Raw genomic sequence first — 57,671 nt, forward strand, 5'->3', positions numbered from 1 at the left:
CCGGACGTAAAGCGTCGCAGCACGCGCGAAGCGCGGTGACCACGCGACGGAGTCGCAAATCGATCGCAGCGCAGTCCGGACACGCACCTCCGCAGACCCCGGCCCCCGGCACCACAACGGCGCACCCGCACTACGACGCACGCACCCGCACCCCCGCCGGACGGCGCACCCCCCGCCGCACGACGCACCGCACCCCCGCCGGACGGCGCACCCCGCCGGACGGCGCACCGCACCGCACCGCCGGGAGGCGCGACCTCAGCCGATGTCCGGCGGATCGATCCTGACCCGTACCGGATCCCCCCCGCCCCGAGCCAGCCGCGCCGCCTGCGCCCTTTTCAGCGCCCCGGCAAGCGCGGCCCCGCTCCCCGGCGGCACCCGTACCAACGCCCGCTCCCACCGCTCCCCCGCCGGCACGTCGCCCGCCCGGCGCGCCCTGCCCGGATCCGTGACCGGCAGCGGCACAGGTCCCAGCACCTGCGCGTCGGCGGGCAGTTCGGCCGCCGCCAGAAACTCGGCCACCGTCTCCCCCCGCCCCAGCACCGCCGCCATCCGCGACACCGGCGGAAACCCCAGCTCGGCCCGCTCCGCCAGCTCGCGCTGCGCGTGCCCCACCGGATCCCAGCGGACCAGTGCCTGGACCGGCCGCAGCGTCGGCTCGGCGACCACGACCACCGTGCCGCCCTCGCTCTGTCCGCGTACCAGCGATCCCGCCTGTATCCAGCGGCGCAGGGCCTCCTCCCCCGCCCGCAGATCCGGCCGCCCGAGCATCGCCCAGCCGTCGAGGAGCAGCGCCGCCGCGTAACCGCCCTCCGCCACCGGCTCGGCGCCGGGGGTGCTGACCACGAGGGCGGGGCGGCCGGGGACGGAATCGAGCACGTGGTCGCGGCCCGACGTACGGACGGGGACTGCGGGGAACGCCCGTCCCAGCTCCTCCGCCGTCCGCCGCACTCCCACGATCTGTGCGCGCAGCCGGGTGCTCCCGCACTCCACGCAGTGCCAGACCGGTTCGTCCCGGCCGCACCAGCCGCAGTGCAACTCCCGCTCCCGAGGCGCCTCCAGCGGTCCCGCGCAGTGCCGGCAGCGCGCGGGCGTACGGCACCGTTCGCAGGCGAGCCGGGGCACATAGCCGCGCCGGGGCACCTGCACCAGCACCGGCCCCGTCTTGAGCCCTTCCCTGACGGCCTGCCAGGCGAGACTGGGCAGCCGTGCGGCGCGCGCCGCCTCGTCCCGCGCCAGCTCGCCGTCGCCGATGGTGCGTACCAGCGGCGCGGCCGTACGCACCTGCTCGCGGCCGGCCACGAGGGGCAGCGCCCAGCCGGTGCCGACCAGTTGGGCCGCCTCGACAGTGCAGGACGTACCGCCCAGCAGGAAGCCGCACTTGTCGTGCGCGGCCCTCAGCAGCAGTACCTCGCGTGCGTGCGGCTGGGGTGCGTGCTGCTCGCTGTGGCTGCCGTCGCCGTCGTCCCAGATGACCACCAGCCCCAGGTCCCGCACCGGCGCGAACATGGCGGCGCGGGTCCCGACGACCGCCCGTACCGCTCCGCGCCGTACCGCGAGCCATTCCCGGTAGCGCTTCTCGGGCCCCGCCTCCGCCGTGAGCAGCGCGTGCCGCCCTTCGCCCAGCAGCGCCGTCAGCGCCGTGTCGACCCGCGCGGCCACCCTCCCGTCCGGTACGACGACGAGCGCGCCCCGCCCCGAGGCCAGCGTCGCCCCCACGGCGCGCGCCAGCTCGTCGGCCCAGTGCGGTCCGGGCAGTGCGGTCCATACGGCCCGGGGCGCCCCGCCGCCGGCGAGCGCGGCGAGGAACGCGGGCCCGTTGACGTACCGCTCCCAGGTGCCCGCCTCCGGCGCGGCGGGCGGTGGCAGCGGCTCCGGCGAGGGCTTCGACTCGGCCCGCGCGTTCCGCGGCGGAATCGCGAGCTGGAGCACATCCGCGAGGCTTCCCGCGTACCGGTCGGCGACGGCACGGGCCAGCCCCAGCAGCTCCGCACTGAGCACGGGCTCGGGCGACACCACATCGGCGAGCGCGGCGAGCGGCCCGGAGTAGTCCGACTCGGCCCGCCGCTCCACGACGAACCCGCCGATCAGCCGCCCGCCCTCACGCCGCCCGCCCCGAACCTGATGCGCCCCGGCCCCGAACCGCACCCGCACCCGCACCCCCGGCTGGGCCACCTCGTCCAGCTCCTCCGGCACGGCGTAGTCGAAGAACTGATCAAGATGCAGCACGCCTTTGTTGACCACCACCCGCGCGACCGGCAGCTCCCCGGCCAGCGCGGCCCCCCGCCACGTCCGCGGCTTCGCCCGCGGCACCTTGGCCTTCCGCACACTCTCCCGAATCAGCGCAAGCTGCTCAGGCCCACCCCCGGCGGGATCCTCGGCCTGCCTGTCGTCGCTGCTCACAGCTTCATACCTACCAGACAGCACCGACATCCCCCGCCCCGCCGAAGGACCAGCCCGCGGCGCCCGCCCACGGGGCAGGGAGTGGAACAAACAGGCACCCATGGCTGAGGCCCCGGACACCTGGTGGCGTCCGGGGCCTCAGCGGCACATCCGAATCAGCGGCACATCTGAAAAGGGCGACCCGAAGGGTCAGACCCCCGCGGCCTTGCGCAGGGCGTCCACGCGGTCCGTGCGCTCCCAGGTGAACTCGGGCAGCTCGCGGCCGAAGTGGCCGTACGCCGCCGTCTGGGCGTAGATCGGGCGCAGCAGGTCGAGGTCGCGGATGATCGCCGCCGGGCGGAGGTCGAAGACCTGCGCGATGGCCTGCTCGATCTTGTCCGTGTCGACCGTGGCCGTGCCGAAGGTCTCCACGAAGAGACCGACCGGCTCGGCCTTGCCGATCGCGTAGGCGACCTGGACCTCGCAGCGCGCGGCCAGGCCCGCCGCGACGACGTTCTTCGCGACCCAGCGCATCGCGTACGCGGCCGAGCGGTCGACCTTGGACGGGTCCTTCCCGGAGAAGGCACCGCCGCCGTGGCGGGCCATGCCGCCGTACGTGTCGATGATGATCTTGCGGCCGGTCAGGCCCGCGTCACCCATCGGACCGCCGATCTCGAACCGGCCCGTCGGGTTGACCAGCAGACGGTAGCCCTCGGTGTCCAGCTTGATGCCGTCGTCGACGAGCTCCTTGAGGACGTGCTCGACGACGAACTCGCGCACGTCGGGAGCGAGCAGCGAGTCCAGGTCGATGTCCGAGGCGTGCTGCGAGGAGACGACGACGGTGTCGAGACGGACGGCCTTGTCGCCGTCGTACTCGATGGTGACCTGCGTCTTGCCGTCCGGGCGCAGGTACGGGATGGTCCCGTTCTTGCGGACCTCGGAGAGCCGGCGCGAGAGCCGGTGCGCGAGGTGGATCGGGAGCGGCATCAGCTCGGGCGTCTCGTCGCAGGCGTAGCCGAACATCAGGCCCTGGTCGCCGGCGCCCTGCTTGTCCAGCTCGTCCTCGTCGCCCTCGACGCGCTTCTCGTACGCCGTGTCGACGCCCTGCGCGATATCGGGCGACTGTGCGCCGATGGACACCGAGACGCCGCAGGAGGCGCCGTCGAAGCCCTTCTTCGAGGAGTCGTAACCGATCTCCAGGATCTTGTTCCGCACCAGCTGGGCGATCGGCGCGTAGGCCTTGGTGGTCACCTCTCCGGCCACGTGCACCAGACCGGTGGTGATCAAGGTCTCCACGGCGACCCGGGAGGACGGGTCCTCCCGCAGGAGCGCGTCAAGAATCGTGTCGCTGATCTGGTCAGCGATCTTGTCGGGGTGACCTTCGGTCACAGACTCCGAGGTGAACAGACGGCGGGACACATCGCTCCCTGTGGTTGCAGCGGCTGCTGGCTGATCATTGGCGGACCGGCGGAGGGCCCCAGCCCCGCGACGGTCCACGACCACTTTATCGGTCGAATCGGGTCACGGGGGCAAGTGTCTCGATCTGTGGGAGTCCGTCGCCCGCGGCTCTGCATTATGCGATACGCCGATCGCTCCTGGCCAGAGGGTGTTACGCCGGGATTCCTCGGTTTTCGGCCCTCCACCGTGGCGATTCCCCGGAAAGCGGGACGGAGGCGGTGCAACAAAGAATTCACGCGCGCCACGGTTCCCGTTCAGCCGGAACGTTCAAGTCCGAGGCCACACGCCCCACGCCCCACGCCCCCGCCTCCGGGCCCCGCCTCACAGCTCCCCGCCCTCAGGTCCCCAGCCTCGGCGCCACCAGGTCCCAGACGACATCCGCCAGCGCCTCCTTGGGCCCGTACGGCACCGCCGTCTCGCCACCGTCCGCCGCGAGCACGACCGCCTCGTTCTCCTCGGCGCCGAAGGTCTTCCGCTCCCCGACCTCATTGACCACCAGCAGGTCGCATCCCTTGCGCCGCAGCTTCTTCCTGCCGTTGGCCAGGACATCGTCCGTCTCCGCCGCGAAGCCCACGATCACCTGTCCGGGGCGGGCACGCTCGGCGGAGATCTCGGCGAGGATGTCCGGGTTACGGACGAGCGCGACCGGCGCGGGCTCCTCGCCGTCCTTCTTCTTGATCTTGCCCTCGGCGTAGGACGCGGGCCGGAAGTCGGCGACGGCCGCCGCCATGACAACGGCGTCGGCCGCCGCGGCTGCCTTCAGTACGGCCTCACGCAGCTGTACGGCGGTCCCGACATGGACCACGTCCACGCCCGCGGGGTCCGTGAACCCGGTGTTGGCCTCGATCAGGGTGACCCGCGCGCCCCGCGCCGCCGCCGTACGGGCCAGGGCGTACCCCTGCTTCCCGGAGGAGCGGTTCCCCAGGTAGCGCACCGGGTCGAGCGGCTCGCGCGTACCGCCCGCGCTGATCACGACATGGTGTCCCGCCAGGTCGGGTACGGACACGCCGCGCGCCAGTACGCGCCGGCAGACCTCGAAGATCTCTCCCGGGTCCGGCAGCCGGCCCTTGCCCGTGTCGACGCCGGTGAGGCGGCCGACGACGGGCTCGATGACGACGGCGCCGCGGCGGCGGAGCGTCGCGACATTCTCCTGGGTGGCGGGGTGCTCCCACATCTCCGTGTGCATGGCCGGCGCGAAGACGACAGGACAGCGGGCGGTCAGGAGCGTATTGGTCAGCAGGTCGTCGGCGAGTCCGTGCGCCGCCTTGGCCAGCAGATCGGCGGTGGCCGGGGCGACGACGACGAGATCGGCGGTCTGCCCGATCCGCACATGCGGCACCTCGTGGACATCGGTCCAGACCTCGGTGGAGACGGGGTGGCCTGAGAGGGCCGACCAGGTGGCCGCGCCGACGAAGTGCAGCGCGGAGCCGGTCGGTACGACCCGTACGTCATGGCCCGACTCGGTCAGCCGGCGCAGCAGCTCGCACGCCTTGTACGCGGCGATCCCGCCCGCGACCCCCAGAACGACCTTCGGCTTGTCCACCGTGTCTCCCCTCTCTCGTCCGCCCTCGGGCTCGTCCGTCCTCGGCCCTACGGACATGACACACCACAGGCCCGGCGGTCGTACCGCCGGGCCTGTTGGTGAAGAGCCTGTGCTGAAGAGCGTGTGCTGAAAAGCCTGTACTGAAAAGCCTGTGCTGAAGAGCGCGTACGCCTACTGGGCGGGGCCGTCGATGGCCTCGGAGGTCAGCAGACCCGCGTTGATCTCACGCAGGGCGATCGAGAGCGGCTTCTCGTGGACGTGGGTGTCCACCAGCGGACCGACGTACTCAAGCAGGCCCTCACCGAGCTGCGAGTAGTACGCGTTGATCTGGCGCGCGCGCTTGGCCGCGTAGATCACGAGGCTGTACTTCGAGTCCGTGGCCTCAAGCAGCTCATCGATCGGCGGGTTGATGATGCCCTCGGGCGTGGTGATGGAAGAGGACACTCTCTAGCCTTCCGAAGAAAATTCAAGGAGAAATCGGTAATTGCGGGATTCACGATGGAAGGAAAGCCCACAAAAGATCATGCAACTGCCATCAAGGCTAGCAGCTCGCGCGCGACGTCCTCGACCGAGGTGTTGACCAGCGTCGTATCGAACTCCGACTCGGCTGCGAGCTCCACCGTGGCGGACTCCAGCCGGCGCTCGATCACCTCGGGCGATTCCGTCCCCCGGCCGGTGAGCCGGCGTACCAGCTCGTCCCAGCTCGGGGGCGCCAGGAAGACCAGCCGGGAATCGGGCATGGACTCCTTGACCTGTCGCGCGCCCTGGAGATCGATCTCCAGCAGTACGGGCTCGCCCGCTCCCAGCCGGTCGAGGACCGCCTGGCGCGGCGTGCCGTAGCGATTGCCCGCGAACTCCGCCCATTCCAGCAACTCACCGTTGGCGACCAGCTTGTCGAATTCATCGTCGGTGACGAAGAAATACTGGACGCCATGGCGTTCGCCGGGGCGCGGCTTTCTGGTGGTGGCCGACACCGAGAGCCATACCTCGGGGTGGACCTTGCGCATATGAGCGACGACCGTGCTCTTACCGACCCCGGAGGGGCCGGAGAGCACGGTCAGCCGCGGTCGTACCTCTGCTGCCATGCGGCGATTATCCAGGTTCCCGGGGGTGCCCGGGAACGTCAGGCGGGCTTGCCGCCGAACTCGCGCTCCAGGGAGGCGATCTGGTTGGAGCCAAGACCACGCACTCGGCGGCTCTCGGAGATCCCGAGCCGCTCCATGATCTGCTTGGCGCGGACCTTGCCCACGCCGGGCAGGGACTCAAGCAGTGCGGAGACCTTCATCTTCCCGATGACGTCGTTCTCCTGACCCTGCTTGATGACGTCATGGAGGGAGGCGCCGGAGTGCTTGAGTCGATTCTTGACCTCGGCCCGCTCCCGGCGAGCCGCGGCGGCCTTTTCGAGCGCGGCTGCGCGCTGTTCAGGGGTAAGGGGCGGAAGAGCCACGCCTACGTCACCTCGGATGTCGAACTGTCGGATACGGACCGGTGAGGAACCTGTTCGCCCCACACCAGGCGAGCAACGGGCAACGGACTGCACGTTGGCTCTCGACGGAGACTAGCGGCCATGGCCGCCGGAGTCAGCGAGAACAGACGAAAAGTCCTGGTCAACGTCGATCGGGCCGGACATTTCAGGCATATTGCCCAGCTTTTCCGCCAAGAACCTCTTCATCGGCGTCCCAGCGGTGTTCCCCTGGTGTTCAGCGTCACCTCTCAAAGCGCCCCGGCACGCCGCGGAAAGCCGGCTGCCGCACCACCGAAAGCCTTCCGACACTCCCCCGGCGCACGCCCCGAGCGGGTCCGCCCGCATGCCCTACGCGCCCCCGACGGCCACCCTCACCTCATCGGCGAAACGCTTCGCCGCCTCCCTCAGCGCGCCGAGGTCCGGACCGTGCCGCAGCACGCCCCGGCTGACGCTCGGGACCACATTGCCGACCGCCGTACCGAACACGCCGGGCAGATCGGCCGGGGTCGCGCCCTGCGCGCCGATGCCGGGCGCGAGCAGCGGCCCGTTGATCGCGAGATCGACGCCCACGTCCCCCAGGGTCGCGCCGACGACCGCGCCGACCGAGCCGAGCGGGGTCACGCCCGCGTTCTCCGCCGCCATGTGGTCCAGCATCAGCCGCGCGACCGGCCGGCCGTCGGCGGCGGTGGCGCGCTGCACCTCCGCGCCCTCGGGGTTGGAGGTCAGCGCGAGTACGAAGACACCCGAGCCGGAGAGCGCGGCCGCGTCCAGCGCCGGACGCAGCGACTCGAAGCCGAGATACGGGGAGACCGTGACGGCGTCCGAGAAGAGCGGCGAGCCCTGGTTCAGATAGGTCGCCGCGTACGCGCCCATGGTGGAGCCGATGTCGCCGCGCTTGGCGTCCATCAGGACCAGCGCCCCGGCCGCCCGCGCCTCCGCGACGGTCTTCTCCAGGACGGCGATCCCACGCGATCCGAAGCGCTCGAAGAACGCCGACTGCGGCTTGAGCACGGCCACCCGGTCCGCCAGCGCCTCCACCGTCGTACGGGCGAAGCGCTCCAGGCCCGCGATGTCGTCGCCCAGGCCCCAGTCCGTGAGCAGCGAGCCGTGCGGGTCGATGCCGACGCAGAGCGGTCCGCGGGTGTCCATGGCGCGCCGCAGCCGGGCCCCGAAGGGCTCCAGCGAGGTCGGGGCGGAAGCGGTGGGGGTCATGCGGTCACCTTCCGGGTGTCGGCGCCGACGGCCTCGGCGAGCGTGGCGTACGGACTGACCGCCAGCCGGGCGGCGAGCCCCTTGTGGATCGCGCGGCTCCAGAACGGGCCCTCGTAGATGAAGGCGCTGTAGCCCTGGACGAGCGTGGCGCCCGCGAGGACCCGCTGCCAGGCGTCCTCTGCGGTCTCGATCCCGCCGACCCCGACGAGCGTGATCCGGTCGCCCACGCGCGCGTACAGCCGGCGCAGCACCTCCAGTGAGCGTGCCTTCAGCGGCCCGCCGGACAGTCCGCCCGTCTCCGCGACCAGGGCCGGATCCGAGACCAGGCCGAGCCCGTCGCGCGCGATGGTGGTGTTGGTGGCGATGATGCCGTCCAGACTCAGTTCCACGGCCAGGTCGGCGACGGCGTCGATGTCCTCGTCGGCGAGATCGGGCGCGATCTTGACCAGAAGCGGCACCCGGCGGTGGGTGACGGTGCGGTCGGCGGCCTCGCGTACGGCGGTGAGCAGCGGCCTCAGCTGGTCGACGGCCTGGAGGCTGCGCAGCCCGGGGGTGTTGGGCGAGCTGACATTGACCACGAGATAGTCGGCGTGTCCGGCCAGTCGCTCCGTCGAGAGCACATAGTCGCCGATCGCCTCACTCTCGGGGACGACCTTGGTCTTGCCGATGTTGACGCCGACGGTGGTCCTGAAGACCGGCCTGCGCGCCGCCAGCCGGGCCGCGACGACGGCCGAGCCCTCGTTGTTGAAGCCCATCCGGTTGATCAGCGCGCGGTCGGCGACAAGCCGGAAGAGCCGCGTCTTCGGGTTGCCGGGCTGCGGCTCGCCGGTGACCGTGCCGATCTCGACGTGGTCGAAGCCGAGCATCGTCATGCCGTCGATGGCCACGGCGTTCTTGTCGAAGCCCGCGGCGAGCCCGAAGGGGCCGTGCATCCGCAGTCCGAACGCCTCCGTGCGCAGTTCGCGGTGGCGCGGCGCGAGGGCGGCGGCGACGAACGTACGCAGGACGGGGATACGGGCGGCGAGCCGGATCCAGCGGAACGCCAGGTGGTGAGCCCGCTCCGGGTCCATCCGGCGGAAGACCAGCCTGAAGAAGATCTTGTACATGGAGTGGTGTGTCCTCCAACGGAGTGGTGTGTCCTCGAAGAGACCTCATGAGGAGGGGGGACACCGGCTTCGGTGTCCCCCCTCCTACGACCGGACGACCGGACAGGGCCTAGCTCTCGCGTGCCGCGATCAGGTGTTCGGCGTGTTCCTGGAGGGAACGGACCCCGACCTCGCCGTGTTTGAGGGCGTCGATGCCCTGGACGGCGGCGGCCAGCGCCTGGACCGTCGTCAGGCAGGGGACGCCGCGTGCCACGGCCGCCGTGCGGATGTCGTAGCCGTCGAGCCGGCCGCCGGTGCCGTACGGGGTGTTGACGATCAGGTCGACACCTCCGTCGTGGATCAGCTGGACGATGGTCTTCTCGCCGTCCGGGCCCTCGCCCTCGCTCTGCTTGCGTACGACGGTGGCGTTTATGCCGTTCCGCTTGAGCACCTCCGCGGTGCCCGAGGTGGCCAGCAGCTCGAAGCCGTGGGCGACCAGCTCACGCGCCGGGAAGATCATCGAGCGCTTGTCGCGGTTGGCGACGGAGATGAAGGCGCGGCCCTTGGTGGGCAGCGGGCCGTACGCGCCGGCCTGCGATTTGGCGTACGCCGTGCCGAAGGCGGAGTCGATGCCCATGACCTCACCGGTGGAGCGCATCTCCGGGCCGAGGACGGTGTCCACCCCGCGTCCGTGGATGTCGCGGAAGCGCGACCACGGCATCACGGCCTCCTTGACGGAGATCGGGGCGTCGAGCGGCAGCGTGCCGCCGTCGCCCTGGGCCGGCAGCAGTCCCTCGGCGCGCAGTTCGGCGACGGTGGCGCCGAGCGAGATACGGGCCGCCGCCTTGGCGAGCGGTACGGCCGTCGCCTTGGAGGTGAAGGGGACCGTACGGGAGGCGCGCGGGTTGGCCTCCAGGACGTACAGGATGTCGCCGGCCATCGCGAACTGGATATTGATCAGCCCGCGGACCCCGACCCCCTTGGCGATGGCCTCGGTCGAGGCGCGCAGCCGCTTGATGTCGAAGCCGCCCAGCGTGATGGGCGGCAGCGCGCACGCCGAGTCGCCGGAGTGGATCCCGGCCTCCTCGATGTGCTCCATGACACCGCCGAGGTACAGCTCCGTACCGTCGTAGAGCGCGTCGACGTCGATCTCGATGGCGTCGTCGAGGAACCGGTCCACCAGGACCGGCCGGGTGGGGCTGATCTCGGTGGACTCGGCGATGTACGAGGAGAGCCTGATCTCGTCGTACACGATCTCCATGCCGCGCCCGCCGAGGACGTACGAGGGCCGGACCAGCACGGGGTAGCCGATCTCGTCGGCGATGGCCTTGGCCTCGGCGAAGGTGGTGGCGGTGCCGTGCTTGGGCGCGGGCAGCCCGGCCTCGGCGAGGACCCGGCCGAAGGCGCCGCGGTCCTCGGCGGCGTGGATCGCCTCGGGAGGCGTGCCGACGACCGGTACGCCGTTGTCCTTGAGCGCCTGGGCGAGGCCCAGCGGGGTCTGGCCGCCGAGCTGGACGATGACGCCCGCGATGGGCCCGGCCAGCGTCTCGGCGTGCACGATCTCCAGGACGTCCTCCAGGGTGAGCGGCTCGAAGTAGAGCCGGTCGGAGGTGTCGTAGTCGGTGGAGACCGTCTCCGGGTTGCAGTTGACCATCACGGTCTCGTAGCCGCCCACAGGAGTCGGCGCCGCGCTGAGCGCGAAGGAGGCGTGGACACAGGAGTAGTCGAACTCGATGCCCTGGCCGATCCTGTTGGGACCGGAGCCGAGGATGATCACGGCGGGCTTCTCGCGCGGCGCGACCTCGCTCTCCTCGTCGTACGAGGAGTAGAAGTACGGGGTCTTCGCGGCGAACTCGGCGGCGCAGGTGTCGACCGTCTTGTAGACCGGGCGGATGCCGAGCGCGTGCCTGACCTCGCGGACCACGTCCTCGCGCAGCCCGCGGATACCGGCGATCTGCGCGTCGGAGAAGCCGTGCCGCTTCGCCTCGGCGAGCAGTCCGGGGTCGAGCTCGGGCGCCGCGGCCAGCTCGTCCGCGTACTCCTTGATCAGGAACAGCTGGTCGACGAACCACGGGTCGATCTTCGTCGCGTCGAAGACCTCCTCGGGGGTGGCACCGGCCCGGATGGCGCGCATGACGGTGTTGATCCGGCCGTCGGTGGGGACCTTGGAGGTCTCCAGCAGCGCGTGCTTCTCGGCGGGACCGCCCGCCTCGCCGGTGAAGTCGAACTGGCTGCCCGCCTTCTCCAGCGAGCGCAGCGCCTTCTGAAGCGCCTCGGTGAAGTTACGGCCGATGGCCATGGCCTCGCCGACCGACTTCATGGTGGTGGTGAGGCTGGCGTCGGCCGCCGGGAACTTCTCGAAGGCGAAGCGCGGCACCTTCACGACGACATAGTCGAGCGTGGGCTCGAAGGACGCCGGGGTCTTCTCGGTGATGTCGTTGGGGATCTCGTCCAGCGTGTAGCCGATGGCGAGCCGGGCGGCGATCTTCGCGATCGGGAAGCCGGTGGCCTTGGAGGCGAGCGCGGAGGAGCGGGAGACGCGCGGGTTCATCTCGATGACGATGACCCGGCCGTCGTCGGGGTTGATCGCGAACTGGATGTTGCAGCCGCCGGTGTCGACGCCTACCTCGCGGATCACGGCGATGCCGATGTCCCGCAGGATCTGGTACTCCCGGTCGGTGAGCGTCATCGCGGGCGCGACGGTGATCGAGTCGCCGGTGTGCACGCCCATCGGGTCGAAGTTCTCGATGGAGCAGACGACCACGACGTTGTCGTGCTTGTCGCGCATCAGCTCCAGCTCGTACTCCTTCCAGCCGAGGATGGACTCCTCCAGGAGCACCTCGGTGGTCGGGGAGAGCATCAGGCCCTGTCCGGCGATCCGGCGCAGATCCTCCTCGGTGTGCGCGAATCCGGAGCCGGCGCCGCCCATGGTGAAGGAGGGGCGTACGACGACGGGGTAGCCGCCGAGTTCGTCGACGCCCTTGAGCACGTCGTCCATGGAGTGGCAGATGACCGAACGCGCGGACTCGCCGTGGCCGATCTTGGCGTGGACGGCGTTGACGACGCCCTTGAAGAGGTCGCGGTCCTCGCCCTTGTTGATCGCCTCGACATTGGCGCCGATCAGCTCGACGCCGTACTTGTCGAGCGTGCCCGCGTCATGGAGCGAGATCGCGGTGTTGAGCGCGGTCTGTCCACCGAGGGTGGGCAGCAGCGCGTCGGGGCGCTCCTTGGCGATGATCTTCTCGACGAAGTCGGGGGTGATCGGCTCGACATAGGTGGCGTCGGCGATCTCCGGGTCCGTCATGATCGTGGCGGGGTTGGAGTTGACCAGGATGACCCGCAGACCCTCGGACTTGAGGACGCGGCACGCCTGGGTACCGGAGTAGTCGAACTCAGCGGCCTGGCCGATGACGATCGGTCCTGAACCGATGACCAGGACGGACTGGATATCGGTGCGCTTAGGCACGCTGGCCCTCCATGAGCTGTGTGAAGCGGTCGAACAGGTACGCGGCGTCGTGCGGGCCCGCGGCGGCCTCGGGGTGGTACTGAACGCTGAAGACCGGCCGGTCGAGCAGCCTGAGCCCCTCGACCACGTTGTCGTTGAGACAGACGTGGGAGACCTCGGCGCGGCCGTAGGGGGTGTCGGAGACCCGGTCGAGCGGTGCGTCGACGGCGAATCCGTGGTTGTGGGCGGTGACCTCGACCTTGCCGGTCGTACGGTCCTGCACGGGCTGGTTGATGCCCCGGTGCCCGTACTTCAGCTTGTACGTGCCGAAGCCGAGCGCGCGGCCGAGCAGCTGGTTGCCGAAGCAGATGCCGAAGAGCGGGGTGCCGCGCTCCAGCACGCCCTTGACGACGGTGAGGTCGGCGGTGGCCGGGTCGCCGGGGCCGTTGGAGAGGAAGACTCCGTCGGGGCCGATGGCGTACACCTCGTCGAGGGTGGCGGTGGCGGGCAGCACATGCACCTCTATGCCGCGCTCGGCCATCCGGTGCGGGGTCATGCCCTTGATGCCCAGGTCGAGCGCGGCGACGGTGAGGCGCGCGGTGCCCAGCGGGACGGCCTCGCCGTCGGGGCCGAGCGCGGGGACGACGTAACTCCGCTCGGTGGCGACCTCGGCGGACAGGTCGGCGCCGGTCATCTCGGGAGCCCGCTGGACACGGGCGAGCAGCGTCGCCTCGTCGGCCAGGGAGGCGCCGGAGAAGATGCCGACGCGCATCGCGCCGCGCTCGCGCAGATGGCGGGTGAGCGCGCGGGTGTCGATCCCGCTGATGCCGACGACGCCCTGGGCGACGAGTTCGTCGTCGAGGGAGCGCCGGGAGCGCCAGTTGGAGGGGGTGCGCGCGGGGTCGCGTACGACATAGCCGGAGACCCAGATCCGCCGCGATTCGGCGTCCTCGTCGTTGACGCCGGTGTTGCCGATGTGCGGCGCGGTCATCACGACGACCTGGCGGTGGTACGACGGGTCGGTCAGGGTCTCCTGGTAGCCGGTCATGCCGGTGGAGAACACCGCCTCGCCGAAGGTCTCCCCCACGGCCCCGTAGGCACGGCCGCGGAAGCTGCGGCCGTCCTCCAGGACGAGTACGGCGGGAGTCGCCTTGTCGCGGGCGGTTCCCGGGGTGGAGGTGGTCATCGTGCGGGGCCTTCCGTCGTCGTGAACTGGTTCATGAAGTTGATGGCCTCGACCCAGGCGGTGTGCTCGGCGGAGCGGTCGGAGCGGAAGCCGGAGTCGATCAGCTTGTCGCCGTGCTGCCAGGTGACGATCAGCAGTCCGCCCTCGGCCAGGACCTTGCCCGCGATGCCCTTGTCGAGCCGGGCCTCGCGCAGCCGGTCGGCCGGGACGAAGAAGTCGTTCGCGCCGGGGCGTACGACATCCAGCCCCGCGTCGGTGAGCGTCAGCTCGACGCGGCTGCGCGCGCCCAGGCCATGGGCCACGATCCGGTCGAGCCACTGCCCGGCGGTGGTGGAGCCGTGGTAGCGGCCGCTCATGCTCAGCTTGGCCGCACCGGGCGCCTCGGGCGCGCTGGGCAGCTCCGGCAGATCGGACTGGAGACTGCCGCGCCACTTCCAGCCCTGGCGCATCAGCCAGTACACGAAGGCGATGAACAGCAGCAGACCGAGGACCCAGCCGATCCGGGCGGCCCAGTCGGTCACCTCCGCCGATTTCTGTTCGGCGGCCAGAGGAAGCAGAAGGTTCGCAGTACTCACGCCAGATTCCCGTCGACGACCGTGGCACGGCCCCGCAGGAAGGTGTGGGTCACCCGCCCCGGCAGCTCACGCCCCTCGTAGGGGGTGTTACGGCTGCGGGAGGCGAACCCCGCGGGGTCCACGGCACCACGGTATGCCGGATCCACCAGGGTCAGGTTGGCGGGCTCACCCGGCGAGACGGGACGGCCGTGGCCGTCGAGCCTGCCGATGAGGGCCGGCCGGAACGACATCCGGTCGGCGACCCCGGCCCAGTCGAGCAGTCCGGTCTCGACCATCGTCTCCTGGACCACCGACAGCGCCGTCTCCAGCCCCACCATGCCCATGGCCGCGGCGGCCCACTCGCAGTCCTTGTCCTCGTGGGGGTGCGGCGCGTGGTCGGTGGCGACGCAGTCGATCGTCCCGTCCGCGAGCGCCTCGCGCAGGGCCGTCACATCGGCCTCGGTACGCAGCGGCGGGTTCACCTTGTAGACGGGGTTGTACGACCGTACGAGTTCGTCGGTGAGCAGCAGATGGTGCGGGGTGACCTCGGCGGTGACGTTCCACCCCTTGGACTTCGCCCAGCGGACCAGCTCCACCGAGCCTGCGGTGGAGAGATGGCAGATGTGCACGCGGGAGCCGACATGGGCGGCGAGGAGTACATCACGGGCGATGATCGACTCCTCGGCCACGGCGGGCCAGCCGCCGAGCCCGAGCTCGGCCGAGACGATGCCCTCGTTCATCTGGGCGCCCTCGGTCAGCCGCGGTTCCTGGGCGTGCTGGGCGATCACCCCGTCGAAGGCCTTCACGTACTCCAGCGCGCGGCGCATGATCACCGCGTCGTCCACGCACTTGCCGTCGTCGGAGAAGACCCGGACGGCGGCGGCCGAGTCGTGCATCGCGCCCAGCTCGGCCAGCTGCTTGCCCTCCAGACCGACCGTGACGGCGCCGACGGGCTGGACGTCGCAGTAGCCCGATTCCCTGCCCAGCCGCCAGACCTGCTCGACCACACCGGCGGTGTCGGCCACCGGGAAGGTGTTCGCCATGGCGTGGACGGCGGTGAAACCGCCCACGGCCGCGGCCTTCGTACCGGTCAGCACGGTCTCGGAGTCCTCGCGGCCGGGCTCGCGCAGATGGGTGTGCAGATCGACCAGACCGGGCAGCAGGATCCGGCCCTCGGCCTCGATGACGGTCGTCGCGCCGTCCGCGGGCAGTCCGCTGCCCACCTGGGCGATGGTCTCGCCGTCGATCAGTACGTCCTGTGGTTCGCCGCCCAGTACCCGCGCGCCCCGGATCAGAATCTTGCTCATGGTTACTTCTTCTCCTCGGCGTTCAGGGTGTGCGCGGAGCGCTCGGCATCTTGGGTGGCGGCGGTCGACGGGCGGGAGTGGGTGACGGCGGGCTCGTTGCCGCCCAGCAGCAGATAGAGCACGGCCATCCGGATCGAGACACCGTTGGCGACCTGCTCGACGGCCGTGCAGCGGTCGGAGTCGGCGACCTCGGCGGTGATCTCCATGCCGCGGTTCATCGGCCCGGGGTGCATCACGATCGACGTCTCGGGCATGCGGCCCATGCGCTCGCCGTTCAGCCCGTAGCGGCGGGAGTACTCGCGCTCGGTCGGGAAGAAGGCGGCGTTCATCCGCTCGCGCTGCACCCGCAGCATCATCACGGCGTCGGAGTCCGGCAGCACCCGGTCCAGGTCGTACGAGACCTCGCACGGCCACCGCTCGACCCCGATCGGTACGAGCGTGGGCGGGGCGACCACGGTGACCTGGGCGCCGAGTGTGTGCAGCAGCAGGACATTGGAGCGGGCGACCCTGCTGTGCAGCACATCGCCGACGATGGTGACGCGCCGCCCGTCGAGATCACGCCCGATGCCCGCGTCCGCGCCGACCAGCCTGCGGCGCAGGGTGAAGGCGTCGAGCAGCGCCTGCGTGGGGTGTTCGTGCGTACCGTCGCCGGCGTTGACGACCACGCCGTCGATCCACCCGGAGGTGGCGAGCCGGTACGGGGCGCCGGAGGCGCCGTGCCGGATGACGACGGCGTCGGCGCCCATCGCCTCCAGGGTCAGCGCGGTGTCCTTGAGCGACTCGCCCTTGGAGACGGACGAGCCCTTGGCGGAGAAGTTGATGACATCGGCCGACAGGCGCTTGGCGGCGGCCTCGAAGGAGATCCGGGTGCGGGTCGAGTCCTCGAAGAAGAGGTTCACCACGGTGCGGCCGCGCAGCGTCGGCAGTTTCTTGATGGGCCGGTCGGCGACCCGCGCCATCTCCTCGGCGGTGTCGAGGATCAGCACGGCCTCGTCGCGGCTGAGGTCGGCGGCGGAGATGAGATGGCCGGGTGTGCGGGGGCCGGCCCCCGGGAGGCGCAGCATCTGGAGTGCTCCGTTGTGTGGGTGTGCGGGCGTGCGGGCGCGCGAAGGCATCCGTACGGGATGGACGGCGTACGGAGGCGTGCTAGCGCTCGCCGGACACGGCGGCCTGCTTGAGGCCGAGCAGGACGGTGTCCCGGCCGTCTTCCTCCGCGAGCTGGACCTTGACCGTCTCGCGCAGCGAGGTGGGCAGGTTCTTGCCCACGTAGTCGGCACGGATCGGCAGCTCGCGGTGGCCCCGGTCCACGAGTACGGCGAGCTGGACGGCGCGCGGGCGCCCAATGTCGCCGAGCGCGTCGAGGGCGGCCCGGATCGTACGGCCGGAGAAGAGCACGTCGTCCACGAGGACGACCAGCCGTCCGTCGACGCCGTCGCCGGGGATGTCGGTACGGCCCAGCGCGCGGGCGGGCCGCAGGCGCAGGTCGTCGCGGTACATCGTGATGTCGAGGGAGCCGACGGGGATCGAGCGGCCGGTGATCTCCGCGAGCTTTCCGGCCAGCCGGCGGGCCAGGAAGACTCCGCGGGTCGGAATGCCGAGCAGCACCACGTCGTCGGCGCCCTTGGCGCGTTCGACGATCTCGTGGGCGATACGGGTCAGGGCCCGTGCGATGTCGGGGGCTTCCAGGACGGGGCGTGCCGCCTCGCCCGCGCCTTCCGTCCGGCCGGTCCCGCCGATGTGACCGGTCTCGCTGGTGTCGCTGGTGTCGCTGGTGTCCATATGAAACGGACCTCCTTCTCCGCCTCACGGGACGGATCTTAAAGGACGTCGAAATTACGCCACCCAGGCTAGCAGGAGGCCGCCGGAGTACCTGGTCGCACCCCTGTCGTGGCACGGCGGGAAGCCCGCTGCTGACCTCGGTGCGGCTCCTTCGGCTTGACGCATCCAAGTAACGCTGCGTAACCTCACAGTGAGTTACCAGACTTCGTCCGGGGAGCTATATGTCCAGCGAATACGCAAAGCAGCTCGGGGCCAAACTCCGCGCCATCCGCACCCAGCAGGGCCTCTCGCTCCATGGCGTGGAGGAGAAGTCCCAGGGCCGTTGGAAGGCAGTGGTGGTCGGATCGTACGAGCGTGGCGACCGTGCCGTTACGGTGCAGCGCCTCGCCGAGCTGGCGGATTTCTACGGGGTCCCCGTGCAGGAGCTTCTTCCCGGCACGACCCCCGGCGGAGCCGCCGAGCCGCCGCCGAAGCTCGTCCTCGACCTGGAGCGGCTGGCCCATGTGCCGCAGGAGAAGGCGGGCCCCCTCCAGCGTTACGCGGCGACCATCCAGAGCCAGCGCGGCGACTACAACGGCAAGGTGCTGTCGATCCGGCAGGACGACCTGCGCACGCTGGCCGTGATCTACGACCAGTCGCCCTCGGTCCTGACCGAGCAGTTGATCAGCTGGGGCGTTCTGGACGCCGACGCGCGCCGTGCGGTCGCCCACGAGGAGGGCTGACCCAACCCGCCACAGACCAGCAGAAACGTCACCTCCGGAGGGCGGTCCCGTATGCGTACGGGACCGCCCTCCGGTGTGTTGACGCAGACACCCGTACGCCCCGGAAGCGCCCCGGAAGCGGGAAACGCCCCGGAAGCGCCCGGGAAGTGGCAAAGCGCCGGACAGGGCCGGGAGGGCCCGTCCGGCGCTTTCGCGGTACGCCGGCCATTTCCGTGCTCCGAAGGCCGCTCAGACGCGGCGCAAGCTCGGCTTGAGGTCCTTGAAGCGGCCCAGCAGGCCGTTCACGAAGGACGGGGAATCGTCGGTGGAGAACTCCTTGGCGAGCTGAACCGCCTCGTCGATCACCACCGCGTCCGGGGTCTCGTCCACCCACACCAGCTCGTACGCGCCGAGCCGCACGATGTTCCGGTCGACGACCGGCATCCGGTCGAGCGTCCAGCCCACCGAGTAGGTGGAGATGAGCTCGTCGATGCGGTCCGCGTACTCCGCGTACCCCTCGACCAGTTCCATCGTGTACTCGCCCACCGGCGGCTGACGGTCGTCGGTCCGGGCATGCCGTATCCAGTCCGCGAGGACCGTCTGCACGGACGCCCCGCGCTGGTCTGCCTCGAAGAGAATCTGGAAGGCGCGCTTACGGGCCTTGTTCCGGGCAGCCACGGTTAGCTGTTCACCCGGCCGAGGTACTCACCGGAGCGCGTGTCGACCTTGATCTTCTCACCGGTGGTGATGAAGAGCGGGACACCGATCTCGTAGCCGGTCTCCAGCGTGGCGGGCTTGGTGCCGCCGGTGGAGCGGTCGCCCTGGACGCCGGGGTCGGTGTGCTGGATCGTCAGCTCGACGGCGGCGGGCAGCTCGACATAGAGCACCTCGCCCTCGTGGGTGGCGACGCTGGCCGTGAAGCCCTCGATCAGATAGTTGGCGGCGTCACCGACCGACTTGCGGTCGACCATCATCTGGTCGTAGGTCTGCATGTCCATGAAGACGAAGTACTCGCCGTCCATGTACGAGAACTGCATGTCGCGGCGGTCAACGGTGGCCGTTTCGACCTTCACGCCGGCGTTGAAGGTCTTGTCGACGACCTTGCCGGAGAGCACGTTCTTCAGCTTGGTGCGCACGAAGGCCGGGCCCTTGCCGGGCTTGACGTGCTGGAACTCGACGACGGACCAGAGCTGGCCCCCGTCGAGCTTGAGCACCAGGCCGTTCTTGAGGTCGTTCGTGGAAGCCACGGTTGCGGAATCTCCTGGACTGAAGCTGGTGGACGACCGAGGGTGCGCGCTAGAGCGCGAGCAGTTCCTTGGTCGTGATGGTGAGTAGCTCGGGTCCGCCGTCCGCCTCGGGGCGGACGACGAGCGTGTCATCGATCCGGACACCGCCCCGGCCCGGGAGGTGGACCCCCGGTCCGACGGTGACCGGCACACAAGCGTCCAGTTTACCCATGGCCGTGGGGGCGAGCTGCGGGTCCTCGTCGATTTCGAGTCCGACACCATGTCCCGTACGGGGTGCGAGCCCCTCACCGTGCCCCGCGGCCTCCAGCGGGTGCCGGGTGGCGTGGTCCACCTCGCGGTATCCGGCGCTCGGCACAAGGGCCTCCCGACCTGCCCGTTGTGCCGCGAAGACCAGCTCGTACAGCTCGATCTGCCAGTCGGCCGGGGAGGTCCCGATGACAAACGTGCGGCCGATCAGACACCGGTAGCCCCGGTAGTCGGCACCGAGGCCGACGGAGAGGAAATCACCCTCCTCGACCCGGCGGTCCGAGGGATGGTGCCCGCAGCGGCCGGAGTTGGGGCCGGTGGCGACGGCGGTCGGGAAGGCGGGGCCGTCCGCGCCGTGGTCGACCAGGCGCCGCTCCAGCTCCAGCGCGAGATGACGTTCGGTACGGCCCACCAGGATCGACTCCAGCAGCTCGCCCAGCGCCTGGTCGGCGATCTCGGCCGCGATCCGCAGACAGGCGATCTCCTCCTCGTCCTTGACGATCCGCTGCTGCTCGACGGCGCCGCCGAGATCGGTCAGCCGTAGCCGGGGCGCGACGGAGCCGATCGCGCGGTGCCGGGCGACGGTCAGATGGTGCTCCTCCACGGCGAGGGTCCCGGCGGCCGAAGGGCCGAGGGTTCCGGCGGCGGCGATCGCGGGGTCGCCGGTGGTGTGGGGCAGGACGGTGACCCGGAGGTGTTCATCGATCCGCCGTCCCCCGGCGTCGTCGTCCGCGGGGGGACGCGGGCAGAACAGCATGTCTCCGTCGGGGCCGGGGCCGAGCAGCAGTACGGCGCCGGGGGGCGCCCCGCCCGCGAGGTAGCGGACATTGGCGGGGCGGGAGACCAGGGCCGCCGCGTCGCCCGCCGCCGAGCACCGGTCCCGCAGCCGCGCGCGGCGGGCCGCATACACGTCTGACATGACCCGAGCGTATGAGCGAGGGCGTCACCCGGCCGGTTCAGCGCGTCCGACCGGGGGGCGGCGCATGGGCGCCGCCAGGTCCTGTCCGGCCTGGTCGGTCGCCGGCCGTCACCAGTTGGGCGGGCTCGTGAGGGAACGCGCGAGGACGTCGTCGAGAACCCGGGCCGTGGTCTCCACGTCGTACTTGGAGTTGTCGATGATCGTCAGCCCCGAGCCGTACCAGCCGGCCATCCGGCCATGGATGCCGGCCACCTCCTCGTCGGAGAGCCGGCGGTTGCCGCTGCGCTCGGCGTTGCGCTCCAGCACGATCTCCAGCCCCGGCAGCAGGACCACCGGCAGCAGACCGGGCCCGACATGGCGCTTCCAGCCGCCGAGGCCGACGACCGGCCGGTCGGGGAAGACCGCGTCGTCCAGGATGCAGGAGATGCCGTTGGCGAGGAAGTTGCGCGCGGCGAAGCCGCAGGTGCGGCGGGCCAGCCGGTACTGCGCCTCGGAGTGCTCGTTCCAGCCGGACTGCGGATCGGCGAAGCCGGAGCAGACCCATTCGCGGACATCGTCAAGGCTGATGTGCGCGGTGGGCACCTGGCGGCTCATCGCCCAGTGCCGGGCCACGGTCGTCTTGCCCGCGCCGGCCGGGCCGATCAGCAGGACGGCGAGGGTCGCCGCGCCGGTGCCGCCGTCGGGGGCGCGTGGCGGGGCCGGCATGGGGACCGGGCCACCGGGCGGCAGCTGGATGTGTCCGGTGGAGTCCGCGGGAGCGGGAGGCGGCCCGGCGGGCGGCCCCTGCGGCGGTACGGGAGCGCCGTGCGGCGGGTGCGCCGGCGGGCCGGGCGGCTGGTGCGAGCCGGGGGACTGATGCTGCGCGGGCACGTGAGGCGGTCCCGGAGGCTGGTGGGGCGCCGGGGGCTGATGGGGCACGGCCGGTTGCTGCGGCCCCTGGTGCGCCCATCCGCCGGATCCGTACCCCGGTCCCTGGGGAGGCGGCAACGGAGCCCCCGCTGAGTGCTGCATCCGGTGCCACTCCGTCTCGTGCGACTGACGCTGGTCGGCGGCTCCCTGCCCTGTCGGCCGCGCGCTACCGAACGGTACCGCCCCCGGCCGCCACGCTGGCAACGGCCGGGGTGCGCGTACGGTGCCCCGTCAGCCGGACACTTCCTCCGCGAGCGCCCGAAGGGCGAGCCGGTACGAGCCGATACCGAAGCCCGCGACCGTACCGCTGGCGACCGCAGCGACCACCGACGTGTGGCGGAATTCCTCCCGTGCGTACGGATTCGAGATATGCACCTCGATGAGCGGCGCGGTGCGCTGAGCTGCCGCGTCCCGCATTCCGTACGAGTAGTGGGTGAACGCACCGGGGTTGAGAACGACCGGAATTGAACCGTCCGCGGCCTCGTGCAGCCAGCGGATCATCTCCCCCTCGTCATTCGTTTCACGGACGTCGACCTCGAAGCCGAGCTCCTTGCCGAGCTCACGGCAGGCGTCCACCAGACCCGCGTATGTGGTCGCGCCGTAGACATCGGGCTCGCGCGAGCCGAGACGGCCGAGGTTGGGGCCGTTGAGCACGAGGACCCGTCGGGTCACGCCGACACCTCCCCGTACGCGGCGAGCAGCACCGCCGGGTCGGGACCCTCCAGGACGGTCGGCTTGGCGAGCCCGTCCAGCACGATGAAGCGCAGCAGATCACCGCGGGACTTCTTGTCGACCTTCATCGTCTCCAGCAGCTTGGGCCACTGGTCACCGCGGTAGGTCAGCGGCAGCCCGACGGACTCCAGCACGGAGCGGTGCCGGTCCGCGGTCGCGTCGTCCAGCCGGCCGGCGAGCCGGCCCAGTTCCGCGGCGAAGACCATGCCGACGGAGACGGCGGCGCCGTGCCGCCACTTGTAGCGTTCGTTCTTCTCGATCGCGTGGGCGAGGGTGTGGCCGTAGTTCAGGATCTCGCGCAGTCCGGATTCCTTGAGGTCGTTGGAGACGACCTCGGCCTTCACCCGGATCGAGCGCTCGATCAGTTCGGCCGTGTGCGGGCCGGAGGGCGTACGCGCGCCCTCGGGGTCGGACTCGACGAGATCGAGGATGGCCGGGTCCGCGATGAAGCCCGCCTTGATGATCTCGGCCATGCCGCTGACGTAGTCGTGGACGCCCAGCGAGTCCAGCGCGGCGAGGTCGCAGAGCACCCCGGCGGGTGGGTGGAAGGCGCCGACGAGGTTCTTGCCCTCGGCGGTGTTGATTCCGGTCTTGCCGCCCACCGCCGCGTCGACCATGGCAAGCACCGTGGTCGGTACGGCGATCCAGCGCACCCCGCGCAGCCAGGTCGCGGCGACGAACCCGGCGAGGTCGGTGGTGGCTCCACCGCCGACACCGATGATCACATCGGTACGGGTGAAGCCGGTCTGCCCGAGCGCCTTCCAGCAGTACGCGGCGACCTCGACGGTCTTGGCCTCCTCGGCGTTGGGCACCTGGATCGCGACGGCCTCATATCCCTGGTCCGCGAGATCCTGGCGCAGCGCCTCGCCCGTACCCTCCAGCGCTTCCGGGTGCAGGACCGCGACCCGCTTGGCCTTCGGGCCGACGAGCGCGGGCAGCTCCCCCAGCAGCTGCCGGCCGACCAGCACCTCGTACGGGTCGTGCCCGGCGGTGCCGCCGACCTGGATACGGGTGACTGTCTGGTCCGTCATGCGGGGTTCTCCTTGCCGGGGGTCCGGGGTTCTTCTGCCGGGAGGTGCTTGAGCTCCAGCGCGTCGAGGACGGCGCCGGCGACCTCTTCGGGGGTGCGGTCGTCGGTCGGGACCACCACCCGGGCCACATCCGTGTAGTGATGGCGGCGGGCCTCCATCAGCGTCTTCCACTGCTGGCGGGGGTTGACGGCCAGCAGCGGGCGGGCGACGTTCAGCCCGACCCGTTTGACGGCCTCGCCGACCTCCATCGACAGATAGACGACGGGGAGCCCGGCGAGCAGTTCACGCGTGGCGGCGTCGAGGACCGCGCCGCCGCCGAGGGCCAGCACGCCCCGGTGCTCGGCGATCGCCAGCCGTACCGCCTCGTGCTCCAGCTCACGGAAGCGCGGCTCGCCCTCGTCCACGAAGATGTCCGCGATCGACCGCCCCTGGGCGGCGACGATATCGGCGTCACTGTCGCGGAAGCCGGTGCCCAGACGCTCGGCGAGCAGCTCGCCGACGGTGGACTTGCCGACCCCCATCGGCCCGACCAGCACGATGACCGGTGCGCTCACCTGATCTGCCCCCTTCACCGGATCTGCCTTCGTCTCCGGATCCGGCCCGCTCATCGGATCCGGATGTTGTCGAGGTACGAGCGGACATTGCGCCGCGTCTCGGGCACGCTGTCGCCGCCGAACTTCTCGGCGACCGCGTCCGCGAGCGTCAGCGCCACCATGGCCTCGGCGACGATGCCGGCGGCCGGCACGGCACACACGTCGGAGCGCTGGTGGTGCGCCTTCGTGGCCTCGCCGGTGACCACGTCGACGGTGGCCAGCGCGCGCGGCACGGTCGCGATGGGCTTCATCGCGGCCCGTACGCGCAGCAGCTCACCGGTCGTCAGCCCGCCCTCGGTGCCGCCGGAGCGGCCGGACGCGCGCCTGATGCCGTCGTCGGTCGCCACGATCTCGTCGTGCGCCCGCGATCCCGGCACCCGCGCCAGTCCGAAGCCGTCGCCGACCTCGACGCCCTTGATCGCCTGAATGCCCATCAGGGCGGCGGCGAGGCGCGCGTCGAGCCTGCGGTCCCAGTGCACATGCGAGCCGAGCCCGACGGGCACTCCGTACGCCAGCACCTCGACCACACCGCCGAGGGTGTCGCCGTCCTTGTGTGCCTGATCGATCTCCGCGACCATCGCCTCGCTCGCGTCCGCGTCCAGACAGCGCACCGGATCCGCGTCCAGCTTCGCCACATCCGACGGCGTCGGGTAGACGCCGTACGGAGCCTTGGCCGCGGCCAGCTCGACGACATGGGACACGATCTCGATCCCGGCCGTCTCCTTCAGATACGAACGTGCCACCGCGCCGAGCGCGACCCGCGCGGCGGTCTCCCGCGCGCTGGCCCGCTCCAGGACAGGCCGGGCCTCGTCGAAGCCGTACTTCTGCATCCCGGCCAGATCGGCGTGGCCGGGCCGGGGCCTGGTCAGCGGCTCGTTACGGGCCAGTCCCGCCAGCACCTCGGGGTCGACCGGATCGGCCGCCATGACCTGTTCCCACTTGGGCCACTCGGTGTTGCCCACCATGATCGCGACGGGTGATCCCATGGTCAGACCATGCCGTACACCGCCGAGGAAGGTGACCTCGTCGCGCTCGAACTTCATCCGGGCACCGCGCCCATAACCGAGGCGCCGCCGGGCCAGGTGGTCCGCCACCATCTCCGTGGTGATGGGCACACCGGCGGGAAGTCCCTCCAGCGTCGCCACGAGTGCGGGGCCGTGCGACTCCCCCGCGGTCAGCCAGCGCAACCTGCTCAACGGTGCTCCTCATACTCGCGCCCGGAACTGCAGCGGCACGACCGGGTGCGCGGCCCTGGCCCGCCTTGTCCGATCCTCCCACGGCCGGGAGGCCGACCGACGACACGGTCCGATACGCGGACAAAGACGCGCGGAGAGGGGCCTGACGGGCGGGGCGCCCGCCCGTCAGGATGAGGGCGAGGACGGGGACGGGCGGGCAGCGTCCGCCCTCCCGCCGAGTGCGGCGTTTCCCGCCGCCCGCATGACGGCGAGCGGCGCCGGCGAGCGGCCCGTCATCAGTTCCACCTGGAGCACCGCTTGGTGCACCAGCAGATCGAGCCCGCCGATGACCGCCCCGTCGCGCTTCTCCCAGGCAGCCGCGAGCGGGGTCGGCCAGGGCTCGTACAGCACGTCGAAGAGCGTCCCGGCCCCGGCGGGGACGGCGGCCGTCAGCTCATCGGTGGCACCGGCCGGGGTGGTGGCGATCACGAGCGGGGCGCGCAGAGCCCGGTCCGCCTCCGCCCAGTCGGCGATCCGGACCTCGACGGCAAGCCGCTCGGCCCAGCCGCGCATCTCGGCCGCGCGGGTCTCACTGCGTACGTACGCGGTGACCGGGCCCGTACAGATCAGGGAGAGCGCCGCGACGGCGGACGAGGCGGTCGCGCCCGCGCCGAGGATCGCCGCGGACTCCACCTTCTCGACGCCACGCTCACGCAGCGCGGCGATCATGCCGGGGATATCGGTGTTGTCGCCGGTGCGCCGGCCGTCGTCGCCCAGGACGACGGTGTTGACGGCCTCCACCGAGGCGGCGGTGTCGCTGATCTCGTCCAGCAGCGGGATGACGGCCCGCTTGAGCGGCATGGTCAGCGAGAGACCGGCCCAGGACGGATCGTCGCGCAGCGAATCGAAGAAGCCGGGGAGCCCGACCTCTCCGACCTCGAACCTGTCGTACGACCAGTCGTCGAGGCCCAGCGCGTCATACGCGGCGCGATGCAGCACCGGGGACAGTGAGTGGGCGATGGGCGATCCGAGGACCGCCGCCCGCCGTCGTCCGGTCACGGTTTCTTGCTTTCCTTCTCGTACTGCTGACGGTTCTCCTCGTGCTCCTCATTGGTGACGGCGAAGAGCGTCTTGTCCGAGGTCACCGAGACGAAGTAGTACCAAGGACCGTCCGCCGGATCGATCGACGAGTTCAGAGCGTCGGCGCCCGGATTTCCGATCGGACCCGGGGGCAGCCCCTTGATGTCGTAGGTGTTGTACGGGTCCTTGATCTTCCGGAGATTGTCGACCGCACCGAGATCCAGTCTGCTCTGGCTCTTGATGTAGTTGACCGTGGAGTCGAACTCAAGACGTCCGACGGTCTCCGTGTTCTCCGGCTGGAGGCGGTTGTAGACAACGCGCGCGACCTTGTCGAAGTCGTGCTTGTACTTGCCTTCCGCCTGGACGAGGCTCGCGACCGTGATCAGCTGGAGCGGTGATTTCAGTCCGAGCTTATCGGCCTCGCCCTTGAGGTCCTGCTTGCTGTATTCGGCGTTGGCGCGGGCGACCATCTTCTTGAGGACGGCCTCGGGCTTCATTCCCTTGGCGACCGGATAGCTCGCGGGGAAGAGGAAACCCTCCAGCGGGTCCTTGATGTCCTTGTTGTCATTCGCCCAATTCGGCAGACCGAGGTTCTTCGCCTCCGCCTTGGCGACAGCCGCGGTCTCGCCCTTCTTGAGTTCGAGCCGCTTGTCGATCTCCTCGTACACCCAGACATTGCGCTTGCCCTCGGGAATGACCAGCGCGTTGCGGCTGCTCGGGCTGAGCATGGTCTTCACGGCGTTCGCCGCCGACATTTTCTTGCTGAGCCGGTAGACACCCGCCTGGATGGTATTGCCCTTGGGATTCGCCTGCTGCGCGGAGACAAAGGCGCGCTGGCTCTTCACCACGCCCTTCTTCACCAGGAGTGCGGCGATCTCATAGCCGCCCGCACCCTGCGGAATCACCACTTCCACCGAGCCGGATCCGGTGCCGACGAAATCCGGCGGGGGGCCGAATTTCGTCTGCCAGTACTGGTAGCCGACATAGCCGACGCCACCGACACCGCCGACCAGCACCGCGGCCACGACGACGCAGGCGACGCCGTTGCGGCCCTTCTTCTTCGTTTTGCCGCGACGGTCTCTGCCACCGCCGCCCCGGCGGCCCTCGCCCGGTTCGGCGTCCTCGTCGTCGCCGCCGCCGTCACCGGTGAAGAAGGGGTGGGTCTCCTTCTGCTGCTCGTCCTCCCAGCCGTCACCCTGATCGGGCGCGGGCTCCGGCTCGGCGCGTCGCTGAGCGGGCGGCTGTGGGGGCGGATAGGCGTCGGGGGTGGCGTAGTAATCCTGGTTGTCGCCGTAGCCGGCGGGCTGCTGGGAGTCGTAGGACGTCCCGGGCTGTCCGCCGTACGGCATGGTGGCCTGCTGGCCGTTGTCCCAACTGCCGTTGTACTGCGGGTCGTTGTACTGCGGCTGCGGATGCTGCTGATGGGACTGCCGCGCCTGCTGGGCATGCTGCTGCGGCTGCTGGGCATGCTGCTGATGGGCCTGCTGCTGGTGACCGCCGTACTGCTGGGTCTGGTGGGACTGCTGCGGTTCGCCGTACTGAGGGTTGTGGTACTGCTGCCCGTCGTACTGCGGCTGCTGCGCCTCGTAGTGCGGCTGCCCACCGTGCTGCTGCTGGTACTGCTGCTGCTGGTAAGGGTCCTGACCACCCCCGTACGGCGCCTGCCCCTGCGGGTGCGGCTGCTGCGCGTACTGCTGCTGAGGCTGCCCGGCATAGGGAGCGCTGCCGTCGGTGGCCTGCTGTGCCGCCCACCCCTGGTCCCCGTACAAGGGGTCCCCGGGGTGCCACGGTTCGGAGCCGGGGCCCCGGCCATAGTCAGTCATCGATCCCCTAGAGCCGCGAGACGATGACCGCGGAGCGCCGTGGCACCGCGTCCGTTTCGCCTCTTTGCTGTGCGCCAGCTGTTCGAACACTGCCGCATCGCGCGGAACGTTACCGTATCGCGATCAGATGACCACTTCGACGCCCTCGCCAGGAGGATTACCTGATACCCGTTCGGCCTCAAGCGCGCTCTGGAGGATGACGACCGCCGCCACTTGGTCGATCACGGACCGGCCCTTCTTCGCCTTCACGCCCGAGGCCCGCAGACCCTGACTGGCCGTCACTGTGCTCATCCGCTCATCGACCAGTCGTACGGGAAGCGGCGCGATGGACCGCGCCATCTCGTCGGCGAACGTACGTACCTTCGCCGCGGCCGGTCCCTCGCCCCCGTTGAGGGAGCGCGGGAGCCCGATCAGCACCTCGATCGGTTCGTACTCCTCGACGATCTGGCGCAGCCGCCGGTGGGCGGCCGGGACATCGCGGCCCGGCACGGTCTCCACCGGCGTGGCGAGGATCCCGTCGGGGTCGCACGAGGCGACCCCGATCCGGGCGTCCCCGACATCGATCGCGAGCCGGCGTCCGCGTCGCATACGGCGTCAGGCCGTCTCGGCGACGAGGCGTTCCACGGCGGCGACGGCGTCCCCGATGGCGTCCGGGTTCTGGCCGCCGCCCTGGGCGACGTCCGGCTTGCCGCCACCGCCGCCGCCGAGGGTCTTGGCGGCGGTACGGACCAGGTCACCGGCTTTGAGACCGCGTCCACGAGCGGCCTCGTTGGTGGCGATGACCGTCAGCGGGCGCCCGTTGGCCGTGGTGAACAGCGCCACGACGACCGGCCGGTCGCCCTGGACGCGGCCCCGTACATCGAGGACCAGCTTGCGCAGATCGTCGGCCGAGGTGCCGTCCGGGACCTGCCCGGTGACCAGCGCCGTGCCCCGTACGTCCTTGGCGCTCTCGGCGAGTCCGGCGGCGGCGGCGAGCACCTTCTCCGCGCGGAACCTCTCGATCTCCTTCTCGGCGTCCTTCAGCTTGGCCAGCATGCCGGAGATCTTCTCGGGCAGTTCCTCGGAACGGCCCTTGACCAGCTCCTGGAGCTGGGCGACGACGGTGTGCTCCTTGGCGAGGAAGTTGTAGGCGTCCACGCCGACCAGGGCCTCGATACGCCGTACCCCGGAGCCGATGGACGACTCACCGAGCAACTTCACCAGCCCCAGCTGGGCGGTGTTGTGGACATGCGTACCGCCGCACAGCTCCTTGGAGAAGTCGCCGATGGTGACGACACGGACCCGCTCGCCGTACTTCTCACCGAACTCGGCGATGGCGCCCTGCTTCTTGGCCTCGTCGATCGACATGACCTCGGCCTGCACATCCAGCTCGCGGGCCAGGACCTCATTGATCTTCTGCTCGACATCGAGGAGGACCGTGCCGGGTACGGCGGCGGGCGAGCCGAAGTCGAAGCGGAAGCGGCCCGGCGAGTTCTCCGAGCCGGCCTGGGCGGCCGTCGGGCCGAGGGCGTCACGCAACGCCTGGTGTGTGAGGTGCGTGGCGCTGTGGGCGCGGGCGATGGCGCGGCGGCGGTTGATGTCGATGGCGGCGTAGGCGGAGGAACCCACCGTCACCTCGCCGACCTGCACGGATCCCTTGTGTACGGAGACACCGGGGACCGGCTGCTGGACATCGCGGACCTGGATGACGGCGCCGGTGTCGAGCTTGATCCGGCCCTGGTCGGCGAGCTGGCCACCGCCCTCGGCGTAGAAGGGCGTGCGGTCGAGGACGATCTCGACCTCGTCGCCCTCGGTGGCGGCGGGCGACGGCACACCGTCGACGAGCAGGCCGACGATGGTCGACTCGCCCGCGGTGGAGGTGTAGCCGGTGAACTCGGTGGTGCCGCTGTTGTCGGCGACGGCGCGGTAGGCGGAGAGGTCGGCATGGCCGGACTTCTTGGCCTTGGCGTCGGCCTTGGCCCGCTCCCGCTGCTCCTTCATGAGCCGCCGGAAGCCGTCCTCGTCCACGGAGAGGCCCTGTTCGGCGGCCATCTCCAGGGTGAGGTCGATCGGGAAGCCCCAGGTGTCGTGGAGCAGGAACGCCTTGTCGCCGGAGAGGACCTGACCGCCGGCGGACTTGGTCTCGGTGACGGCGGTGTCGAGGATGTTCGTGCCGCCCTTGAGGGCCTTGAGGAAGGCGGCCTCCTCGGCGAGGGCCACGGTCTCGATGCGCTTGCGGTCGGTCTCCAGCTCCGGGTACTGCTCACCCATGGTCTTGATGACCACGTCGATCAGATCGGCGACGACCGGTTCGGTGGCGCCGAGGAGCCGCATATTGCGGATGGCGCGGCGCATGATCCGGCGCAGCACATAACCGCGGCCCTCGTTGCCGGGGGTGACGCCGTCACCGATGAGCATGGCGGACGTACGGATGTGGTCGGCCACCACGCGCAGGGAGACGTCCGAGCCGTGGTCGGCGCCGTAGCGCACCCCGGTCAGCTCGGTGGCCTTGTCCATGACGACGCGCAGGGTGTCGGTCTCGTACATGTTCTGTACGCCCTGGAGGATCATGGCGAGACGTTCGAGGCCGAGACCGGTGTCGATGTTCTTCGACGGCAGCTCACCGAGGATCTCGAAGTCCTCCTTGCCGGTCCCCTCACCGCGCTCGAACTCCATGAAGACCAGGTTCCAGATCTCCACATAGCGCTCGTCGTTGACGGCGGGGCCGCCCTCGACTCCGAATTCGGGGCCGCGGTCGTAGTTGATCTCCGAGCAGGGGCCGCAGGGTCCCGGCACGCCCATCGACCAGTAGTTGTCCTTCTTGCCCAGCCGCTGGATGCGCTCGGCCGGTACGCCGATCTTCTCGCGCCAGATCTGCTCGGCCTCGTCGTCATCGAGGTAGACGGTGATCCACAGGCGCTCCGGGTCGAGCCCGTAACCGCCGTCCGCCACGGAGCTGGTCAGCAGCTCCCAGGCGTAGGTGATCGCGCCTTCCTTGAAGTAGTCGCCGAAGGAGAAGTTGCCGCACATCTGGAAGAACGTGCCGTGCCGGGTGGTCTTGCCGACCTCTTCGATGTCCGGTGTGCGCACGCACTTCTGCACGCTGGTGGCGCGCGGAGCGGGCGGCTTGACCTCGCCGAGGAAGTACGGCTTGAAGGGCACCATGCCCGCCGGGACCAGCAGCAGAGTCGGGTCGTCCGCGATGAGCGACGCCGAAGGGACGACGGTGTGACCGCGCTCCTCGAAGAAGCTCAGCCAGCGGCGACGAATTTCAGCCGACTCCATCAGTGGTCCTCATTCCGGTTGTGCGGGTCGTAGTGACGCGAGTGGTGGTTCTGAATGGCGGCGAGCCGCCTGGGCGCGGGAAGTGCGGGGTCGAGGGGGGCTTCGAGGCCGAGCGCCTCGCCCAGCTCCGCCTCGCGCCGCACCATTCCCGTCCTGACGTCAACGGCGAATTCCCTGACTTTGTGCCCGGCGTCGATCGCCTTGTTCGCGGCCTGGGCTGCAAGGCTCTCCGGGGTCAGCTGCTTGAGCTTGCGGTGGACCTTGGTGGTGGCCCAGACGCCGGCGGCCGCGCCCGCGGTGAACCAGAACGTACGGCGGAGCATCGCTGCGTCAGCCCTTCTTCTTCCTGCGCCGGGCGGACGGCAGCGTACGCCCGGCGATGACCGTGCGCCGGACAGCCGGCTCGGGCGCCGCGCCGGCGTCCGGTGCTCCTCTGCGCCCGAGCGCCTGGCGTACGCCATAGCCGAATGCCGCGACCTTGACCAGCGGTCCGCCGAAGGTCGAGGCGACCGTCGTGGAGAGCGCCGAGGCGTTGGAGGTGACTTCCTGGACGTCCGTCGCGATGGCGTCCACCCGGTCGAGCTGGGTCTGCGCGGAGCGGACCGTCACCGACGCGTCCGCCAGCAGCGGCACGGCCTGTTCGGTCACCTCCGCCACCAGCCTGGTGGTCGCCTTGAGGGTCTGGGCCAGCCTCACCAGCACCACGGCCAGGAAGGAGACCAGGATGGCCCAGAACACGGCCACCAGGATCCCGGCAACCTCTCCACCGGTCACGCCGCACCGCTCCCTGATCGTCGACGGTCATCTGGAAAGCGACTGGAAAGTCGTCCTCCGACCCTATCGCGCCGGGGGTCGCGTCCCGTACCGCATTAGTGGCGCCCAGGGTCGCGTTCGGCGAGAAAGATTGTACGGAGTGCGGCCGGTTGAGTACTCTGCGTGTCCCATGCGACGCCCCTTTCGCTCCGGCCCTCCGTCGGCCGCGCCCGCCCCGGCTCCGGGAAATCTTCCCGCCGAGCTGAACCGCTTCGTGGGGCGCGAGGACGAGCTGGCCGTCCTGACGCGGCATCTCGGGGAATCCCGGCTGGTCACGGTGGTGGGGGTCGGCGGAGTCGGCAAGACCCGGCTGGCGCTGAAAGCCGCCGCTTCCCTGAAGAAACGCTACTGCGATGGCATCTGGCTCGCCGAACTCTCCGCGCTCCGCGACCCCGAACTGCTCGAACACGCGCTGGTGGAGGCGCTGGGGCTGACTGACCACAGCAGCAGGCCCACGCGCCGGGTGCTCGCCGGCCATCTCGCCACCCGTCAACTGCTGCTGGTCATCGACGGGTTCGAGCAGCTTGTCGACGCCTGCGCCACGCTCGTACGGGAACTGCTGCGCCGGGCACCGGAGTTGCGGGTTCTCGCCGTCGGCAGACGACCGCTCAGGGTGGACGGTGAACTCACCTTCTCGCTCGCCCCGATGACCGAGACGGACGCGGTCCGGCTCTTCACGGAACGGGCCGCCGCCCTGTCGCCCGGCCCCCGGCCGGCCGCCGCCCGTACCGCCGCCGTACAGGAGCTGTGCCGGCGCCTCGACGGGATCCCGCTCGCCCTCGAACTTGCGGCCGGACGGCTCCATGTCCTCTCCGTCGAGCAGATCCTCGACCGCGTCGGGGACCGTTTCCGGGTACTCACCGACGGCAGACGGGGCGCACCGCCGCGCCATCAGACGCTCAGGACCGCGATCGGCTGGAGCCATGAGCTGTGCACCCCGGCCGAACGGCTGCTGTGGGCGCGGCTGTCGGTCTTCGCCGGACCGTTCGACCTGGAAGCCGCCGAGTATGTGTGCGGCGGACCGGAACTGCCGGACGAAGAAGTCCTTGACGTACTCGCCGAGCTGATCTCGCAGTCCCTCGTCGTCCGCGAGGAGACCCCGGCGGGTACCCGCTACCGGATGCTGGACACCGTCAGGGCGTACGGCGCCGAGTGGCTGGAGGCCCTGGAGGACACCGACCGGATGCGCCGCCGGCACCGCGACTGGTACATGGGTCTCGCGACCTGGTACGAGCTGGACTGGTTCGGCCCGCGCCAGTCCGATGTGGCGGCCGGTACGGAGAGCGCGCTGCCCAATCTGCGCGCGGCGCTCGAACTGTGTCTGGAGAGTCCCGAAGAGGCGCATCTGGGCCAGCATCTGGCGGGGACGCTCTGGTTCTACTGGGCGGGATGCGGCCGGCTGACCGAGGGGCGGCACTGGCTGGTCCGGGCCCTCGCGCTGGACACCCCGTACGACGAGTCACGGCTCAAGGCCCTGTGGGTGCTCGGCTATGTGGCGGTTCTCCAGGGGGACAGCACGGCCGCCGTGGGCGCCCTGCACGAGTGCCGGGAGGAGGCCGCGCGTACCGGCAACGCGCTGGCGCGCGCCTATGCCGTGCACCGGCTGGGCTGTCAGGCGCTGCTCACCGACGACATGCCGCGGGCCGAACGGCTGCTGCGCACGGCGCTCGACGCGTACCGGGAACTCGGCGAGCTGAACAGCAATGTGCTGATGGGCCAGGTCGAGCTGGCCATGTCGCTGGTCTTCCAGGACGATCTGGAGGCGGCCGTCGCCCTGTGCGTGGAGGTCCGCGAGATCTGCGAGGACAGCGGCGAGCGCTGGACCCGGGCGTACGCGCTGTATGTACTGGCCTACGCGGCCTGGACGCGTGACGCGCACGCCGAGGCGCGCGCGCTGATCGCGGAGTCGATCACCATCCACCACGGGTTCAACGATCTGGTGGGTCTGGTGCTGGCCGTCGAGCTGATGGCACTGGTGACGGCGAGCGAGGGCGATCCGGCGGAGGCCGCGGTGCTCCAGGGGGCCGCCGGCCGGCTGTGGGAGTCGGTCGGCCCGAAGCTGTTCGGCTCCGGCTTCTTCGGTGCGCCGCGCGCGCTGTGCGAGCGGCGCGCGAGCGAGGTGCTGGGTACGGAGCGGTACGCGGCGTACGAGGGCGAGGGGCACGGGCTGTCGATGAGCGCGACCGTGGAGCGGGCGCTCGCCGAGCGCCGGCCGGCCGCCGCGCTGCCGCACCAGCAGCCCGAGGCGTCCCGGCCGGCCCGGAAGACGCGGAAGCCCGCCGGCTCCCCCACCGTACGGGGCGGGGAAGCGGCGGGCTGAGACGCCGTGCGACCGGGTCGTGTCCGCGTCAGCGGGCGTAGTACTCGACGACCAGCTGCTCGTCGCAGATGACCGGGATCTCCTTGCGCTGCGGGTCACGGTCCAGGCGGAACGCCAGGGCCTTCAGGTTGACCTGCAGGTAGCGCGGGGTCTCGCCGTCCGTGTCGTAGCCACCCTCGCGCGCGACCTGGAAGGGGACCTTCTCGCGGCTGCGCTCGCGGACCATCACGACGTCGTCGGGACGGACGCGGAACGACGGCTTGTCGACCTTGCCACCGTTGACCTCGATGTGGCCGTGCACGACCATCTGGCGGGCCTGGTAGATGGTGCGGGCGATGCCCGACCGCAGGACCAGCGCGTCGAGGCGGCGCTCCAGCTCGACGACCAGAGCCTCACCCGTCTTGCCCTCGGCCTTGCGGGCGCGGTCGTAGGCGCGGGCCATCTGGCGCTCGCTGATGTCGTACTGGGCGCGCAGGCGCTGCTTCTCCAGCAGACGGACCTTGTAGTCACTGTTCTGCTTGCGTCCACGGCCGTGCTCGCCCGGCGGGTAGGGACGGGCCTCGAAGTACTTGACAGCCTTCGGCGTCAGCGCGATACCGAGCGCGCGTGACTTCTTGACCTTGGGACGCGACTGGTTAGGCACGTTCTCCAGACCTCCGTTGTAGGTTAGGTTAGGCTCACCTTACTTAAGGAGATCGCATGTCTCGCCCTGGGAACACCACGCGCATCACAGACAGCCTCGGCGCACAGAGCGACGATTCGACGGAGGTCCGATCAGCTCATGGTCAGCCGCGTCCCAGCGGGCTTGAAATCGATCGGATGCCGTCAGCAGCCGAGCGCACACGAACTCTCGTACAGGGTACATGCTCAGCAGTACTGATCATTCCGGGCCTGGACGGGGCCACGCCCTACCAGCTGATGCCCGACACCCGGAGCGTCGGACCGGACGGTGAGGTGTTCCTCGCGTTCCCCGCCGACTCCCCCGCCGTACGCGCCGCGACGTACGCGCAGGACGACGAGCTGAACGCGGTGCTGGAGATCACGGACGTCGCGCCCGTGTCCGTACCCCACCGTATCCGGGGCCGGGCCTGGCTCTCCGGTTGGCTCACCCGCGTACCGGGCGAGGCCGAACCCGGTCGTATGACGCTGCGGCTGGAGGTCGGCGAGGCGTGTGTGGACGATCTCTGGGGAGCGGAGACGGTGGAGCCCGAGGACTTCGCCACGGCCGAGGCCGATCCGCTGGTGGAACACGAGGCGGAACTGCTCCAGCATCTGCACTCCGCCCACGGCGCGGAGGTCCAGGGGCTGCGCGGGCTGCTCGGCGAGCGGGCCGCGGGCTCCCCGGAGACCGGGGCGGCCGGAACCGTCGCCGTACCTGTCGCGCTCGACCGCTTCGGGCTGCGGGTGCGCTTCACCGGAGTGCGGTGCTTCGACGCCCGCTTCGACTTCCCCGAGCCGGTGCGGAACGTCAGCGAACTGCGGTACGCGATGCACACGCTCTTCGACGCGGCCGCCGGATAGGCCCTGTCCGGCTCAGGCGCCGTCCCCGCGCAGCCGCTCGCGCACCCTGTCGACCACATCGGCGTAGCGCGCCTCCGCGCCGTACCGCGTGGGCTCGTAGTAGCGCCTGCCTCGCACCTCGTCCGGGAGGTACTGCTGGGCCGCGATCCCGCCCGGCACATCGTGCGGATAGATATAGCCCTGGGCGTGGCCCAGCTTGGCCGCGCCCTTGTAGTGGCCGTCGCGCAGATGTGCGGGGACCGGCCCCGCCAGCCCCTTCTTCACATCCTCCAGGGCCGCGGAGATGGCGGTCGTGGCCGCGTTCGACTTGGGGGCCAGCGCGAGCGCGATGGTGGCATGGCTCAGGGTGAGAGCGGCCTCCGGGAAACCGATCATGGCCACTGCCTGGGCGGCGGCGACCGCTATCGGCAGGGCGGCCGGATCCGCCAGACCGATGTCCTCGCTCGCCGAGATCATCAGCCGTCTGGCGATGAAGCGGGGGTCCTCGCCCGCCTCGATCATCCGGGCCAGATAGTGCAGCGCCGCGTCCACGTCGGAGCCGCGGATGGACTTGATGAGCGCGCTCGCCACGTCGTAGTGCTGATCGCCGTCACGGTCGTAGGCCACCGCCGCCCGGTCGACGGTCTCCTCCACGGTCCGGAGGCTGATCTCCTTCTCGCTCTTGTCGATCGCGGCGCCGGCCGCCGCCTCCAGCGCCGTCAGCGCGCGCCGGGCGTCGCCGCCCGCGATCCGCAGCAGATGCGCCTCGGCGTCGTCGGGGAGCGTGACCGCGCCGCCGAGACCGCGCTCCTCGGTGAGCGCCCGCCGCAGCAGACCGCGCAGATCGTCGTCGCTGAGCGGCTCCAGCGTGAGCAGCAGGGAGCGGGAGAGCAGCGGGGAGATCACCGAGAAGTACGGATTCTCGGTGGTGGCGGCGATGAGCGTGACCCAGCGGTTCTCGACCGCGGGCAGCAGGGAGTCCTGCTGGGCCTTGCTGAAGCGGTGGATCTCGTCGAGGAAGAGGACGGTCTCCTTGCCGAAGCCACCGGAGGCGCGGCGGGCCCCGTCGATGACGGCCCTGACCTCTTTGACGCCCGCGGTGATCGCGGAGAGCTCCACGAAGCGCTTGTTGGTCGCCTTGGAGACGACATACGCGAGGGTCGTCTTGCCCGTGCCCGGCGGGCCCCAGAGGATCACGGACGAAGGGCCGGCGGGGCCGCCGTTGCCCTCGCCCACCAGCCTCCGCAGCGGGGATCCCGGCTTCAGCAGATGACTCTGGCCGACGACTTCGTCGAGAACGCGCGGGCGCATCCGGACGGCCAGGGGGCTGCTGGACGGGTCCTTCTCCTGGCGGTCTTCCGCCGCTGCGGTAAAGAGGTCGGGCTCCACGCGTGAAGCCTATGCCAGAGCACTGACAACGCCGGGCCCGTCGGCGGAGCCCTCAGCCCGTCCCGGGCCCTGTCCCGGATCTCAGCCGGTCCAGAAGTCCCACCAGCGGGTCAGGATGAGCATCCCGATGATCCCGATGTGCAGCACCGGCAGCACCCATGTGAACTCGCTCAGGAAACCGCGCAGCCAGGACGGTGCGGGCAGCACGCCATGGCGGATGTTGTGGGACGTCACATACCAGAACATCAGGATCGTGGCGACCCAGGCGAGACAGCACCACAGGCAGAGCGAGTTGATCGTGTAGAGCGACTGGTACTGGAGCCAGGTGCAGAATCCGACCCCGAAGAGGGTGCCCGCGTTCAGCCCGAGCCAGAACCAGCGCCGGTAGCGCGCCCCCGCGAGCAGCCCTACCCCGATGAAGATCACCACTGCGTAGGTGACGAGTCCGAGCATCGGGTTCGGGAAGCCGAAGGCCGACGCCTGGTCGCTCTTCATGATGTTGCCGCAGGAGACCACCGGGTTCAGGCTGCATCCGGGGGTGAAGTTCGGGTCTTCCAGCAGCTTGAACTTGTCGAGGGTGATCACCCAGGCGGCCAGCAGCCCCGCCGCGCCCGTGATGACCAGCAGGAGCGCGAACGCACGGCTGCCGCCGACGACCGTGCTCGTGGCCGTCCCCTCCTCCCGGTCGGAGGAGACGTCGTCCACCACTGCTCTCGTCATCATCGCCGTTCCCATCACTCAGGGAGTTCCCTACTCGGGGACCCGCGGGGCAGCCTCATTGTGCCGCACGGGCCCCGGGCCCCACCGTTCGCCCGGCATAAGGAAAGCGGGGCCCGGACGGTCTCCGTCCGGGCCCCGCACCGTCTCCGCGCGGTCAGCCGAGCCGCCGTGTCAGCTCCGTCACCAGGTCGTCGAGAGCCACCGCCGACTGCTCGCCGCTCTCCATGTCCTTGAGCTGCGCGACACCGTCCGCGAGGTCCCGCTCGCCCGCGACGATCGTGTAGCGGGCTCCGGACCTGTTGGCGTTCTTCATGGCGCCCTTGAGGCCCTTCGCGCCGTACGAGAAGTCCGCGGGAACCCCGGCCTTGCGCAGCTCGGTGACAACGGCGAACAGCCGTCGCCGCGCCTCCTCGCCGAGCGGCACCGCGAAGACGCTGGTGGCGTTCGGGAGGTCGAGCTCGATCCCCTCGGCCTCCAGCGCGAGCACCGTGCGGTCCACGCCGAGCGCCCAGCCGACCGAGGGGAGCGCCGGGCCGCCGATCATCTCGGAGAGCCCGTCGTAACGGCCGCCGCCACCCACCGCGGACTGCGCGCCGAGCCCGTCGTGGACGAACTCGAAGGTGGTCCTGGTGTAGTAGTCGAGACCGCGTACAAGCTTCTCGTCGTCCTCGTACGCCACCCCGGCGGCCGTCAGCAGCTCGCGCACCTCCTCGTGGTACGCCTTGCACGCGTCGCACAGATAGTCGCGCAGCATCGGCGCCCCGACGAGCTGCTTCTGTACGTCGGCACGCTTGTCGTCGAGCACCCGCAGCGGATTGATCTCGATGCGCCTGCGGGTGTCCTCGTCCAGGTCGAGCCCGCGCAGGAAGCCCTGAAGCGCCTCGCGGTAGACGGGGCGGCACTCCTTGTCACCCAGCGAGTTGAGCAGGATGCGGAAGTCGCGCAGCCCCAGGGAGCGGTACGCCTGGTCGGCCAGGATGATCAGTTCGGCGTCGAGCGCGGGGTCCTCCGTGCCGATCGCCTCGGCCCCGACCTGCGAGAAGTGGCGGTAGCGGCCCTTCTGCGGGCGCTCGTAGCGGTAGTACGAGCCGGAGTACCAGAGCTTGACCGGCAGATTCCCGGCCTTGTGCAGATTGGCCTCCAGAGCGGCGCGCAGCACGGAGGCGGTGCCTTCGGGGCGCAGCGCCAGCTTGTCGCCGCCCTTGGTCTCGAAGGCGTACATCTCCTTGGAGACGATGTCGGTGGACTCGCCGACCCCGCGGGCGAACAGCTCGACGTTCTCGAATCCGGGCGTCTCGACATAGCCATAGCCGGAGTTGCGCAGCGGCGCGGAGATGGCCTCGCGCACCGCGAGATAGACCGCCGAGGCGGGCGGGATCAGATCGTAGGTGCCCTTGGGGGCCTGGAAGGTGCTCATGGAGATCGGTGCTTCACATTCCTCGTCGCGGGGCGGCGGTCGGGCCGCCTCCGTGGCCGGCGGCCAGTTCCCTGAGGTAGGGGTTGGTGGCGCGCTCGCGGCCGATGGTCGTCTGGGGGCCGTGTCCGGACAGCACCACGGTCGAGTCGTCGAGCGGCAGGCACACCCGTGCCAGGGACTCGATCATCTCTGCGTGGTCGCCACCGGGCATATCGGTGCGTCCGATGGAGCCGGCGAAGAGCAGATCGCCCGAGAAGAGGACCGGCGGGATATCCGCGCCACCGACCGCCTCGGGCGTTCCGAACGTCACCGACCCCTTGGTATGGCCCGGCGCGTGCGCGACGGTGAACTCCAGGCCCGCCAGCGCCAGTTGGGCGCCATCGGTCAGCTCCTGGACATCGTCCGGCTCCCCCACGGTCAGCTCGCCCATCAGCGGCATCCCGATCGAGCGGCCGAGCGCCTTCTCGGGGTCGCTCATCATGCAGCGGTCCGCGGGGTGGATCCACGCCGGTACGTCATGTGCCCCGCACACGGGGACGACCGAGGCGACATGGTCGATGTGCCCATGGGTCAGAATGACGGCGACGGGCTTGAGCCGGTGCTTGCGCACCGCGTCCTCGACGCCCTGAGCGGCCTGGTGGCCCGGGTCGATGATCACGCACTCCTCACCCGCGGCGGGGGCGACCAGATAGCAATTGGTCCCCCAGGCCCCGGCGGGGAACCCGGCAATGAGCACGATCGTCCTTATATGTCGTCGTCGGGAGAACGCGGCAGTTCAGAGACTACCGGCGGTCCTCGATCCACAGCGAACCCATATCCACAGCGAACCCATATACCGTACGGGCTCGGGCCTGTCTGGCAGGCCCGGAATCAGGCCGGACAGGATCACACACAGATACGAGGAGTGGACCCGGTGGTCAACAGCGATCAGCGGCGGCGGCAGCTCGCCCGGGAGAAGTTCGAGCGGCAGCAGCAGCGCCGGACGGAGGCCCGGCAGAAGGCGAAGCGCCGCAACGTCATCATCGCGTCGGTGCTGGCTGTGGTGGTGCTCGCGGGAGCCGCGGCGTACGCCTCGGTCGGTCTGTCGGACGGCGACAGCAGCGACAAGGCCGCCACTCCGGAGTCGAGCGCCGCCACCTCGCCCTCGCCCTCGCCGAGCGAGAGCGGCGAGCCCGAGCCGAAGATGACCATCGACAAGAACGCCACGTACGCGATGTCGCTCAAGACGAGCCAGGGCGACATCTCCATCGCGATGGACGCCAAGAAGACACCGCACACGGTGAACTCGTTCAAGGCGCTCGCGGACAAGAAGTACTTCGACAACACGAAGTGTCACCGGCTGACCACCGAGGGGATCTTCGTGCTCCAGTGCGGCGACCCGAAGGGCGACGGCACCGGCGGTCCCGGCTACACGATCGAGGACGAGAATCTGACAGCGCTGGGCAAGGCGGGCGCCGACGGCTCGGTCACGTACCCGGCGGGGACGGTCGCGATGGCCAATACCGGCCAGCCGCACACCGGCGGCAGCCAGTTCTTCCTGGTCTACAAGGACACCAAACTCCCGCCCAGCTACACGCCGTTCGGGACCATGGACGACGCCGGTCTGAAGACCGTGGAAGCGGTGGCGAAGGCCGGAGTGGACGGCGGCGCGGGCGACGGCGCGCCCAAGAAGACCGTCACTGTGGAGAAGGGCACGGTCGACAAGGCGTGACCCTGTGAATTTCGGCCGTGCTGAGTGCGGACAGCCGGGCGGCCGGTCGCCTAGATTGGCGTTGTGCAGGGCGGGCGCAGCCCGTCCCAGGAAACTGTGGATGATGCCCGGGGGCCACACCCCTCACGGACATCAGGTGGAGGAGGCGCTGTGAGCAGCGACCCGTGGGGCCGCGTCGATGAGACGGGCACCGTGTACGTGCGTACGGCCGAGGGCGAACAGGTCGTCGGATCGTGGCAGGCTGGCTCTCCGGAGGAGGCTCTGGCCTATTTCGAGCGCAAGTACGAGGGCCTGGTTGTCGAGATCGGCCTCCTCGAACGGCGGGTGAAGACCACCGATCTGTCCTCGAAGGATGCGACGACGGCGATCGAGCATCTGCGCGGTCAGGTCGACGAGCACCACGCCGTGGGCGATCTCGAAGCGCTGCGCAAGCGGCTCGACGCGCTGGTGGCGACGGTCGATTCGCGCCGTGAGGAGCGCAAGGCACAGCGCGCGAAGCAGACCGACGAGGCGCGCCATGCCAAGGAGGCGCTGGTCACCGAGGCGGAGGAGCTGGCGCAGAGCGACCAGTGGCGGTCGGCCGGTGAGCGGCTGCGGGCGCTGGTGGACACCTGGAAGGGCCTGCCGAGGCTGGACCGGAAGTCCGACGACGAACTGTGGCACCGCTTCTCGCACGCCCGGTCGGCGTTCTCCAAGCGCCGCAAGGCTCACTTCGCGGCGCTCGACGCGCAGCGCGAGGAGGCCCGTAAGGCCAAGGAGAAGCTGGTCGCGGAGGCCGAATCGCTGTCCGGCTCCACCGACTGGGGCGGTACGGCCGCCCGCTACCGCGAGCTGATGACGGAGTGGAAGGCGGCGGGCCGCGCCCAGCGCGAGGCCGAGGACGATCTGTGGAACCGCTTCCGCGGCGCCCAGGACGTCTTCTTCGCGGCGCGCGGGGAGGTCTTCGCCGAGCGGGACGCCGAGCAGACCGAGAACCTCAAGATCAAGGAGGAGCTCGCGGCCGAGGCCGAGCGGCTGATGCCGGTCACCGACCTCAAGGCGGCCAGGGCCGCCTTCCGGGCGCTCAACGAGCGCTGGGAGGCCGTCGGTCACGTACCGCGTGACGCCCGGCCCAAGGTCGAGGGCCGGATGCACGCGGTGGAGCGGGCGCTTCAGGAGTCCGAGGAGAACGAGTGGCGCCGGACGAACCCGGAGGCGCGGGCGCGCGCCGCGGGTCTGACGGGTCAGCTCCAGGGCGCTGTGGACAAGCTGCGTACGCAGATCGACGCGGCGCGCACGGCGGGCAACAACGCGAAGGCGGACAAGCTCGCCAAGGAGCTGGAGGGCCGGCAGGCTCTGCTGGACCAGGCTCTGAAGGGTCTCCAGGAGTTCGGCGGCTGACCCGGTCCGGCTCACGTGCGATACGCGAAGTGGCTCCCCGCGGCTGGTAGGCGGGGAGCCCCTTCGCGTGGCCTCAGGGTCTGACATCAGACAGGGCCTAAGGCCGCCGCCCATGGGTGTCGGCCAGGTCGAGCGCGTGCTTGAGCACCTCGCACGCCTGGATGTGATTGCCCGATTCCTGGAGCAGGTCGGCGAGGCGGCGGCAGACCAGCAGCGCGTCGGGACCGTAGAACTTGTGCACCTGCTGGAACGCCTGCTCCAGTACCTCGATGGCCTCCCGGATCTGGCCGGTCTCGGCAAGCATCTCGGAGAGTTCGAGCTGAACGGCCAGCAGACTGCCCTCTCCGTCCGGAACCCGCTCCTGCAACGCCAGCCGGAGCATGGGGAGGGCGTCCCTGCTCCGGCCCGCGGCGCGCAGCATCCGGGCCAGCCCCAGCCCCGAGGCGACCATGGCGGCCCGCACATCGGTGGCGAGCACGGGCCCGGCGGGGATACGGCGGGCGGCCCGGGCCCTGTTCCTGGCCAGCGGCAGCCGTCCGACACCGTTCTCCTGGGAGCGCTGCGGCAGCGGCCGGTTCTTGGCCCGCAGGCGCTCTTCCAGTACGCGGTGGAGCGTATCGAGGTCGATCAGCTCAGGACCGTCCTCGATGCCCTGGCGCAGTACGCCCAGCATCTCGCCGGTGAAGGCGGTGTGCCGCTCCCCGTCGGGCGCCAGCGCGAGCCGGTCGCGGGGCGACGCCGTCAGTACGAAGGCTCCGTCCACGGCGGCCTGGGCGGCGAGGACATCGCCCTCGGCGGCGAGCGTACGGGCGGCCCGGCCGCTGAAGCAGCAGTCGAGGACCACGATCTTGCGCCGGGCGCGGGCGGAGCGGAGCGCGGCCCGCACATGCTGGTAGGCGACGGCGGTGTAGCCGGTGTTGTCACGGGAGCCACCGAGCGCCAGATAGAGATCGGCGGATTCGGAGTCCCGCATTCCATGGCCCGCGTAGTAGACGAGCAGGGTGTCCGTGGCCTGGTCGCCCGCCCGGTGTACGGGGTCGAGCATGGCGGTCGCGTTCTGCGGGTCGGCGACCACGGTGCAGTGCTCCCGGGGCAGTCCCCACACCGTGGCGTCGCAGAGCTCGGCCGCCAGGTCCGTGACATTCGCCTGGACGGCGGGGAGCGCGGGCAGATGCCGGTAGGCGGCCGTGCCGATGAGTACGGCCCTGGACGCCGCCGGGTCGGGCAGCCCCACCTGTCCTGCCAGTCCCATCTGTCCCGCCAGTCCCACTTTCGAATCAGTCGGTGCCACCGTCGTCGCCGCTCTCCTCGGCCCGGTCGAGCAGTTCCACGGCGCGCCGGAACAACTCGGGATCGGCCGATGCCTCGCGCGAGAGCTCGATCTCGGCCCCGCCGCGGCGCAGGACGACCGCGGGGGCGCCGCGCCGCCGCGAGGTCTGCCACTGGAGTACGGACACGACGAGCGAGGCGGTGGAGACGGCGGTGCCGACCGCGAGCTGGAGCAGGTCGAATCCGGCGCCCATGTGTCCGGGGCCCAGCGGCTCGTCGCCCCTGACCGCTCCTCGTACGGCACGGTCCAGGCTCTCGTCCTCGGTCAACCAACGCAGCAGCGACCGCAGTTCCTCCTCCCGGTCCTCCTCCTCAGCCGGTCCTGCGGCGAACCGGACCTGGTACTCAGGCATGTTCCCCGTCCCTCCCCTGATCGTTATGCGTGTGATCGATATGCGTATGGACACGTGAGAACAGTTCGAGCGCCTCGCCGCCCGCCCCCAGTCTGGCCAGGCATACCGCCTGCCAGTACTGGCCGGCCAGGGTCGTCGGATGGCGGGGGCCCAGGGACGACAGACAGACCTGGGTGATGGCCGAGAGCATCTGCACCGCCTCCTGGAGCTCGCCGCGCTGCACGAGCGTCACCGCTTCCCGCAGCCGCGAGGCGGCGTTCTGCGGGGTCATGCTGCTCAGCACCATCCAGCGGGTGGCGTTGCTGAGGGTCAGGGGGCGGAACGGATCGGACTCACCCCCGCGCGGTGCGGGTACGGCGGAGGCCGCGTCCCAGTCGTACTCGGGCTCCCCGGCCGGCGGATCACCGAAAGGCGGACCGCCGAAGGGCCAATCGTCGAAGACCTGCTGAAGAGCGGTGTCCCTGACCTGTCCGGCGACCAGCTCGCGCAGGGCGGACCGTCCGTCGCCCACCAGCGGGGCGAGTGATGCCTCGACCTCGGCGGCGGTTCGCGGTCTGAGCACCGGGTCCTGGGAGCACAGCAGATCCACCAGGGCTCTGAGCTTGCGCGGATACGGCAGATCCTCCCGGTCGCGCAGCCGGGGAACGCCCGCACCGACCGCGCGCTCCACGATCGCCCCGACCTCGATGGCGCCGTGGAACGGCACCTGTCCGGTGATCATCAGATAGAGGCAGGCGCCGAGACCGTAGAGATCAGCGGTCGGGTCGGGCCGCGCACCACGGATGATCTCCGGGGCCATGAACTGCGGGGTGCCGACCATCGTCGTGAGCTTGGTGAGCGCCGACTCCCCCACCAGCCGGGCGAGACCGAAGTCGTGCAGGACGACGCGCCCGTCGCCGGTGATACCCACGTTCGTCGGCTTCACATCGCGGTGCAGCACCCCGGCCTCATGGGCCGCGCCCAGCGCACGGGCCATGCCGAGCGCCACGCCGCACGCCGCCTCGGGTGGCAGCGGGCCGTTGTCCGAGACGAGCCGCGCCAGGTCGAGGCCATCGAGCAGTTGCATCACGAGAAAGGGAGCGTTGTCGTGGACGCCCTCGTCGTAGAGCGTCACCACTCCGGGGTGGTCGATCCGTGCGAGGGCCCGTGCCTCCCGCAGGAACCGCGCGAGTAATTCGTCGTCCCTGAAAGGCCCGCCGAGCGATAACAGGACCTTGACGGCCACACGTCGGCCGAGCCGCGTGTCCTCGGCTTCATGGACCACGCCCATGCCGCCGCGGCCGAGCAGCCGCACCTGCCGGTAGCGCCCCGCGATCAGCTCCTCGCCGGCCATCTCGTCCCCCGGGTCGTCTCTGTCAGGTCTCGGTCAGGGCCTGCGCGCCGAGGTGACCCGGTAGACGTCGTAGACGCCCTCCACGCCCCGTACCGCCTTGAGTACGTGTCCCAGGTGCTTCGGATCGCCCATCTCGAAGGTGAAACGGGAGGTGGCGACCCGGTCCCGGGAGGTCTGGACGGCCGCTGACAGGATGTTCACATGCTGGTCGGACAGGACGCGGGTGACGTCCGACAGCAGCCGGGAGCGGTCCAGCGCCTCGACCTGGATGGCGACCAGGAAGACCGACGACTGGGTCGGCGCCCACTCGACTTCGAGGATCCGCTCGGGCTGCTGGGAGAGCGAGTCGACGTTGACGCAGTCGGCGCGGTGCACCGAGACACCGCTGCCGCGCGTGACGAAGCCGATGATCGGGTCGCCCGGGACCGGCGTACAGCAGCGGGCGAGCTTGACCCAGACGTCCTCGACGCCCTTGACGACCACGCCGGGATCCGCGTTGGCGCGGCGCTTGCCGCGACCGTGCGAGGGCGGGGCGCTCTCGGCGATGTCCTCGTTGGCCGCCTCCTCGCCGCCGAGGGCCTGCACGAGCTTCTGTACGACGCCCTGCGCGGCCACATGGCCCTCGCCGATCGCCGCGTACAGGGACGAGATATCGGGATAGCGCATCTCGTGCGCGAGCGTGACCAGCGAGTCGCCGGTGAGGATGCGCTGGATCGGCAGGTTCTGCTTGCGCATGGCCCGCGCGATGGCGTCCTTGCCCTGCTCGATCGCCTCGTCGCGGCGCTCCTTGGAGAACCAGGCGCGGATCTTGTTCCTGGCCCGCGGCGACTTGACGAAGCCGAGCCAGTCGCGCGAGGGGCCCGCCCCGGACGCCTTGGAGGTGAAGACCTCCACCAGATCGCCGTTGTCCAGTGTCGATTCGAGCGGTACGAGCCGACCGTTGACCCGTGCTCCTATGGTGCGGTGGCCGACTTCGGTGTGTACGGCGTACGCGAAGTCGACGGGGGTGGCACCGGCGGGCAGCGCTATGACATCGCCCTTGGGCGTGAAGACGAAGACCTCGTTGCGGGACAGGTCGAAGCGAAGCGACTCCAGGAACTCGCTGGGGTCCTCGGTCTCCTTCTGCCAGTCGAGCAGCTGGCGCAGCCACGCCATGTCGTTGACGGTGTCCTGGCCGACGCCCTTGCCCGCGTTCCTGGGCACGTCCGTACGCACCTTGGAGGCGCCCGCGACGGCCTCCTGCTTGTACTTCCAGTGCGCGGCGATGCCGTATTCGGCGCGGCGGTGCATGTCGAACGTACGGATCTGGAGCTCCACGGGCTTGCCGTTGGGCCCGATGACCGTCGTGTGCAGCGACTGGTACATGTTGAACTTGGGCATCGCGATGTAGTCCTTGAACCGGCCGGGGACCGGATTCCACCGCGCGTGGACGGTGCCGAGCGCCGCGTAACAGTCACGGACGGTGTCGACGAGGACGCGAATGCCTACCAGGTCGTAGATCTCCGCGAAGTCCCGGCCGCGGACGATCATCTTCTGGTAGACGCTGTAGTAGTGCTTCGGCCGGCCGGTGACGGTGGCCTTGATCCGGGCGGCGCGCAGATCCGACTGGACCTCGTCGGTCACTATGGCCAGATACTCGTCCCGCTTGGGGGCGCGCTCCGCGACGAGCCGGACGATCTCGTCGTACATCTTCGGGTAGAGGATCGCGAAGGCGAGGTCCTCCAGCTCCCACTTGATGGTGTTCATGCCCAGCCGGTGGGCCAGGGGCGCGTAGATCTCCAGCGTCTCGCGGGCCTTCTTCTCCTGCTTCTCCCGCTTGAGATAGCGCATGGTGCGCATGTTGTGCAGCCGGTCGGCGAGCTTGATGACCAGGACCCGCGGGTCCTTGGCCATGGCGATGACCATCTTGCGTACGGTCTCGGCCTGCGCCGCCTCGCCGAACTTGACCTTGTCGAGCTTGGTGACGCCGTCGACCAGCAGCGCGACCTGGTCGCCGAAGTCGCGGCGCAGTGTGTCGAGCCCGTACTCGGTGTCCTCGACGGTGTCGTGCAGCAGACCCGCCATCAGAGTGGCCGGGTCCATGCCCAGCTCCGCGAGGATCGTCGTCACCGCGAGGGGATGGGTGATGTACGGGTCGCCGCTCTTGCGCTTCTGACCGCGGTGCCAGCGCTCGGCGACCTGGTAGGCGCTCTCGATCTGGCGGAGCGTGGCGGTCTCGATCTTCGGGTCGTTGCCCCGCACGGTCCGCAGGAGCGGTTCGAGCACGGGGTTGTACGGCGATGAGCGCTGCACCCCGAGCCGGGCGAGCCGGGCCCGTACGCGGTTGGAGGACCCGCCGGAACGCGACACGGCCGCGGGGCCGGGCTTGGGGGCGCTGACGGGCGTGGCGGGGCGCTCCGGGGGCACGACGGGCAGGGGCGCGGGGGATGCCCCCTGAGGGCGTGCGTCCGAGGTCTCCGCGGACGCGCGGGCAGCCTTCTCCTCCGCCGCGACCGCGGCCTTGTGCCGCGACACGGCCGATGCCGCCGCGGCCTGCTCGGCAGAGTGATCGGGCGTTGCGGCGGCCAGTGGCTGGACCTCTTCTGGCAAGAGCGCTCCTCGTGCGGATCCAGGTCCCCCGGTCAGGCCCGGAGGTTCCATGGTATCGACCTCGGGCTTCCCTCTCGCCCCAGGATCCTGGAGCCCACAGAACGACGGACGGGCACCCGGTTGTTCCCGGGTGCCCGTCCGTATGCCTCGAAAGGCCGCTCAGAGCGTGATCAGAGCCTCCAGCGGGGCCCCGCGCAGGGCGGGCTCCAGCCGGGCCCGGCCGCCCAGGAAACCCAGCTCCATCAGGACCGCGACGCCCACCACCTCGGCGCCGGCCCGCCTGACCAGCTCCAGCGAGGCCTCGGCCGTACCGCCGGTGGCCAGCACGTCGTCGATGACGAGGACCCGGTCGTCCTGGTCCAGGTCCTCCGCGTGGACCTCGATCTCCGCGGAGCCGTACTCCAGCTCGTACGCCTGCGACAGCGTCGCGCCGGGGAGCTTGCCCGCCTTGCGTACGGGGATGAAGCCGACGCCCGCCCGGACCGCCACGGGGGCCGCCAGGATGAAGCCGCGGGCCTCCAGGCCCACGATCTTCGTCGCGCCGTGCCTCGCGCACACCTCCGCGAGCGCGTCGGTCAGCGCCGTGAACGCCTTCGGGTCGGCCAGCAGCGGCGTGATGTCCTTGAAGACCACGCCCGGCTCGGGGTAGTCCGCGACATCACGGATGCGGCTGAGCAGCAGCTCCCGCGTACTGGTGTCAGTCACCGGCGCCTCCCGGAACCCGACGGGCGGCCACGGCCGCCCCGGCCCCGCGGACCGGCGACAGCGGCCGCCGGCGCTCCGGGAACCAGGTCGTCAGGACCGTCCTCGAAGGCGTCGTCGCTGTCCGAGGGGCCCTCGGCCGGCTCACCCTTGGCGGCAGCGGCGGCCCGCTTGGCGAGCACCCGCTTCTTCAGCGCCTTGATCTGCGGGTCGCGTTCCTTGAGGTCGGCGACGAGCGGCGTGGCGATGAAGATCGAGGAGTACGCACCGGCGGCGAGGCCGACGAAGAGCGAGAGCGAGATGTCGTTCAGCATGCCGGCGCCGAGGAAACCGCCACCGATGAAGAGCAGTCCCGCGACCGGCAGCAGCGCGACCACGGTGGTGTTGATGGAACGCACCAGCGTGCTGTTGATCGAGCGGTTGGCGATCTCGCTGTAGGTCCAGCGGGTCTGCTTGGTGATCCCCTTCGAACCCTCCTTGAGACTGTCGAAGACGACGACGGTGTCGTAGAGGGAGTAACCGAGGATGGTGAGCAGACCGATCACCGTACCCGGGGTGACCTCGAAGCCGACCAGTGCGTAGACACCGACGGTGATGGTGAGGTCATGGATCAGGGCGACCAGTGCCGCGACCGCCATGCGCCATTCGAAGGCGATCGCCAGATAGATCACCACCAGGACCATGAAGATCCCCAGGCCCATCCAGGCCTTGTTGGCGATGGTCGCGCCCCAGCTCGGACCGACGAGGTCGGCGTTGATGTCCGCCTCGTCGACCTTCAGGTCCTTGGCGAGCTGTGTCCGGACGTTGTCGGCCTGCTTGGTGTCCAGTTCGGTGACCTGGATCCGCATGCCGCCGTTGCCGAGCTTCTGGACGATCGCGTCGTGGCCGGAGGCCTTTTCGGTGTCCGTCTGGGCCTGCGTCACGGAGACGCTGGTGCTCGGGATGGTGAAGACGGCACCGCCCTTGAACTCGATGCCCATGTTGAGGCCGCGCACCACCACGCCGGCGATGGCCGTGATGGTGATCAGGATCGAGAGCGCGTACCAGAACTTGCGCTTCCCGATGAAGTCGTAGCCGACTTCGCCGCGGTAGAGCCGGGCGCCGAGTGCGCCGAGTCGCGACATCTCACGCCTCCTTCGGGTCGGTGGGAGCGCTGACACGGCGGGAGCGGCGCAGCGGGGGCTTGGCGCCGAGCCGCTTCGGGTCCAGTCCGGACCAGGGGTGGCCGCTGGCGAAGAACTTCGTGCGAGCCAGGATCGTCATCACCGGCTTGGTGAAGAAGAACACCACGACGACGTCGAGGAGCGTGGTCAGACCGAGGGTGAACGCGAAGCCCTGGACCTTGCCGACCGTGACGAGGAACAGCACGGCGGCGGCGAGGAACGATACGAAGTCGGAGACCAGGATCGTGCGCCGGGCGCGCGGCCAGGCGCGTTCGACGGCGGGCCTGAGCGTGCGGCCCTCGCGGATCTCGTCGCGGATGCGCTCGAAGTAGACGATGAACGAGTCCGCGGTGATACCGATGGCGACGATCGCGCCGCACACGGCGGGCAGGTTCAGCGCGAAGCCGATACCCGGGCCGAGCAGCGACATGATCGTGTACGTCATGATGCCCGAGGCGCCGAGGCTGAGGATCGCGATACCGGCGAGCCCGCGGTAGTAGGCGACCAGGTAGATGACCACCAGGGCGAGGCCGATCGCGCCGGCGATCAGACCCGCCTGCAGCTGCTCACCGCCGAGCGCGGCGGTGACCGTCGTGACGCTCTGCTCCTGGAAGGAGAGCGGCAGCGCGCCGTAGGACAGGATGTTGGCCAGGTCCTGGGCGGACTGCTGGGTGAAGCTGCCGGAGATCTCGGCGCTGCCGCCGAGCGTCTGGCTCACCGAGGGCGCCGAGACGACATTGCCGTCGAGCACGATGGCGAACTGGTTCATCGGCGGCTGCTGCTGGGAGAGCTTGCCGGTGATGGACTGGAACTTCTTCGTGCCACCGCTGCTGAAGTCCATCGTGACGATCCACATGCCACGCTGCGGGTCGAGAACGCCCTTGGCGTCGTCGACGTCCGTGCCCTCCAGCTCGGCGGGGCCGAGGATGTACTTCTCCCACTCGCCGCCGGAGTTCGTGCCGCAGGCCACGATCGTGTCCTTGGGCGTGGCGCCCTGGTTGGCCTTGGTGCGCGCGGCCTGGTCGGTGCAGTCCAGGTCCGTGAACTTCTTCTCCAGCGCGGCCGTGGCCGGGTCGGCGGAGGGCGTGGCGGAGGGGGCGGGGGGCTCCGAGGAGCCGGGCTTGCCCGAGGAGGACGAGCCCGGAGAGGGCGTCGTGTCCTTCTTCAGGGCGTCCGTGACGGCACGGCCCTGAGAGGTGGAGCTCGATGAGGGCGACGTCGACGCGTCGGGGTTACCGGCCGACTGGTCGCTCGACGGGGTACCCGCGGAGGAAGAAGGGGAGCCGCTCGGAGAACCGCTCGGGGAGCCACTGGTGGAGGGCTGCGGAGCGGCCGGGCCGCCCGCGGCGACCGTCAGTACCGGCCGGAAGTACAGCTGGGCCGTGGTGCCGACCTGATCACGGGCCTGCTTCTCGTTCGTCCCCTTGGGGATGTTGACGATGATGTTGCTGCTGCCCTGGGTCTGGACCTCGGCCTCCGAGACACCAAGACCATTGACACGCCGCTCGATGATGCTGACGGCGGTGTCCATGTTGGTCTTGTTGATCGCGTTCGGCTTGCCCGGCGTGTTCTTCGCCTGGAGCGTGATGCTCGTGCCGCCGGCCAGGTCGATCCCCAGGCGTGGCGTGACATGACCGGACCAGAACATCCCGCCCGTGAGGGCGACCATGGCAATCAGGAACAGTGCCAGGGTGCGCCCTGGCCTGCCTGGGGACCCCGCTTGCCTGCGGCCCTTATTAGGTGCTGCCACCTTCTCGTTTCTCCCTGTCCAACCGCCCCACGCCGGGTGTGCGCCGGAGCGGCCACGAAGTGTTGTGGGGACCTGCCCCCGCAGAATTCCAGCGCGACCGTACGCCGCGACGGGCCGCGGAGCGGCCCGTCGGCACGGTCGGGACTACTTCGCGCCGGCCTCGCCGTCGGCCTTGCCGTCCTTGGGCTCGGCGTCGTCGGCCTCGGGCTTCTTGCCCAGGTCGATCTTGGCTTCGTCCGGGGTGCTGTCGGCCTCGGTCAGCGAGGAGGCGTCGTCCGGGACGACCGGAGCGTCGAGGTCGCTCTTGAGGTCGTCCTCGCCGTGCACGATGCGGTTGTACTCGTCGTCGTCCAGGACGGCGCCGATGGCGTTCTTGGCATAGACGGCGTGGACGCCAGGAGCGACCTCCAGAAGAACCATGTCGTCGTGCACCTCCTTGACGGTGGCGTACATGCCCCCGATGGTGCGGATGCCGGTGCCGGGCTGCATTTCGTCACGCATCTGCGCGGCTGCCTGCTGCTTCTTCTTGGCGGACCGGGTCATCAGGAACATGGCCCCGATGAGCACGATGAAGGGGAGGAGGGTCACGAGACTCACGGGAGGGAACTTCCTTCGCACGACCGCGCTGTCGAGCGGCCTGGTATACGGGGGTGGGCACGCCGACCCGGAAGGGCGGCATCGGCGGAGTCTAAGCGAGTCCGCTTCGTTGGAACAACGCCCAGCATCGCACCCGGGTTCCTGACCCCGCGAGTGTCGTCGCCCTCACGCCCCGAACAGACCTGGTTGTCCGCTCGCTCCTGGGGCCTGCTGAGGGGGGACGAGCCCCAGGTGGGCCCAGGCCGCGGGGGTGGCGACCCGGCCGCGCGGAGTACGGGCGAGCAGTCCCTCCCGTACGAGAAATGGCTCCGCGACCTCCTCCACCGTCTCGCGCTCCTCCCCCACGGCCACCGCCAGAGTCGACAGACCGACGGGGCCGCCGCCGAAGAGCTTGAGCAGGGCGTTCAGCACGGCGCGGTCGAGCCGGTCCAGGCCGCGGGCGTCGACCTCATAGACCCCGAGGGCCACGGCCGCCACCTCGCGGTTGATGACGCCGTCCGCCTTGACCTGCGCGTAGTCGCGTACGCGCCGCAGCAGCCGGTTGGCGATACGGGGCGTGCCGCGGGAGCGTCCCGCGATCTCCGCCGCGCCCGCCGTGTCGATCTCCAGGTCGAGGAGATGGGCGGAGCGATGGATCACGCGCTCCAGCTCGGCGCTCTCGTAGAACTCCATATGGCCGGTGAAACCGAAGCGGTCGCGCAGCGGGGGCGGCAGCAGTCCCGCCCGGGTGGTGGCACCCACCAGGGTGAACGGCGGCAGCTCCAGCGGGATGGCGGTGGCGCCCGGGCCCTTGCCGACGATCACGTCGACCCGGAAGTCCTCCATCGCCATGTAGAGCATTTCCTCGGCGGGCCGGGACATCCGGTGGATCTCGTCCAGGAACAGGACCTCACCCTCCTGGAGGGAGGAAAGGATCGCCGCGAGATCGCCGGCGTGCTGGATGGCGGGGCCCGAGGTGATCCGGATCGGGGCGTTCATCTCGGCGGCGATGATCATGGAGAGGGTGGTCTTGCCGAGCCCCGGGGCGCCGGAGAGCAGTACGTGATCGGCGGTCGCGCCACGCGCCAGGGCCGCTTTCAGCACCAGGTCAAGCTGCTCACGGACCCTCTCCTGCCCGACGAACTCACCCAGTGACTTGGGCCGCAGCGCCGCCTCGACGGCCTGGTCCTCGCCGTCGGCGGACGAGCCGACGAGCCGCTCGGCGATGTCGTCCGGCGGCGTCATGCCGCTGGTGTCGTCCCAGTTCACTCTGTTTCACCTCGGGAAGGGGGCGCGTCGCTGGACGGCGCCTTGACGTACGGCACGGAGGGGCGGACGGCGCCGGCTCAGCGCGTTCTGTTCAGACTCTGGAGCGCGGCCCGCAGCAGCCGGGGCACCGGAGGCTGCGCCCCCTCAGCGAGCGCCGCCTCGGCCTGCGGGGTGACCAGAGCGACCGCGTCGTCGGCCTCGCGGGTGGCGTAGCCGAGACCGATCAGGGCGGCGTGCAGCTGGTCGCTCCAGGAGGCGGAGACGGCGGAGCCGACGCCCTGCCGCCCGGCCGCGCCGACCGGCTCGCCGAGCCGGTCCTTCAGCTCCAGCAGCAGCTTCTGGGCGCCCTTCTTGCCGATGCCGGGGACCGCGGTCAGCGCCTTCTCGTCGCCTGTGGAGACGGCGATCCGCAGTGCGTCCGGGCTGTGCACGGCGAGCATGGCCTGCGCCAGCCTCGGGCCCACCCCGCTCGCGGTCTGCAACAGCTCGAAGACCTGGCGTTCGTCGTCGTCCGCGAAGCCGTACAGGGTCAGGGAGTCCTCCCGCACGACCAGCGAGGTGGCGAGCCTCGCCTCCTGCCCGACGCGCAGCCCGGCGAGCGTGCCGGGCGTGCACTGGACGGCCATGCCGACGCCGCCGACCTCGATCACCGCCGTGGTCGGGGCGAGGGCGGCGACCGGGCCGCTGACGAAGGCGATCATCGCGTGACCTTCCGTACGGATGCGGTGGTGGGGATACGGGAGGGACGGGCCGCCGCCTGCGCCTGCTGAAGCCGGTTGAGCGCGGGGGCACGCCAGATATGGCAGATGGCGAGCGCGAGGGCGTCGGCGGCATCGGCCGGCTTCGGCGGGGCGTCGAGGCGCAGCAGCCTGGTCACCATCGCGCCGACCTGGGCCTTGTCCGCCCGGCCGCTGCCGGTGATGGCCGCCTTGACCTCGCTGGGGGTGTGCAGGGCCACCGGGATGCCACGACGCGCGGCGCAGAGCATGGCGATCGCGCTGGCCTGCGCGGTGCCCATGACCGTACGCACATTGTGCTGGGCGAACACCCGCTCCACCGCGACGAGTTCGGGCCGGTGCTCGTCCAGCCAGCCCTCGATGCCCTGCTCGATGGCGACGAGCCGCAGGCCGGCCTCCGCGTCCGCGGGCGTACGGACCACGCCGACGCCGAGCATGGCCAGCGGACGGCCCGCGACGCCCTCGACGACGCCCACACCGCACCGCGTCAGCCCGGGGTCAACTCCCAGCACCCGCATGGCGCCCCCTCCCTCGGTCAAGTGTTCCCGCTGATCAGCACAGTATCGGTCGTCACTGACAACGCGACGGGCCGACGGGAGGGCGTGTCCCGTCGGCCCGTCAGATGAAGCCGTGTCAGCCGTGACCGTCAGGCGTGACCGTCAGGCGTCGACCTTCTCCATCACATCGTCCGAGACGTCGAAGTTGGCGAAGACGTTCTGTACGTCGTCGCTGTCCTCAAGGGCGTCGATCAGCTTGAAGATCTTGCGCGCACCGTCCTCGTCCAGCTCGACCTGCATGGTCGGGACGAAGTTGGCGTCGGCGGAGTCGTAGTCGATACCCGCCTCCTGGAGCGCGGTGCGGACCCCGACCAGGTCGGTCGCCTCGCTGAGCACCTCGAAGGACTCACCGAGGTCATTGACCTCCTCGGCGCCCGCGTCGAGTACCGCGCCCAGGACGTCGTCCTCGCCCAGCTCGCCCTTGGGGACGATCACGACGCCCTTGCGGTTGAAGAGATACGAGACGGAGCCCGGGTCGGCCATCGAACCGCCGTTACGGGTCATGGCGACGCGGACATCGGAGGCGGCGCGGTTGCGGTTGTCGGTCAGGCACTCGATGAGCACCGCGACACCGTTCGGGCCGTATCCCTCGTACATGATCGTCTCGTAGTCGGCGCCACCGGCCTCCAGACCGGCGCCGCGCTTGACGGCCGAGTCGATGTTCTTGTTCGGCACCGAGCTCTTCTTCGCCTTCTGGATGGCGTCGAAGAGGGTCGGGTTACCGTCGACATCGGCGCCCCCGGTACGGGCCGCGACCTCGATGTTCTTGATCAGCTTCGCGAAGAGCTTGCCGCGCTTGGCATCGATCACGGCCTTCTTGTGCTTCGTCGTAGCCCATTTAGAGTGGCCGGACATCTGCCTGTCTCCTTCGCGTAACCCATCCTGCTCCGTTCGGCAGCGATCCTACCGGGATCCGGTCACCGTGCGGAGCGCACCATGTCAGTGAAGAACCGGTGCAGCCTGTGGTCGCCCGTCAGCTCCGGATGGAACGAGGTGGCGAGGGCGTTGCCCTGCCGTACGGCGACGACATGGCCCCCGTACTCCGCGAGCACCCGCACCTCGGCGCCCACCGACTCGACCCAGGGGGCCCGGATGAAGACGCCCTCCACGGGACCACCGTCCACACCGCCGACCTCGACCGCGGCCTCGAAGGACTCGTTCTGCCGGCCGAAGGCGTTCCGGCGGACGATCATGTCGATCCCGCCGACCGTCTCCTGACCCGAGCGCGGATCGAGGATCTTCTCCGCGAGCATGATCATCCCGGCGCAGGTGCCGTATACCGGCATCCCGGCCCGTACGCGCTCCCGCAGCGGCTCCAGCATGCCGAAGAGCGCGGCCAGCTTGGACATCGTGGTGGACTCGCCGCCCGGGATCACCAGCCCCTCGACGCCGTCGAGCTCCGCCGGGCGCCTGACGGTCCTGGCCTCGGCTCCCGCCGCCGCCAGGGCCGTCAGATGTTCCCGGACGTCGCCCTGGAGCGCCAGGACGCCGATCACAGGGGTGTTCATGGCCGGTTACCAGCCACGGTTCGCGTAGCGCTCGGCCTCGGGGAGGGTGTCACAGTTGATGCCGACCATGGCCTCGCCCAGATCGCGGGACGCCTCCGCGATGACCTTGGGGTCGTCGTAGAAGGTGGTGGCCTTCACGATCGCGGCGGCGCGCTTGGCCGGGTCACCGGACTTGAAGATGCCGGACCCGACGAAGACGCCCTCGGCGCCGAGCTGGCGCATCAGCGCCGCGTCGGCGGGGGTGGCGACACCGCCCGCGGAGAACAGCACCACCGGCAGCTTGCCGAGCTCCGCGACCTCCTTGACGATCTCGTACGGAGCGCGCAGCTCCTTGGCGGCGGCGTACAGCTCGTTGTTGTCGAACCCGCGCAGCCTGGCGATCTCGTTCTTGATCTGCCGCAGATGCCTGACGGCCTCCACGACATTGCCGGTGCCCGCCTCTCCCTTGGAGCGGATCATCGCCGCGCCCTCGCCGATCCGGCGCAGCGCCTCACCCAGGTTGGTGGCCCCGCAGACGAACGGGGTGGTGAACGCCCACTTGTCGGAGTGGTTGACCTCGTCGGCCGGGGTCAGCACCTCGGACTCGTCGATGTAGTCCACGCCGAGCGACTGGAGGACCTGGGCCTCCACGAAGTGACCGATCCGGGACTTGGCCATCACCGGGATCGAGACCGCGTCGATGATGCCCTCGATCATGTCCGGGTCGGACATCCGGGCGACGCCGCCGTCCTTACGGATATCGGCGGGCACCCGCTCCAGCGCCATCACGGCGACCGCTCCGGCGTCCTCGGCGATCTTCGCCTGCTCCGGCGTGACGACGTCCATGATCACACCCCCCTTGAGCTGCTCGGCCATCCCGCGCTTCACGCGCGCGGTGCCGGTCTCGGGGGACTGGGGAACGGTGGGAAGCGTGGTGGACACGGAGCGACCTCACTGGCTGAAAACGATGGGGAAACGCATCCCAAGAAAACGCCCCGGAACCAGTCCACAGCAAGGGCCAATGACCAGGCGGTGGCTCGTTTCCCGTGCTCAGGAACCCGGCCGGTCGGCCAGCGCGACCGGCGGCTCGTCGTCCATCTCGAACGCGAGCGGAAACGGCGCGTGGCCGGCGAGCCGGAACCAGCGGACCTTGCGGTGCCGCCGCAGCGCACGGGCCGCGCGTACGGAGTCGTTGTGGAACCGCCGCGCCATGGGTACGCGCCGAACCGCGGCGGCGAGCTCCCCCGCGGCGTCCTCGCCCCCGGGGGCGGCCCGCACCGCCTCGACCTGCGCGGGCTCCCCGAACACGGCCCGCAGCGCCTGGCTCAACTCGCTCTCCGCGACTTCCCGCTGCTCCTCCTCGGCCTGCCGGGCGGCGTGCGCGGCCTGATACAGGACGATCGACGCGGCGGGATCGAGCACGCCGGAAGAGGCCAGTTCCTG

At 70.3% G+C, this 57,671-nt stretch carries 53 protein-coding genes (1 of these 53 running past the window's edge); 5 read left to right on the plus strand and 48 right to left on the minus strand.

Features of this window, described 5'->3' with window-relative positions; translation table 11 throughout:
• Positions 1-255 precede the first annotated feature (255 nt).
• The 14 genes from ACFRMN_RS32410 to pyrR all read right to left on the minus strand — a co-directional run bounded on the left by ACFRMN_RS32410 (position 256) and on the right by pyrR (position 17,413).
• Entirely contained in the window at positions 256-2,430 is a 2,175-nt protein-coding gene (locus ACFRMN_RS32410; RefSeq protein ID WP_383026435.1) for a primosomal protein N', read from the minus strand.
• Positions 2,431-2,589: 159 nt separating this feature from the next.
• On the minus strand, positions 2,590-3,798 hold the full coding sequence (metK, locus tag ACFRMN_RS32415; protein WP_383026438.1) for a methionine adenosyltransferase: 1,209 nt from the start codon (positions 3,796-3,798) through the stop codon (positions 2,590-2,592).
• A gap of 376 nt (positions 3,799-4,174) precedes the next feature.
• Positions 4,175-5,380, minus strand: a complete 1,206-nt coding sequence (coaBC, locus tag ACFRMN_RS32420; RefSeq protein ID WP_383026440.1) for a bifunctional phosphopantothenoylcysteine decarboxylase/phosphopantothenate--cysteine ligase CoaBC — start codon at positions 5,378-5,380, stop codon at positions 4,175-4,177.
• A gap of 171 nt (positions 5,381-5,551) precedes the next feature.
• Complete coding sequence (gene rpoZ, locus ACFRMN_RS32425) at positions 5,552-5,824, minus strand: DNA-directed RNA polymerase subunit omega (RefSeq protein ID WP_030355514.1); 273 nt, start codon at positions 5,822-5,824, stop codon at positions 5,552-5,554.
• A 77-nt stretch (positions 5,825-5,901) separates the two neighbouring features.
• Positions 5,902-6,465 carry a guanylate kinase gene (gmk, locus tag ACFRMN_RS32430; RefSeq protein WP_383026442.1) on the minus strand — a complete coding sequence of 188 codons (564 nt, stop codon included), beginning with the start codon at positions 6,463-6,465 and terminating at the stop codon, positions 5,902-5,904.
• 38 nt (positions 6,466-6,503) lie between these two features.
• Positions 6,504-6,827 carry an integration host factor gene (locus ACFRMN_RS32435; RefSeq protein ID WP_114621852.1) on the minus strand — a complete coding sequence of 108 codons (324 nt, stop codon included), beginning with the start codon at positions 6,825-6,827 and terminating at the stop codon, positions 6,504-6,506.
• Positions 6,828-7,193: 366 nt separating this feature from the next.
• Entirely contained in the window at positions 7,194-8,057 is an 864-nt protein-coding gene (pyrF, locus tag ACFRMN_RS32440; protein ID WP_383026446.1) for an orotidine-5'-phosphate decarboxylase, read from the minus strand.
• Positions 8,054-9,163 carry a quinone-dependent dihydroorotate dehydrogenase gene (locus ACFRMN_RS32445; protein WP_383026449.1) on the minus strand — a complete coding sequence of 370 codons (1,110 nt, stop codon included), beginning with the start codon at positions 9,161-9,163 and terminating at the stop codon, positions 8,054-8,056. Before ACFRMN_RS32445 ends, pyrF begins: the two co-directional genes overlap by 4 nt.
• 109 nt (positions 9,164-9,272) lie before the next feature.
• Positions 9,273-12,608 carry a carbamoyl-phosphate synthase large subunit gene (gene carB / locus ACFRMN_RS32450; protein WP_383026451.1) on the minus strand — a complete coding sequence of 1,112 codons (3,336 nt, stop codon included), beginning with the start codon at positions 12,606-12,608 and terminating at the stop codon, positions 9,273-9,275.
• Entirely contained in the window at positions 12,601-13,773 is a 1,173-nt protein-coding gene (gene carA / locus ACFRMN_RS32455; RefSeq protein ID WP_383026454.1) for a glutamine-hydrolyzing carbamoyl-phosphate synthase small subunit, read from the minus strand. Before carA ends, carB begins: the two co-directional genes overlap by 8 nt.
• The gene (locus ACFRMN_RS32460) at positions 13,770-14,348 is read right to left on the minus strand and encodes a hypothetical protein (protein WP_383026457.1); all 579 of its coding nucleotides are present in this window, start codon (positions 14,346-14,348) and stop codon (positions 13,770-13,772) included. Before ACFRMN_RS32460 ends, carA begins: the two co-directional genes overlap by 4 nt.
• Positions 14,345-15,634 (minus strand): dihydroorotase, encoded by a 1,290-nt coding sequence (locus tag ACFRMN_RS32465; protein WP_383026460.1) that lies wholly within the window; start codon positions 15,632-15,634, stop codon positions 14,345-14,347. Before ACFRMN_RS32465 ends, ACFRMN_RS32460 begins: the two co-directional genes overlap by 4 nt.
• 2 nt (positions 15,635-15,636) lie before the next feature.
• Complete coding sequence (locus tag ACFRMN_RS32470) at positions 15,637-16,698, minus strand: aspartate carbamoyltransferase catalytic subunit (RefSeq protein ID WP_383026463.1); 1,062 nt, start codon at positions 16,696-16,698, stop codon at positions 15,637-15,639.
• A gap of 82 nt (positions 16,699-16,780) precedes the next feature.
• The gene (gene pyrR / locus ACFRMN_RS32475) at positions 16,781-17,413 is read right to left on the minus strand and encodes a bifunctional pyr operon transcriptional regulator/uracil phosphoribosyltransferase PyrR (protein WP_383026466.1); all 633 of its coding nucleotides are present in this window, start codon (positions 17,411-17,413) and stop codon (positions 16,781-16,783) included.
• Between the two features lie 221 nt (positions 17,414-17,634).
• Here pyrR and bldD point away from each other — a divergent pair, with 221 nt between their 5' ends.
• Positions 17,635-18,135, plus strand: a complete 501-nt coding sequence (gene bldD / locus ACFRMN_RS32480) for a transcriptional regulator BldD (RefSeq protein WP_030355502.1) — start codon at positions 17,635-17,637, stop codon at positions 18,133-18,135.
• A gap of 228 nt (positions 18,136-18,363) precedes the next feature.
• Here bldD and nusB read toward each other — a convergent pair whose 3' ends face one another.
• The 14 genes from nusB to ACFRMN_RS32550 form a co-directional block, all read right to left on the minus strand.
• Positions 18,364-18,792, minus strand: coding sequence for a transcription antitermination factor NusB (nusB, locus tag ACFRMN_RS32485; protein ID WP_030355501.1), 429 nt, complete (start codon positions 18,790-18,792; stop codon positions 18,364-18,366).
• 2 nt (positions 18,793-18,794) lie between these two features.
• Positions 18,795-19,361 (minus strand): elongation factor P, encoded by a 567-nt coding sequence (gene efp, locus ACFRMN_RS32490; protein WP_383026469.1) that lies wholly within the window; start codon positions 19,359-19,361, stop codon positions 18,795-18,797.
• A gap of 49 nt (positions 19,362-19,410) precedes the next feature.
• On the minus strand, positions 19,411-20,526 hold the full coding sequence (locus ACFRMN_RS32495; RefSeq protein ID WP_383026471.1) for an aminopeptidase P family protein: 1,116 nt from the start codon (positions 20,524-20,526) through the stop codon (positions 19,411-19,413).
• 108 nt (positions 20,527-20,634) lie between these two features.
• Positions 20,635-21,537 (minus strand): Pro-rich N-terminal domain-containing protein, encoded by a 903-nt coding sequence (locus ACFRMN_RS32500; RefSeq protein ID WP_383026474.1) that lies wholly within the window; start codon positions 21,535-21,537, stop codon positions 20,635-20,637.
• Positions 21,538-21,666: 129 nt separating this feature from the next.
• Entirely contained in the window at positions 21,667-22,107 is a 441-nt protein-coding gene (gene aroQ, locus ACFRMN_RS32505; protein ID WP_383026477.1) for a type II 3-dehydroquinate dehydratase, read from the minus strand.
• Positions 22,104-23,198, minus strand: coding sequence for a 3-dehydroquinate synthase (aroB, locus tag ACFRMN_RS32510; RefSeq protein WP_030355496.1), 1,095 nt, complete (start codon positions 23,196-23,198; stop codon positions 22,104-22,106). The genes aroQ and aroB overlap by 4 nt, the downstream gene beginning before the upstream one ends.
• Positions 23,195-23,752: a shikimate kinase gene (locus tag ACFRMN_RS32515; RefSeq protein ID WP_383026480.1), complete on the minus strand. Its 558-nt coding sequence runs from the start codon at positions 23,750-23,752 to the stop codon at positions 23,195-23,197. Before ACFRMN_RS32515 ends, aroB begins: the two co-directional genes overlap by 4 nt.
• Before the next feature lie 50 nt (positions 23,753-23,802).
• Positions 23,803-24,987, minus strand: a complete 1,185-nt coding sequence (gene aroC / locus ACFRMN_RS32520) for a chorismate synthase (RefSeq protein WP_383026483.1) — start codon at positions 24,985-24,987, stop codon at positions 23,803-23,805.
• Between the two features lie 165 nt (positions 24,988-25,152).
• Entirely contained in the window at positions 25,153-26,025 is an 873-nt protein-coding gene (locus ACFRMN_RS32525) for a shikimate dehydrogenase (RefSeq protein ID WP_383026485.1), read from the minus strand.
• Positions 26,022-27,869 (minus strand): endolytic transglycosylase MltG, encoded by a 1,848-nt coding sequence (gene mltG / locus ACFRMN_RS32530; protein WP_383026488.1) that lies wholly within the window; start codon positions 27,867-27,869, stop codon positions 26,022-26,024. Before mltG ends, ACFRMN_RS32525 begins: the two co-directional genes overlap by 4 nt.
• A 123-nt stretch (positions 27,870-27,992) precedes the next feature.
• Positions 27,993-28,457, minus strand: coding sequence for a Holliday junction resolvase RuvX (gene ruvX / locus ACFRMN_RS32535; RefSeq protein ID WP_383026491.1), 465 nt, complete (start codon positions 28,455-28,457; stop codon positions 27,993-27,995).
• A gap of 6 nt (positions 28,458-28,463) precedes the next feature.
• Positions 28,464-31,133 carry an alanine--tRNA ligase gene (gene alaS / locus ACFRMN_RS32540; RefSeq protein ID WP_383026493.1) on the minus strand — a complete coding sequence of 890 codons (2,670 nt, stop codon included), beginning with the start codon at positions 31,131-31,133 and terminating at the stop codon, positions 28,464-28,466.
• Positions 31,133-31,456, minus strand: a complete 324-nt coding sequence (locus ACFRMN_RS32545) for a DUF6167 family protein (protein WP_383026496.1) — start codon at positions 31,454-31,456, stop codon at positions 31,133-31,135. Before ACFRMN_RS32545 ends, alaS begins: the two co-directional genes overlap by 1 nt.
• A gap of 7 nt (positions 31,457-31,463) precedes the next feature.
• Positions 31,464-31,907, minus strand: a complete 444-nt coding sequence (locus tag ACFRMN_RS32550; protein WP_383026499.1) for a DUF948 domain-containing protein — start codon at positions 31,905-31,907, stop codon at positions 31,464-31,466.
• A 169-nt stretch (positions 31,908-32,076) separates the two neighbouring features.
• Between ACFRMN_RS32550 and ACFRMN_RS32555 the strand changes: the two genes are divergently transcribed.
• Positions 32,077-34,266 (plus strand): ATP-binding protein, encoded by a 2,190-nt coding sequence (locus tag ACFRMN_RS32555; protein WP_383026501.1) that lies wholly within the window; start codon positions 32,077-32,079, stop codon positions 34,264-34,266.
• A gap of 28 nt (positions 34,267-34,294) precedes the next feature.
• On the opposite strand, the gene rpsD is transcribed toward ACFRMN_RS32555, so the two are convergent.
• The gene (gene rpsD, locus ACFRMN_RS32560) at positions 34,295-34,909 is read right to left on the minus strand and encodes a 30S ribosomal protein S4 (protein WP_030355486.1); all 615 of its coding nucleotides are present in this window, start codon (positions 34,907-34,909) and stop codon (positions 34,295-34,297) included.
• Between the two features lie 176 nt (positions 34,910-35,085).
• Here rpsD and ACFRMN_RS32565 point away from each other — a divergent pair, with 176 nt between their 5' ends.
• On the plus strand, positions 35,086-35,787 hold the full coding sequence (locus ACFRMN_RS32565; RefSeq protein ID WP_383026503.1) for a DUF2470 domain-containing protein: 702 nt from the start codon (positions 35,086-35,088) through the stop codon (positions 35,785-35,787).
• 12 nt (positions 35,788-35,799) lie between these two features.
• Here ACFRMN_RS32565 and ACFRMN_RS32570 read toward each other — a convergent pair whose 3' ends face one another.
• The 4 genes from ACFRMN_RS32570 to ACFRMN_RS32585 form a co-directional block, all read right to left on the minus strand.
• Positions 35,800-37,155: a replication-associated recombination protein A gene (locus ACFRMN_RS32570; RefSeq protein WP_383026505.1), complete on the minus strand. Its 1,356-nt coding sequence runs from the start codon at positions 37,153-37,155 to the stop codon at positions 35,800-35,802.
• A gap of 81 nt (positions 37,156-37,236) precedes the next feature.
• A complete protein-coding gene (locus ACFRMN_RS32575; protein ID WP_383026594.1) occupies positions 37,237-37,875 on the minus strand; it encodes a vitamin K epoxide reductase family protein in 639 nt (212 codons plus the stop codon).
• A gap of 154 nt (positions 37,876-38,029) precedes the next feature.
• A complete protein-coding gene (gene hisS / locus ACFRMN_RS32580; protein WP_383026507.1) occupies positions 38,030-39,292 on the minus strand; it encodes a histidine--tRNA ligase in 1,263 nt (420 codons plus the stop codon).
• A 13-nt stretch (positions 39,293-39,305) separates the two neighbouring features.
• Entirely contained in the window at positions 39,306-40,028 is a 723-nt protein-coding gene (locus ACFRMN_RS32585; protein ID WP_383026509.1) for an MBL fold metallo-hydrolase, read from the minus strand.
• Positions 40,029-40,205: 177 nt separating this feature from the next.
• Between ACFRMN_RS32585 and ACFRMN_RS32590 the strand changes: the two genes are divergently transcribed.
• The gene (locus tag ACFRMN_RS32590; RefSeq protein ID WP_383026511.1) at positions 40,206-41,003 is read left to right on the plus strand and encodes a peptidylprolyl isomerase; all 798 of its coding nucleotides are present in this window, start codon (positions 40,206-40,208) and stop codon (positions 41,001-41,003) included.
• 150 nt (positions 41,004-41,153) lie between these two features.
• On the plus strand, positions 41,154-42,383 hold the full coding sequence (locus ACFRMN_RS32595; RefSeq protein ID WP_383026513.1) for a DUF349 domain-containing protein: 1,230 nt from the start codon (positions 41,154-41,156) through the stop codon (positions 42,381-42,383).
• A 97-nt stretch (positions 42,384-42,480) separates the two neighbouring features.
• Here the strand turns inward: ACFRMN_RS32595 and ACFRMN_RS32600 are convergent, their stop codons facing one another.
• The 15 genes from ACFRMN_RS32600 to ACFRMN_RS32670 form a co-directional block, all read right to left on the minus strand.
• Positions 42,481-43,674 (minus strand): caspase family protein, encoded by a 1,194-nt coding sequence (locus tag ACFRMN_RS32600; RefSeq protein ID WP_383026515.1) that lies wholly within the window; start codon positions 43,672-43,674, stop codon positions 42,481-42,483.
• Complete coding sequence (locus ACFRMN_RS32605; RefSeq protein WP_383026517.1) at positions 43,661-44,065, minus strand: hypothetical protein; 405 nt, start codon at positions 44,063-44,065, stop codon at positions 43,661-43,663. The genes ACFRMN_RS32600 and ACFRMN_RS32605 overlap by 14 nt, the downstream gene beginning before the upstream one ends.
• On the minus strand, positions 44,058-45,398 hold the full coding sequence (locus tag ACFRMN_RS32610; protein ID WP_383026519.1) for a protein kinase: 1,341 nt from the start codon (positions 45,396-45,398) through the stop codon (positions 44,058-44,060). The genes ACFRMN_RS32605 and ACFRMN_RS32610 overlap by 8 nt, the downstream gene beginning before the upstream one ends.
• Before the next feature lie 33 nt (positions 45,399-45,431).
• Positions 45,432-47,987: a RelA/SpoT family protein gene (locus ACFRMN_RS32615; RefSeq protein WP_383026521.1), complete on the minus strand. Its 2,556-nt coding sequence runs from the start codon at positions 47,985-47,987 to the stop codon at positions 45,432-45,434.
• 159 nt (positions 47,988-48,146) lie between these two features.
• Positions 48,147-48,692, minus strand: a complete 546-nt coding sequence (locus ACFRMN_RS32620) for an adenine phosphoribosyltransferase (RefSeq protein ID WP_383026523.1) — start codon at positions 48,690-48,692, stop codon at positions 48,147-48,149.
• A complete protein-coding gene (gene secF / locus ACFRMN_RS32625; protein WP_383026525.1) occupies positions 48,689-49,813 on the minus strand; it encodes a protein translocase subunit SecF in 1,125 nt (374 codons plus the stop codon). Before secF ends, ACFRMN_RS32620 begins: the two co-directional genes overlap by 4 nt.
• 1 nt (position 49,814) lies before the next feature.
• Complete coding sequence (gene secD / locus ACFRMN_RS32630; protein WP_383026527.1) at positions 49,815-51,602, minus strand: protein translocase subunit SecD; 1,788 nt, start codon at positions 51,600-51,602, stop codon at positions 49,815-49,817.
• 144 nt (positions 51,603-51,746) lie between these two features.
• Entirely contained in the window at positions 51,747-52,199 is a 453-nt protein-coding gene (gene yajC, locus ACFRMN_RS32635; protein WP_383026529.1) for a preprotein translocase subunit YajC, read from the minus strand.
• Between the two features lie 165 nt (positions 52,200-52,364).
• Positions 52,365-53,447: a Holliday junction branch migration DNA helicase RuvB gene (gene ruvB / locus ACFRMN_RS32640; RefSeq protein ID WP_383026531.1), complete on the minus strand. Its 1,083-nt coding sequence runs from the start codon at positions 53,445-53,447 to the stop codon at positions 52,365-52,367.
• 77 nt (positions 53,448-53,524) lie between these two features.
• Positions 53,525-54,148 (minus strand): Holliday junction branch migration protein RuvA, encoded by a 624-nt coding sequence (gene ruvA, locus ACFRMN_RS32645; RefSeq protein WP_383026533.1) that lies wholly within the window; start codon positions 54,146-54,148, stop codon positions 53,525-53,527.
• The gene (ruvC, locus tag ACFRMN_RS32650; protein ID WP_383026535.1) at positions 54,145-54,702 is read right to left on the minus strand and encodes a crossover junction endodeoxyribonuclease RuvC; all 558 of its coding nucleotides are present in this window, start codon (positions 54,700-54,702) and stop codon (positions 54,145-54,147) included. The genes ruvA and ruvC overlap by 4 nt, the downstream gene beginning before the upstream one ends.
• A gap of 141 nt (positions 54,703-54,843) precedes the next feature.
• Entirely contained in the window at positions 54,844-55,596 is a 753-nt protein-coding gene (locus ACFRMN_RS32655; protein WP_383026537.1) for a YebC/PmpR family DNA-binding transcriptional regulator, read from the minus strand.
• 62 nt (positions 55,597-55,658) lie between these two features.
• Positions 55,659-56,249: a pyridoxal 5'-phosphate synthase glutaminase subunit PdxT gene (pdxT, locus tag ACFRMN_RS32660; RefSeq protein ID WP_383026539.1), complete on the minus strand. Its 591-nt coding sequence runs from the start codon at positions 56,247-56,249 to the stop codon at positions 55,659-55,661.
• A 6-nt stretch (positions 56,250-56,255) separates the two neighbouring features.
• Positions 56,256-57,170: a pyridoxal 5'-phosphate synthase lyase subunit PdxS gene (gene pdxS / locus ACFRMN_RS32665; RefSeq protein WP_383026541.1), complete on the minus strand. Its 915-nt coding sequence runs from the start codon at positions 57,168-57,170 to the stop codon at positions 56,256-56,258.
• Between the two features lie 108 nt (positions 57,171-57,278).
• On the minus strand, positions 57,279-57,671 hold the 3' portion of the coding sequence (locus ACFRMN_RS32670) for a hypothetical protein (protein WP_383026543.1). The gene runs 153 nt beyond the window's last position; 393 of the gene's 546 nt are visible here — the last part of the coding sequence; its start codon lies beyond the right edge, outside the window; its stop codon occupies positions 57,279-57,281.

This window comes from Streptomyces sp. NPDC056835 (assembly GCF_042789485.1).
Classification (GTDB): domain Bacteria; phylum Actinomycetota; class Actinomycetes; order Streptomycetales; family Streptomycetaceae; genus Streptomyces.

Coding starts and splice junctions, on each gene's coding strand:
- secF (WP_383026525.1), bottom strand. CDS start 49,813: ATGTCGCGACTCGGCGCACTCGGCGCCCGGCTCTACCGCGGCGAAGTC.
- pdxT (WP_383026539.1), bottom strand. CDS start 56,249: ATGAACACCCCTGTGATCGGCGTCCTGGCGCTCCAGGGCGACGTCCGG.
- alaS (WP_383026493.1), bottom strand. CDS start 31,133: ATGGAGTCGGCTGAAATTCGTCGCCGCTGGCTGAGCTTCTTCGAGGAG.
- ACFRMN_RS32605 (WP_383026517.1), bottom strand. CDS start 44,065: ATGCCTGAGTACCAGGTCCGGTTCGCCGCAGGACCGGCTGAGGAGGAG.
- carA (WP_383026454.1), bottom strand. CDS start 13,773: ATGACCACCTCCACCCCGGGAACCGCCCGCGACAAGGCGACTCCCGCC.
- ACFRMN_RS32565 (WP_383026503.1), top strand. CDS start 35,086: ATGCCGTCAGCAGCCGAGCGCACACGAACTCTCGTACAGGGTACATGC.
- ACFRMN_RS32575 (WP_383026594.1), bottom strand. CDS start 37,875: ATGACGAGAGCAGTGGTGGACGACGTCTCCTCCGACCGGGAGGAGGGG.
- bldD (WP_030355502.1), top strand. CDS start 17,635: ATGTCCAGCGAATACGCAAAGCAGCTCGGGGCCAAACTCCGCGCCATC.
- ACFRMN_RS32610 (WP_383026519.1), bottom strand. CDS start 45,398: ATGGCCGGCGAGGAGCTGATCGCGGGGCGCTACCGGCAGGTGCGGCTG.
- hisS (WP_383026507.1), bottom strand. CDS start 39,292: ATGAGCACCTTCCAGGCCCCCAAGGGCACCTACGATCTGATCCCGCCC.
- ACFRMN_RS32445 (WP_383026449.1), bottom strand. CDS start 9,163: ATGTACAAGATCTTCTTCAGGCTGGTCTTCCGCCGGATGGACCCGGAG.
- ruvA (WP_383026533.1), bottom strand. CDS start 54,148: ATGATCGCCTTCGTCAGCGGCCCGGTCGCCGCCCTCGCCCCGACCACG.
- ACFRMN_RS32470 (WP_383026463.1), bottom strand. CDS start 16,698: ATGCTGCGCCTCCCGGGGGCCGGCCCCCGCACACCCGGCCATCTCATC.
- ACFRMN_RS32495 (WP_383026471.1), bottom strand. CDS start 20,526: ATGTCAGACGTGTATGCGGCCCGCCGCGCGCGGCTGCGGGACCGGTGC.
- pyrR (WP_383026466.1), bottom strand. CDS start 17,413: ATGGACACCAGCGACACCAGCGACACCAGCGAGACCGGTCACATCGGC.
- ACFRMN_RS32655 (WP_383026537.1), bottom strand. CDS start 55,596: ATGTCCGGCCACTCTAAATGGGCTACGACGAAGCACAAGAAGGCCGTG.
- ACFRMN_RS32500 (WP_383026474.1), bottom strand. CDS start 21,537: ATGCAGCACTCAGCGGGGGCTCCGTTGCCGCCTCCCCAGGGACCGGGG.
- mltG (WP_383026488.1), bottom strand. CDS start 27,869: ATGACTGACTATGGCCGGGGCCCCGGCTCCGAACCGTGGCACCCCGGG.
- ACFRMN_RS32555 (WP_383026501.1), top strand. CDS start 32,077: ATGCGACGCCCCTTTCGCTCCGGCCCTCCGTCGGCCGCGCCCGCCCCG.
- ruvC (WP_383026535.1), bottom strand. CDS start 54,702: ATGCGGGTGCTGGGAGTTGACCCCGGGCTGACGCGGTGCGGTGTGGGC.
- gmk (WP_383026442.1), bottom strand. CDS start 6,465: ATGGCAGCAGAGGTACGACCGCGGCTGACCGTGCTCTCCGGCCCCTCC.
- pyrF (WP_383026446.1), bottom strand. CDS start 8,057: ATGACCCCCACCGCTTCCGCCCCGACCTCGCTGGAGCCCTTCGGGGCC.
- ACFRMN_RS32410 (WP_383026435.1), bottom strand. CDS start 2,430: ATGTCGGTGCTGTCTGGTAGGTATGAAGCTGTGAGCAGCGACGACAGG.
- ACFRMN_RS32465 (WP_383026460.1), bottom strand. CDS start 15,634: ATGAGCAAGATTCTGATCCGGGGCGCGCGGGTACTGGGCGGCGAACCA.
- ruvX (WP_383026491.1), bottom strand. CDS start 28,457: ATGCGACGCGGACGCCGGCTCGCGATCGATGTCGGGGACGCCCGGATC.
- ACFRMN_RS32545 (WP_383026496.1), bottom strand. CDS start 31,456: ATGCTCCGCCGTACGTTCTGGTTCACCGCGGGCGCGGCCGCCGGCGTC.
- aroB (WP_030355496.1), bottom strand. CDS start 23,198: ATGACGGACCAGACAGTCACCCGTATCCAGGTCGGCGGCACCGCCGGG.